Raw genomic sequence first — 57,671 nt, 5'->3', positions numbered from 1 at the left:
GATATTACTTAAATCTAAATGATTATTTTGCGATAGCTCCATATCATCTAACACTGTCATCGACGATTTAGCGCTCAATAATGCCACAAATAAAAAATCACTCGTCATACTGGTATAGCAAGACATCAACAAAAAACCGCCCTGGCTAAAATCGTATTTAGCCAACTCTTGCTGTAATAATTGACTGGCTTTTCCGCTAAACTCAACAAAACCTAAATCACCGCTTCTGTAACTGGTTAGCGCATTGGCAAATTCATCGTTTGCTTCACCATCATCGCCGTGAGTGCCAAAAAAACCAAAACCCTTACCCGCTTTACTCGAGTAAGTTTGGTGCAGTTCTTCTAACATAGTCTCTACAGCACTGGTATTTAACAGTGGTTGCGGGCGCAAGCGACAGCGCATTTGCCCTTGACCGTCTTGAGAAATTTCGTGAATAATTGCTTGTTCAATGCTGATGCCCATAAGCCTTGTTAACCCTAGTCTTTCGCAGAAAATAAATTTAAAAAGAATGATATCAGACCAACCGTATAAATCGAACAAGGGTTTGCTATATTCGTTGACTGAGCCGAATAAAACTTGAGGCGATTAGCCGCTAAATCCGTTATTATATGCAGCTAATTCATTCTTTATTGAAGTTTTCTGACTATGGCAATTCAATCTAAATACACCAACACCCAAGTTGAAGCACTTATCAGCGAGCTACTCGCAGTGCTTGCTAAGCACCAAGCTCCTACCGATTTAAGCCTTATGGTACTCGGTAATTGTGTCACCCATTTACTCGACAAAAAAGTGCCAAATGAGTCTCGTCAAAAAGTGGCCGAGCAATTTGCTAAAGCGCTAACACAGTCGATTAAGTAATAGAAAATAAAATTTATCACTAACGCTAACAATCAGTTACACTGCATTAGTCTGTGATAATAACGTAGGAATACGAGCAAAGATGATCGAGCGCAAAAAGCAGCAAATGACACGTGACAAAGTGTCGCGTTTAGTTAATTGGGGTCACTGGTTTGCCTTTTTTAATGGCATATTAGCGATGCTAATTGGCGCTCGATATATTAGCAGTGTGGGCTACCCTGAGACCTTCATAGGCTGGGCGTATTTGCTCATCAGTACAATAGGGCACTTTACTTTTTTGGCCTTTATTTGCTACTTACTGTTTATTTTCCCTGTAACGTTACTGCTTCCCTACTCCAAAATTTTACGCGGTTTTGCCGCTTTTATTGCATCACTTGGGCTCTATACCTTGCTTTATGACACCATTATTTACGACGACTATGGTATTCATCTTAGCCCATTTGCATTTGATTTAGCCTGGCAAGATCTTAACGCGTTACTCCACAGTACCTCATATATTATTACTCCCATTGTCATCGTATTAGTTGAATTAACAGCAGCTAATTTTTTATGGAAACGCATAGACAAATTACAAAAAAAACAATGGGGAAACCGTGTAGTACTGTTTGTCGGCATTTGTTTTGTTAGCAGCCATTTATTTCATATATGGGCTGATGCCACCAACATGACCGAAGTGACCCGTTTTGATGACGCCTACCCAGTGTCATACCCTGCAACGGCCCGCTCGTTTATGGAAACCCATGGTATTGACAGCGGTACACAAGCATCCGAATCTCGAAGTGGTAAATCGCGTAAGTTGAGTTATCCTATAAACCCAATGCAATGTACTGCAGAAACACAACAAAACATTTTATTGATTAGCATAGACAGCTTACGAGCAGATATGGTTAACAGCGATACCATGCCATTTTTAAGCCAATACCGTATCAAAAACCAACGTTTTATGAAGCATTACACCGGCGGTACAGATTTCGAAACCAGTATGTTCACGTTAATGTATGGTTTACAGGGCAATTACAGCGATCGTAAAGAATTTGCTGTCACAGGCCCAATACTGACTCAAGTTTTAACTGAACAAGGTTATCAGCAAGCATTATTTTCCCCGCCGCTCACCGACAACATTAATACAAACGCCATGTTTAAAGGTATGCAAATTCATACCAGTGAGGGAGCTAATGGCAGCGCTGATGCCGACATTAATACCATTGCGTCTGCAGGTGCCTGGCAATCAAACCAAAAACAACCTTGGTTTGCGTTAGTCAACCTCACCGCACCAAAAGACTACGACACCCCTATCGGTTTCTTAGGGGTACAAACCATAAAACCCCAAATCGAGTTAAAACCGGCACAAAAAGTATTATTTAATCAATATCGTCAATCGCTTAATTTTATTGACCAACAATTATCAACTTTACTTAGCCAAGTGAGTGACAACACTATCGTCATAATTACTGGTACATATGGTCAGGTATTTACGAGTAATAGCAGCGATGCACGCAACGACTTGTCGCCAGGCAATGTTAACGTGCCGCTAATTATTCATTGGCCAGACACCTACGCAAACAAAATCAATTACCGTACCAGTCATTATGGCATTGCTCCAACAATACTGAGCCACGTATTAGGTTGCACTAACCCAAGCACTGACTACAGTGCCGGTCGAAGTTTATTAGAACCAAATAACGAGTCTTGGGTATATATTGGCGACAGCCGTCGGTTTGCTATTTATCAAAAGTCTGAGATTACCGTACTTGATCGCTTTGGCAAATATCGCATTTACGATATCGACTACAGTAAACGTTTAGACAAAAAAATGAGTGCACCTGAGCTGATCCAAGTCATGCGTGAAGGTCGCAGGCTGTATAATCAATAATGATTTACTTACTTTTGTCTATACAGCATTTTGACGGTTACAATTTAAAAGTCATAGGATGATTGAGTGAGAGAATCGCCTAACTGGATAGTTTATAGGCAATCAACAAATAGCTGATAACTAACTGCTTGCGCTGATTAAATACAGTTGATAAAGTGCAAGTCCACTTAGTTACCCCAATTGTTACAACTCTCTAAGTGATGTTGTTTTATGAGATAAAATTCGGTATGTAGCGCAGCCCGGTAGCGCACTGTCATGGGGTGTCAGGGGTCGGAGGTTCGAATCCTCTCATACCGACCAATTTCTTTATTCACCTTACTAGGCTTAACTTACAGCCTGTATCCATCTAAAAATATTCACTAATTCATGCACTGAATTTACCCAATGGTCACCTTTTGAGTCACTTTTCAGCGCATATCTAACATTTGATTTATTTTATACGTCTCATTAAAAAGTACCATTACGTTAAATTTTTTATATCAATACGTTGATAGTGTTTATTATGAACCACTCAATACGTTCAATGTTTTTTACGCTCTGCCAGGTCATTCATCAAGACGTTGGCACTTACCGCTAAACCACTTCCCACTCACTCAATACATACGTATTCACATTGAATTAACATAAATGCGTGTAAAAATGATGTTTTATAATATTAAGGCGCTGCCATGAAATTTGTGATTGCATTACTTAGCTTATCGGTTTTTTTATCTCCAGCATCTCACGCTGACACCCTCACCCCAAACGTCAGTAAAGGCCAAATTGAAACCGTTCAACCATTTAAGTCTAACTACGTAAAAGACAGATTCTTAACAGTATGGTTACCGCCAGGGTATAACAAACAAAGCCAGTATGACGTGCTTTATATGCATGATGGCCGCATGTTATTTGATGCAAACACCACCTGGAACAAGCAAGAGTGGCGGGTTGATGAAGTCGCAGGCGAGCTTATTGAACAAGGTAAAGTTCGACCATTTATTGTGGTCGGTATTCCTAATGCAGTGGAAAATCGCCACAGTGAGTTTTTCCCGCAGCAACCATTTGAACGTTTCCCAGCAGCAAAACAGCAAGCCTTATATCAAATTGAAAAGTTTGCGGATCACCCGCTATTCGCTTCAAAGGTGTATTCAGATAACTACAGTCTTTTTTTAGTCAACGAGGTCATTCCTTACATTGAGGCTAACTATCCCGTCAACAAAGGGGCGTCACATCGTTATTTAGGCGGCTCAAGCATGGGCGGGCTAATTTCATGGTATACCCTTTTAAATCACCCTGACCAATTTGCGGGCGCGATTAATATGTCGACTCATTGGCCAGGGACCTTTAATGCCGAAGACGATGTGTTTCCGGTATTTAAACAGTATATCGCGGCCAATTTGCATAAACTGAGTAATCAAAAAGTCTATTTTGATTATGGTGACAGTACTCTTGATGCCATGTACCCAGAGTTACAAAAGCAAATAGATAAGATTTTTATTGAGCAACAATACCCTAAAAATCAGTGGCAAAGCCTGTATTTTCCCGGAGCTGATCACACAGAAAACGCCTGGGCTAAGCGCTTGCACATACCGTTAATGTTTATGTTTGGTGATAAAGAACAAAGCAAAAAAAGATAATACAAAAAGAGAGCATCAAACAACTGAATCTGTTACAGAGTGACGCGATTGCATGATGAGGTACACGCCTCCCCTCATCATGCAAGTGCAAACAAGAAATAACTAACAGCAACAGCCGAGGCTGTTGCATCTTCATATACTTCCCGCCAGCCGAACACCACACAAAAGCAACAATAAAATACAATAAAACAACAATAAAACAACAATAAAACAACAATCATCAACGCATTGTCACTGTGCAAACAGACAATTTGCAAAACCTTAAATTATAACACCCAGCAAACACATAAACATTGATTTACCGCATGGTTTGATTATAAATTAAATAAAAACTGAGGTTTTTTTATTTAACGCCGATATCGTTATCATCTTCCACTTATTTATTACGGTCTTCATCATCGACATTATGCTTGAATCCATACCGACACTGTTCACCGTTCCAGATGAAAGCCTGTTAATAGTTGGTAATTTTCACCCACTTGTGACGTTGATTTCAATTGCAATTGCTATATTTGCCTCTTTTATGGCGCTTCAAGTGGCCTCTCAAGCCGTAACAACCGTCAACATATATAAACGCCATTTACTTATATCCTGCGGCAGTGTTGCACTCGGGGGTGGCGTATGGTCTATGCATTTTATTGGCATGCTAGCATTCAGTTTATGTACTCCTGTAAGTTACAACATCGGCTTAACAGCATTGTCATTTATACCCAGTATCGCCGCATCCTGGGTGGCCTTGAATGTGATTTCCATCGAAAAACCAAGATTAAGCCAGTTTATAGTTGGTGGTATCTTAGTGGGTGCAGGCATTGGTACCATGCATTATGTGGGGATGGCCGCCATGGAAATGGCACCACTATTACGTTATGACCTGTTTTACTTTGGCTTATCGATTGTGGTTGCCATTGCATTGGCTATTCTCTCTTTGTGGATCCGCTTTAGCTTAAATCACATAGGTCAGACCCCATTATCTGATTTACATAAAAACACCATTGCAGCATTTATAATGGGCAGTGCAATTTCAGCAATGCACTATACCGGTATGGCAGCTGCACGTTTTGTTAGGCCGCCGGGATTTGAGTTTTCAGATCAAACCAAAATGGTCTCTCTGTATCTTGGTATTGCGGTTGCCACGATCACTGTGGTGATTATTTTATTAGTGCTGGTTGTAAATATGCTGATGAAATATCAAGCCTCTTTACACAAGGCAAAATTAAGTGAAGCACACTACCGTGCAACCATTTCTACCGCAATTGACGGCATTATTACCTTTAACGACAAAGGTGAAATAGAAAGCGGAAATAGTGCCGTTGAACATTTACTCGGATGGCGACTAGAAGATATATGCCACAAAGATATCCGCCAATTTATCCCTGCGACATTTATTGATGATTTCAACACGTACCTGTCTAGCTACACAGATAACACCCTCGCAAATCAAAAAAGTGATGGTCGCGATGTTGAAGCGCTCCACGTTAACGGACACACAATTCCAGTAAGAGTTTCTATTGGCCATGCCTGCATCGAAGGCAAAAGTTTGTTTGTAATGTACATCAGTGATTTAAGACATCGAATTGAAATGCAACGTGCATTAATTAAAAGCGAAGCTCAATTTCGATCATTGATTAGTAACATTCCAGGGATAGCCTATCGTTGTTTAAATGTAAAAGACTGGCCCATGCTGTTTATTAGTGATGCCGTAGAACACATTACAGGCTACCCTGCCTGCGACTACATAGGCCCTGAACCCAAACGCCACTTTTACGAGCATGTTCATCCAGACGACATTGAACAAGTCGCTAATCAAGTAACAACAGACAAGGTTTTTGTCCTTGAATATCGCATCATTAATGCAAAAGGTGATACTCGCTGGTTACTAGGATATGGCACTCATGTAGATGATTTAGACGTCACCGACAAATGGCTTGATGGCTTTATTATGGACATTACTGAGCGTAAAGAAATGGAGCAATCGCTATTAATTGCTAAAGATAAAGCTGAACAAGCGGCATCGGCCCGTGCGGCATTTTTAGCCAACATGAGCCATGAAATTCGCACCCCAATGAACGCGATTATAGGTTTTAGCGATATATTGCTCGACGACAAACTTCCAGCAGAGCAGCATAAACACCTAAATACCATTAACCAGTCAGCCAAATCATTGTTGCATTTGCTCAATGATGTACTCGACAGTGCCAAACTCGACAAAGGTAAATTTGAATTAGAACTTAGGGATTTTTCGGTTATCGAAGAAGTCGACTCTGTGGTATCGACTTTATGGCTCCAAGCAAATAGTAAAGGCCTGTATTTAAATGTTGATGTTGCTGAAAACGTTGCCACAGCGTATCACGGCGCACCAGATAGGATAAGACAAGTACTCACCAATCTCATTGGCAATGCCATTAAATTTACTGCCGAAGGTGGTGTCAGCATTAATGTAGGGATCACACCTAGCGGATGCATTGAATTTGCCATTAGCGATACCGGCATCGGCATGACTGAAGCCCAACTTTCATTAGTGTTTGATGCATTTGCACAAGCCGACGCCAGTATGAATCGCCGATTTGGTGGTACAGGCCTTGGCACAACCATCAGTAAACAATTAGTCGAATTAATGGGCGGCAAAATTACAGCAACAAGTACCTTTGGTAAAGGCAGTTGCTTTGCTTTTGCATTGCCACTGACACCGCCAAAACAAAAATTGCATACCAACGCCCCTGCGTTAACCCAAAGCCTAAAACCCTTGTCGGTTTTGATTGTGGATGATATTCAACAAAATATTGATTTGTTGACGATTGTGCTAAAACGCCAGGGTCATAGTGTCATCACAGCCCGAGACGGCAAACAAGCTTTGTTGCGCATGCAAAACGACACCATAGATATTGTCTTAATGGACGTGCAAATGCCTATTATGGATGGATTAACCGCATCGCGCCTGCGCCGAGAGCAAGAACAAGAGCAACAATTGCCGCACATGCCCATTATTGCATTAACAGCCAGTGTACTGCCCGAAGACCGACTCGCAGCACTCGATGCAGGCATGGATGGCTTTGCAAACAAGCCTATTGATATCACACTGTTAAATAATGAAATCGCCCAGGTTTTACGCCTTGAGCCCATTGGTGACGTAGCATTATCGACACACGTCACTGTCGACAATAAACGCGTTGTAAACGACAAAAAAGGCATTGCATTGTGGGGAGATATAGCCACCCTCAATAAAGAAATCAGTGCCTTTATGCATAAACAGCACAACTGTATCGACCAAATACAACAACTCATGGCCAATAATGATTGGCAAGCCATGCAAACTCAACTGCATGGATTAAAAGGCCTTGCGGGTAATTTATCGCTTACCAAACTCACACGATTACTCATCGATGCAGAGCGACACGCATTGAGTAGCTCAGCGACTGAATTATCAGCATTACTCCCCATGCTAGAGCAAGCGTTTATCGACATAAACACCTATCTTGATGAACAACAATTTCATAACGATATCGCCCAAAGCAATACAGAATCGTCAGCTATCTTAATTGACCCAGCGCAACTTAAGCAGCTTATCAATCGCATTCGTCTTGCGGCACAAGATAACGAGTATAATGAAGTCGATATGGCGTTACTGTTATCCTCATCGACTATGGAATTGCGCCCTAAATGCCAATTAATACAACATGCCCTAGACGACTTTGAATTTGAACAAGCATTAACCGAACTCGACAACCTTGAGTTACTAATTAATGCACAAGTAACAAGAACTCATTAAATGATATTTAACAGACAAGACAGCAAACAAACTATTCTCGTTGTAGATGATGAACCCGCGAACCTCAGAGTATTAAAAAAGATGCTTGAGGAGCAATACCGACTCATTTTTGCTAAAAGTGGCGAGGAAGCATTGCGTTTGGTTCAAAAAGAGCTCCCTAATCTCATCTTACTTGATGTGATGATGCCGGGCATGACAGGCTTTGAGGTTTGCCAGCAGTTAAAAGCAGATCCTTTGAGTAAAGCCGTACCCATTATTTTTGTTACCGCATTAAGTGACGAAGTCGATGAAGCAAAAGGCTTTGATGTAGGCGCTGTTGATTACATTACTAAGCCAGTGTCTCCTGCAGTAGTTAAAGCAAGGGTTCGCACGCATTTATCACTGGTACAGGCAGACGATTTACGCCGTACCCGTTTACAAGTCATTCAACGTTTAGGTCGCGCCTCAGAATACAAAGACAATGAAACTGGCATGCACATTATGCGTATGAGCCATTATTCAAAGATCATTGCCCTTGCCTATGGTTTATCTGACTTTGCCGCCGACAATTTACTCCACGCCGCGCCTATGCACGACATAGGTAAAATTGGTATTCCAGACAGCATTATGCTTAAGCCTGGCAAATTAACCGACGAAGAATTTGCCATCATGAAGACGCATCCCGAGATTGGCGCCGAAATTTTAGGTGATTCAGATTCCGATTTAATTGCCCTAGCAAAAGTGGTCTCACTCACCCATCACGAAAAATTCGACGGCAGCGGATACCCTAAAGGCTTAAAAGGCAATGAAATCCCAATTGAAGGACGCATAGTAGCCATTGCGGACGTATTTGACGCGCTCACCAGCAAACGCCCTTATAAAGACGCATGGACAGTAGAACAAGCCATGGACTTTATTGAAAGCCAAAGCAGTATTCACTTTGACCCCGATCTAGTTGTCTTACTGCAACAATGCCTACCGAGTATTTTGTACATTAAGCAGCGCTGGCAAGACTAAGGTTTATTAGCAATTTTATTGTAAACATCATTATTCTCGCAGCATTCATTGCTAACTGAGCCAGTTCTGCTGGCCTTTTTATTTTCATCTCTAGGATTTTTATGACATCGGCAGACAATACCGTAGTGGCACTCAATCGCAACGCAATCTTACTCGTACTTGCTTTGGGCACTTTTATTTTAGGGTTATCTGAGTTTTCTATGATGCCCATGCTACCGCTCATTAGCGAAACCTTTGCCACTACACCATCACAAAGTGGTTATGCCATCAGCGCCTATGCAATCGGAGTGGTGGTCGGCGCCCCCATATTAATGCTCACCACAGCCAACATGAAAAAACGTTACGCGTTAATGATCTTTTTAATCTTAATGTTTATTGCCAATGGCTTAAGTGCAATAGCTACGTCACTTGAACAACTTATTGCATTTCGGTTTTTAAGCGGTTTGCCTCACGGTGCCTATTTTGGCGCAGCCATATTGTTAGCAGCAGATATCGCCCCACAAAATAAACGTGCCAGCTACATGTCTAAAGTGTTTATGGGGTTAACCATTGCCACCATAGTCGGTGTACCGATTGTCACATTAGTGGGACAAAATCTAAGCTGGCGTTATTGTCTTGCAGGTGCATCAATACTTGCTTTAGTTGCCTTTATTTGCGTGTACTTTTTTGTACCTAAAATAGCCAATAATCAACCTTCAAATTTACTCAATGAATTTAGCGTGCTCAAAAATAAATTGGTGTGGTCAATTCTCGGTATTGTCATTATTGGATTTGGTGGCGTATTTTGTTTATACACCTACATTGCCGACACCATTTTAATGGTCACAAAAACGCCCGCTTACACCATTTCAATTGCCATGATTATGTTTGGTGTAGGCTGCACAATAGGCAATTATGTACTAGGAAAAGCAGCAGATCGCTCGGCATTAAACACCACAGGCCTCGCGCTTATTGGCAGCATTGTTTTTGCCTTTGCCTACGTAAACGCCAGCTACAATATCAACCTGTTGTACGCCGTAATATTTTTTATTGGTTGCAGTGTCGGGTTAGCCACGCTCATTCAAAGTTTACTTATGGATGTATCACCTAATGGTCATGCCATGATTGGCGCATTAGTGCAATGTGCGTTCAATACCGCTAACGCAATTGGCCCCTGGGTTGGCGGTATTGCCATTGCTAATGGCGCTATGCCTAACCAAACCGGATATGTTGCCGCTGCATTGTTTGTCGGTGGCTTTATCATGTGGGTAATAAGCTACCTACAAATGAACAAAAAACAGACACCGTTGACCCCAAGCACAGTTTAACGGCGCAACAGCCTTACCGTTAGAAGGCGACAATAGTAATGAGCGGTTAATGTTAATTGCGAAACGAAAACAGTAATAGTGCTCAGGGCCTGCTGATCTTTGCAGCAAAAATCTAGAAAGATCAACAAGCCCCAACTCAGCACTCTTTTAATACCAATCAGGATAAATAAGTGATCCGAGATTGCGTAGAAAAAATCGTTAGAATCAGGCAGCAAGCGAGTTGTTCTAGCCTCAACATTGCTAACGACGTTATAAGCGATGTTAACCAGTAAGAATGATCCCATTCTTGTGCTGATTGATATGTGCTGATTGATATGTGCTGATTGATATAAGTGGGCCAAACCCAGGCTTTGAACGTATCGATTATAACATTCACAATAACCAATTTAAGAGCGCTGCCATGTTTTCATTTTTAAAGCCAGACCCAATCAAAAAACTGCGTAAACACTATGATCAAAAACTTGAACAGGCCATGCAAGCTCAGCGCAAAGGCGACATTAAAACCTATTCGTTGCTAACCGCAGAATCTGAAACAATTTGGCATCAAATTGAAGCGCTAGAAAAATCCAACAAATAGGTTAACGTTCGAGTGGATAACTGACAATATTATGAAAAACTGCGGTTTCGCTTACGGCATGATAACCATGAACTTGATCTGCAAAAAATCGACACCGCTGCCCACAACCCAGCGTTAGCCATTTTCCATCACAAAACACCGCCAATTCACCTTCGATAATAATAACATGTTCAATCACACCAACGCCGTGAGGCGCTGACATTTGCTGATGAAACCCACTTAAGGTGATTTCGAACATTTCAAACTGAGTTTGAGGGTTGTATGCAAATAACGTATGAATTTGCATATTGGGATCATCTGGAAATGTTTTTTCTGCAATCCTAACGCTATCTTCAGCCACCATAAATGCAGAAAATGATGTGTTTAAGCCACTGGCAATTTTCCAAAGTGTGGCAATTGTAGGGCTCGACTCTTGTCGTTCAATTTGCCCGAGCATGGCCTTAGACACTCCTGTCAACTTGGCGGTTGCATCTAAACTAAGTGCCTTTGTTTTTCTTATTGTTTTTAAGTGCTCTGCCATATGAGCCTTGATATCCATAATGCATACCGTCTTTCGTTAACACTGTAAGTAATTATACGTCATTTTACTGTCAACTCTAATATCTTGTGCGCTATAACAGCCAATGATATATTCCTCACACCTTGTGCGCTTTAACGCACAACTGACTAATTTACCGGCACGTCATTCATACAAAAATACGCAACGGACAACATAATGGCACCAAAAAACATCGCTATTAGCCATATTTCCGCCGGGTTCACCGCTGTGCTTGTCGGCTATACAAGTTCAATTGTTATTGTCATCCAGGCAGCGATTCAAGCTGGGGCCAATTCTGCACAAATCAGTAGCAGTTTGCTTGCTTTAGGCTTAGTGATGGGCGTGACCTCAATCGGATTTTCATGGCGTTATCGCACTCCAATTCTTACGGCTTGGTCAACGCCAGGAGCTGCAATGCTGATTGGAATTGTTGGTGATTTCAGCTTAAATCAAGTGATTGGCGCTTACCTTGTTTCAGCCGCGTTGATAACCATTAGCGGCATGATAAAGCCCATCACTCGAGGGTTATCAGCCATTCCGGTTGCGTTATCAGCAGCCATGTTAGCGGCCATTTTACTGCCCTTTTGCGTAAAAGCCTTTGTGCCACTTGCAAAAGAGCCTGCCGTGTTCTGCTTATTGTTTGTCAGTTTTATGGTAGCTAAACAATGGCTTCCCAGATATTCCATGGCCATTTTATTAATTATAGCCATAGGCTATGTCTTTCAAACAGATGTATTGACCGCAGCAGTACAAGCACAATTAAAATTAACAATTGCCTCGCCAGTTTGGATAACGCCAGAGTTTACGCTTTTGGCCATACTCAATATCAGTGTTCCTTTATTTATTATTACCATGTTGTCACAACATTTGCCGGGTATCGCCATGTTAAAAAGCTATGGCTATCAAACTCAGGGATCTGCGCTTTTATTTGGCACCGGCATGTCAAATGTATTACTGGCACCATTTGGCGTATTTAGCGTTAACCTTGCGGCAATATCCGCGGCTATTTGTATGGATAACAATGTTGATGACGATCCTAGCCAGCGCTTTAGGGCAACGATTTGGGCGGGAGTATTTTACATTTTTGCCGGATTATGGGCCAGCAGTGTGGTTGCATTATTTATGGCATTACCAAGCGCGGTGAGCAATATGTTGGCTGGACTCGCGTTAATGAGCACCTTACTCCTGTGCCTTCAAAATGCATTTAGCGCCATTTCTTATCGAGAGTCTGCACTGCTCACTTTTGTTTGCACCTTGTCAGGGATAAGCTTTTTGGGAATAGGCGCCGCAGTGTGGGGCTTATTGCTTGGCCTAACGCATATTGGTATGCATAAAAACAAACCCAACACGGTTATCAGGAGCGCCAAAACAAATAGTAAGTATTGATCTTTCAAGGGTATTTTTGCATTGCCAATAAACATGCAATTTGTGAGCAAACACTAAGAATAAAAATGCAATAAATCTTATGCTATTAACTCAAACTCATTGTGAGTTTGACGTTTACAGTAGGAGGTAATTATGTGGTGGAGAGTCGTCATCATAACGTTAGCTTTTCTATTATTAGGCGCACATTTTCTTCGCTTTAGTCAAACCGAATGGGCAATTATTGCCTGTACAATGCCGCTGCTTATGTTTATTCGCCATAATGTCATCAATCAATTATTAAAAATAACCCTATTATTAAGTGTTATTTTTGTGTGGGCCGTGACTACGTTTAACTTTATAGACATGCGCATCACCTTGTCTGAACCTTGGCTAAGGCTCGCGCTCATCATGACAGGCGTCATGTTATTTACCTTGTTTGCGGCATTTTGCACCAATGGATTACACCAGAGATTGCGGCATTAATTGGCTTGTTAACCTTTTGGCGCTAACCATTTTTTAATACTGTCTTTGCGGTAAAATAATAAGCCAGCAAACAAAACAATATAGATGCTTGGTTCAATAATTTCCGATTTTACCGACCAGTAAAAGTGAACCGGCGCCAATAGTGCAACTACGTAAATCCAATTATGCAGCGACTGCCAATGTTTACCCATTTTACGTTTAATGTTATGCGGTGAGGTTAACGCCAGCAAAGTCACAATCATCAAGGCTGCGGCGCCCACCAAAATGTAAGGCCGCTTAATGACTTCTTCAAACAATAGCTCCCACGCAAACAACAAATCTAAGCTGATAAACGCAGCAATATGTAATAGTGCATAAGCAAACACATACAAGCCGACTAAGCGACGTGTTTGAATTAACGCCGCCACTTTAAACCGTTTTGCAATGGGTGAGATTACTAAGGTCGCCAATAAGCTATTTATCGCCCCCATGCCAGTATAATGAATAATATATTGCACAGGATCGCCACCCGCATTGTCGGTTATCACCAGTACGATAAGATACAAAGCCGGCACTAAAAAAATGAGGTGCAAAACGACTTTAAGCCAAAATACACCTTGAGGGCTCAAACGCATTAATAAAAGGTCCTTAAATCAATATTTTTGTATAAATCGGCAACAAATTCACCATAACCATTAAACATTTGCGTAGGAATACGTTTAGCCGAAAACAACCCGCCCTCGCCTATACTGCGCTCACTGGCTTGCGACCAACGTGGATGGTCAACTTCAGGGTTCACGTTGGCATAAAAACCATATTCGTTTGGCGCCAGTTGATTCCAACTCGTCGGTGGTTGTTTATCTACAACACGAATACGCACCACAGACTTAATACTCTTAAAACCGTATTTCCACGGCACCACTAACCTAATTGGCGCTCCATTTTGTGGTGGCAATGTTTTACCGTATAACCCCACCGCTAAAAAGGGCAACTCGTTCATGGCCTCGGCTATGGTTAGCCCTTCAACATAAGGGTAATGAATACCGCCGCCCATTAAACGATTTTTTTGCCCGGGCATTTGTTCTGGGTCAAACAAGGTTTCAAACGCAACGTGAGTGGCATTTTGTTTCACACCGGCTTGTTTTAATAATGTCGCAAGAGAAAACCCCACCCAGGGAATAACCATCGACCATGCTTCGACACAACGTAAACGATAGGTGCGTTCCTCTAGAGCAAAACGCTTGGTGAGCGCCTGTAAATCTAAGGTAATAGGATTATCAACTAAGCCTTCGATAACTAAGGTCCATGGATCGACAGAAAACCCCTGAGCATTATCAAACGGGTCTGACTTGCTGGTACCAAACTCATAAAAATTGTTATGACGAGTGACCTTGTCCTCTGGTGTTTTGGCATCAGGCAACACAAATTGACGAGGTGTTGAATAATTTAAGCTCTGAGTGGCAAAAGGGTTTTTAGCTTTTTGCTCACCAAACAAATCAAAAATACCGGCTTGTACCTGCCCAGGTAAACTGGCACCTAAGGCGCCTAAACCTAACGCTTTGATAATATTACGACGGTCATTAAAAACCGACTCTGGTGTAACTTGATTTTCAGCCATATGCCATGGAGCACGCTGTAATATGCCAGGAGTAAATCGGTTTTTACGCGCCATAAATCACCTCTACAAATACCAATTATCATGAGTTTTATTGTCTTACATTGTTAATAGACAGGTAAGCTTAGTTTTTTATTTCAAATGAGTTAAAAATACTCGCTAATGTGGTTTACTAAAAACCTGATATCCCAGACTATACGGCTTCACCACTGGATTAGATTTAATTTTAATCATTAACAATAAAAAATCATAAAATCATGTTTTTGCCTCTTGCAGGCAGTTATAAGCCGTGCGACCCTTAGCCATTATTTTCTATCGGTTTTTGTTATGCCTTTTGCTGTGTCGTTAACTCCTCCACAAATTGCAGCGCTGATTGCGGTTGCGTTCCTTGCCTTTTTAATTGGCGCACTGATTAATCAGCGGTTAACCCGCCAACGTTGGGAGCAACTCAAACTCCAACATGAGCAAGAACACCTTGTATTAGTGAACGAAGCGCAAGCTGAAGCGTCGAGATTACAAGATATGCTCGACGACAAAATTGATCACAGTAATCATCTGCAAAATAAGATCGAGAGTTTAATATCACAGCTTTCAACGGCTGAAACTAAAGCCGACAGAGTGTACATAGTTGAACAACAACTGGCCGACACACAACACCGGTTAATGGAATCTCAGCTTAACTTAGCCAAGTCTAATGCCATACAACAAACCATTATGGTAAAAGCAGAAGCTGAACAAAAATCATTAGAAGATAAAATTGCATTACTGGAGTCAGCCGAAGAACGCCTTAAGCTGCAGTTTGAAAATTTAGCTAACCGCATTTTTGACGAACGAAGCGAAAGTTTTAAACAGCAAAATGTCACTCAAATTGACGGGGTGTTAGGCCCGCTAAAACAGCAACTGGAAGGATTTAGACGCCAAATCCAGGAATCTTATACCCATGAGCAATCTGAGCGTAGTGCATTAAAGCACCAGCTCGATCACCTGCGCGAACTTAATTTAAAAATGAGCCAAGATGCTATCAACCTCACCAAGGCATTAAAAGGCGACAACAAGCAACAAGGTAATTGGGGCGAAGTGATTTTAGAGCGGGTTCTGCAAGAAAGCGGCCTGCGAGAAGGCCATGAATATCACATACAACAAGATTTAAAAGACGATAACGGTAAGCGTTTCAAACCAGATGTTATTGTCCATCTACCTGAGCAAAAAGATGTCGTCATTGACGCCAAAATGTCACTCGTCGGTTACGAGCGCTACTTTAACAGCGAAGACAAAGACATTCGCGAACAGGCCATTAAAGAACATGCATTATCAATTAGGCAGCACATTAAAGGCCTAAGTCAAAAGGACTATCACAAACTACATGGCCTCAAGAGCCTTGATTATGTGTTGATGTTTATTCCAATAGAGCCGGCCTTTTTGTTGGCTATTGAGTACGACCCAAGTCTGGTTAACTTTGCGCTAGAACATAATATTATGCTTGTCAGCCCCACTAATTTGCTGGTAGCACTGCGTACTATTAACAACATTTGGCGCTATGAATATCAAAACCAAAATGCACAAAACATTGCCAAACAAGCCAGTCGAATTTACGACAAGCTTTGTGGGTATTTAGAAGACATGGAAAAGCTTGGCCGCGCATTAGACGGCGCTGATAAAAGCTATCAGAGTGCAATGGCTAAACTGTCATCTGGCAAAGGCAATTTAATCAGACAAGCACACTTTATGCAGCAGCTTGGCGTTGACACCAGCAAACAAATTGACAGACAACTGCTTAACAAAGCACTAGACGAATCAATAGAAACCGCGACACAACCATCAGATTAACAAATGGTTTAACGCGCAGATTAATCTTTATTTAATTGAAGCGCGCAATAGTAAGGCTTAAACGTAACTAATTTTATTATCGCAAACGAAGTATTGAGGCGGAGATTCTCATTTAAATGCGTAACACTTGGGTTAACACATTATTCACAGGCGCATTACTGTTAGCCGCTCCACTGGTTTTTATCAGTCAAGCCAGCGCGTTGACATCGCAGCAACAAACCTATCTTGACGCGCGTAAAGCGCTCGATAAAAAACAGCTGGGGCAATACCAAGCATTGCGCAAACAATTAGCAGATTATCCCTTAACCGTTTATCTTGACTACCACGCGACGATTGACCAAATCGTTCAATCTCCAGGTAATGCCGCCCTCAACGCCATTAACCAATTTGATACCACACCACTCTATAACAATGCTCGTTATCGCTACCTGCTCAATGCAGGAAGAAAACAACGCTGGCAAGATTTTTTAGTCATATCACCCAACACACCAAACGACATTCGCCTGCAATGTTATTACTACCAAGCGCAGCTTGATGCGGGCAATAAAGACATCGCATACAAAGGGATTGAACGTTTATGGGTACACGGTTATTCGCGCCCTAAAGAATGCGACCCGGTATTTGATATGTGGACAAAAGCAGGCTATCGCACCCAAGAAGTCATTTGGCAACGTCTGTTATTGAGTTTTCATGCCGGACAAAGCAGTTTATTAAGTTATTTGTCGCAAAAAGTGACCACTCACAGTCGCGAAGCAAAGTTACTGGTGTCGGTATACCGAGACCCGAACACCCTTCGCCATATCAACAAATTTAATAGTTCAAAACCGATTATTGGCAATATTGTCGACGCCGGTTTGCGTAAACTCGCCCAAAAAGACTTACATCAAGCCATTAAACTGTTTGTTAAATATCAAAAAGCTAACCGATTTGACCAGGCTGATGCTGTAGAGCTTAATCGATTTTTAGTTCGTAGAGCCCTAATCAAACAAGATCAAAAACTGCTTAGCCATATCGACAAGATGCTGCCGCTATTAGGGTTTGATGACTTATATGAAATGCGATTGCGCTGGGCACTGCGAGAGCTTGATTACACCACAGTCAATAAATACCTTGCGCTATTAAGTGACGAAGGCAAAGCCAACCCACGCTGGATGTACTGGCAAGCCAAAATGATGACCAGTAAAGACAACACGAAAGCGACACAATTGCTGCAGGCATTAAGCAGTCAACGTAACTTTTATGGATTTACCGCTGCACAGGCCTTAGGTAACCCATTGTCGATGAACAACGACAACCTCGCGCCTAACCCTGAACTGCAAAAACAGTTACATCAAGACAAAGGTTTAGCTCGTGTCATTGAATTAATGGCACTAGACAAACGCATCGATGCCCGCAGCGAGTGGGTCTATTTAATGCGACGTCACAACAGTGAACTAACCGCACAATATGGCTTGTTTGCACTCGAACAAGGCTGGCATGGGTTCAGTGTAGAATCCAGTATTCAGGGCCAATTATGGGACTCATTAGCCCTGCGTTTCCCACTGGCATCTAATGACGAATTTGTTAACGCCAGTAAAAAGTATAACGTCAATATTGATGAGATCAGAGCCATTTCTCGCCGCGAAAGTGCCTTTTACCCCTACGCTACATCAGGTGTAGGTGCACGAGGCCTAATGCAGTTAATGCCAGCAACCGCAAAACAAACAGCCCAAAGGCACAAAATCTCCTACAACAACGTAAAAGAGTTATACGAGCCTAAAGTGAATATCATGCTAGGCAGTGCGTATTACAGCGAACTACTCAAGCAGTTTGGTCAAAACCGAGTCCTTGCCACCGCCGCATACAATGCCGGTCCTGGGAGTGTTCGCCGTTGGTTACGGGCATCAAATGGTACATTAGATGTCATGACATTTATTGAAACTATTCCATACACAGAAACCCGAGAGTATGTCCAAGCCGTATTAAGTTACCGGATGATTTACCAACAAAGTGGGCAATCTAGCGATAGCATGTTTAGTTCTAAAGAACTGAACTACCGATACTAGCTTTATCTGCACGCTCAGGGTAACGTAACAGCTTGATAGCACCATTGGTCATCAAGCTGTTAAAACCATTAAGCGATAACCTCAATACGTTGAGGTTTACAGACTGGGAGCGAACGTGTCGCAATCAACTATCGAAACATTATTAAAACAACTAGCAAGCGTATTGTTAGGTAAGCCTGAACAAATTAAACTTGCAGTGACCTGCATTTTGGCCAAAGGTCATTTATTAATAGAAGACCTTCCTGGCATGGGGAAAACCAGCCTATCCCAGGGCATCGCTAGCAGTTTAGGCATGAGCTACCAACGCATTCAGTTTACCAGCGACATGCTGCCGGCTGACATTCTTGGAGTATCGATTTACAACAAAGAGCAACAACAATTTGTATTTCATAAAGGGCCAGTATTTAACCAAATGCTGCTCGCCGATGAAATAAACCGTGCCAGCCCCAAAACCCAAAGCGCGCTTCTTGAGGCCATGGCCGAGCAACAAATCACCCTTGACGGCATCACTCATCATTTAAGCTCGCCGTTTTTTGTGATTGCTACTCAAAATCCATTAGATCAAGCCGGCACCTTCCCGTTACCAGAATCACAACTTGACCGCTTTATGATGCGGATTTCGATTGGCTACCCAAGTCATGAGGCCGAATTGGCCATGTTAAAAACTCACACACAAGCGAGCAAACAAGCGCAGTTAGCTCAGTGCATTACTCCACAAGAATTGTTATTACTTCAACAACAAGTGGCACAAGTGGCAGCCTCTGATGCAGTACTAAACTACCTTATTGCCTTGGTCGATTTTTCGCGCCAGCACGATGTGGCCAGTGGTTTATCGCCTCGGGCCAGTATCGCGCTATTGCAAGCTGCAAAAGCATGGGCGTTTATCCATCAGCGTCAATATGTGGTGCCTGAAGATATCCAAGCGGTATTTGCATCGGTTGCCGAGCATCGCATTCGTAGCAGCAGTCAGTTTCAGGGGCAAGCACTGTCTGACACCATCCTTGCCAGTGTTAATCCGATCCGCTAAGGCTAAGGGTTAACATGGACAAACAACGCGCCAAATCAGCTAAGTCAACATACAGCCAACCGTCGTGGTTTTTGCGTGCTATCCCGGCATCGGTAACTCAACGCTGGGACCGCTGGCTAAAAAGGCGCTTACCGCCACAAAAGCACATCACCTTAAGCCACCGCAGCATTTTTATCTTGCCTAGCGGCTTTGGTTTATTTTGGATAGGCCTTATCGTACTACTGTATTTATTTGGCACTAACTATCAAAATAACCTGGTTATTGGCTTAAGTTTATTATTGGCCAGCGTGTTAAACACCTGCATTATTTACAGTTACAAAAACCTTGCCGGACTTAGCTTTAATGCCGTAAAACCCCCTATTGCGTATGCGGGTGATAGCACACCGTTTCCGATAATGCTCACCGCCAATGCCAGCAATAAGCATACAGACACAACCCATCAACAAATCTGTTTGCAATTTAGCCACCAGCGCCATACGCGGCTTAAACACATGGAACAACAAACGATTGCCACTGTGCCGTTTGAACACCCTAAACGCGGTTACCTAAACCCCGGCAGGATAAAAGTATCATCTCATTTTCCACTAGGTTTATGCCGTGCATGGTCTTATGTAGACCTTGATATTCAACACGTGATTTTTGCAAAACCCGAAGCCAGCGACATCATTCTTACCAGCCAAGTGAGCGACAACGACAGTCAATATGAGCACGGTAAATTACGCCCTGGCGTTGATGACTACAAAGGCTTAAGAGCATACGTGCCAGGTGAGTCACTAAAGCAAGTGGCATGGAAACAATGGGCACAAGACAAAGGCATGCTGTCAAAAGAGTTTGCCGAGCCAGAAGGCTTGCCCGTATGGCTCAACCTCGCCAATTCTAGCGGAAAAGACATTGAGCAACAGCTTAGCCGTTTAGCTTGGCAAGTTGATAAACTCAGCCAATCACAGCAAATTTTTGGGCTAAAACTTGGACACACCGTAATCAATCAACAAACCGGCGAAGCCCATCGTATTGCATGTCAAACGGCTATTGCCACCTATCAAGTGTATGGCAGCATCAATCCTGATTTTACACCAAGTACAGCACAGGTTGAGGCGACATAATGAAAGACAACTTTGACGCAATCATCAGCCGCAACACCCTTTTTTGGCTGCTAATAACCAATGTTGCTGTGCTAAGCCCGTTATACGAACAAGCCACACTCTGGAGCATCGGCATTTGCGCCATTTGTTTTGTGTGGCGGATAGGTATTTACCTAGGCAAAGTAGCTGCACCGCCAAAATTCTTAGTCACATCTTTAGCTATCGGGGCCGCCATCACCCTCGCCTTAGTCTCAACTGAAATCGGTTTACTCAAAGCGTTAATCAACCTGCTCATATTAGGTTATGCCCTTAAATACATAGAAATGCGTGAGCAACGCGATGTTAAAGCCATTGTATTGGTAGGGTATTTTCTTATCGCCCTGACATTATTAGACCAACAGGGCATGCTCAATACCTTGCATTTACTTGTGGTTGTGATCATCAACACCGGTATTTTAGTGAGCGTTTATCAAGATAAATCTAACAAGCTGGCCAACCTTAGTTTTAGCGTTAAATTAGTACTACACAGTTTACCGTTAGCCATACTTTTATTTGTGGTATTTCCGCGTTTAGGGCCATTGTGGATGGTACCTAACATGAAGTCAGCCACCACAGGTTTATCTGATGAAATGTCATTTGGCGACATCAATAAGTTGACTCGCTCCGCCGAGCTGGCTTTTAGAGTGGGATTTGATAACCCAGACGGAAGTACCACAGGCCCTGCAAATCAAGATTTATATTGGCGTACATTAGTCATGGAAAACTACGACGGTAAAACATGGCGCCAAGACCCAAGCATTAAAGATTTACAACGCCAGGCGTTCTTTCAAAAACCACAACGCGATAGGCCAATTGCTTCAGCGCAAAATAAAATTGAATACGTTGTCATTAGCGAGCCAAGCCATCAAAAGTGGTTATATGGTCTCGACGAAGCCTTTAGTGAAAACAGCCAAATTGTTGAACTGCCAGATTACACTTTGTATTCACTTAGGCCTATCGATCAACGAATAAGTTACCGCGTCACCTCATACCCCAATAATGTTATGGAGTTAACGTTAAAGGATAATACTAAAAAGCTCAATTTGGCATTACCTGCAAACAGTAATCCTAAAACCCACGCCTTAGCAAAAAAGTTTACGCAAGACTATCCCGAACCGCAGGCTCGGATAAACGCGATGATGAATTACTTTGCCGAACAAGCCTATTACTACACCTTGAGCCCACCGACCGTTGGCGAGCAACAAATCGATGATTTTTTATTTGATAATCGCGCCGGTTTTTGTGCTCATTACGCCTCAGCCTTAGTGTTTATGGCCAGATCAAGCGGTCTGCCTGCGCGCATGGTAACAGGCTATCAAGGCGGTGAGTACAATCCACAAGCAGGTTATTACAGCGTTTATCAATATATGGCTCATGCATGGACAGAAGTGTGGCTAGAAGGTAAAGGCTGGCAGCGTTTTGACCCAACAGCAATGATAGCGCCCCAGCGAATTTTAGATGGCTTTGATGCCACATTTGACAGCCAAAGTAGCTATTTACAAGACAGCCCCTTCAGCCCTTTAAGAATGAAACAATACCCCTGGCTCAACGAGTTACGCCAACAGCTCTCAAGCCTCGATTACTATTGGAGCGTGTGGGTACTGGGCTTTGATGAAGAGCGAAAACAGCAAGTGTTATCTAAACTGCTAGGAGATGTCACCAGCAGTAAAATTGCGTTAATGATGATACTCAGCTTTATCGTTATTGCCTTAATCATTGGTTATTATGCGGGCCTATTTAATATTGATAACACAGAAGATCCGCTCAATAAACGTTACAATTTGATTTGTCAGCGTTTGGCTAAAAAAGGCGTGCCGCGCCCACAAGGGCAGACGCCAAGCGACTACGCCAAAACTGTTGAGGCTAAGCTGCAACAACACCCTGCTATTGCCACAAAATTTATGGCATTAAGTGATGAGTTTATGGCACTTAAATACCAACCGCTAAGCGCTGAACAAACTCAGCAACACATGAAACAATTTATGCGTTTGTATCGTCTGCTACGCCTACGCTTATTGCGCAGTTGATCTGCAAACAACCTTGCCGATGGCGAGTTTTGATTGCTGAAATTAGTCAGAGTCCATAGAATGAATTAATGTCAAATCAGCGAGTTGCCCATGCTTACCTTAATTCAATCAAATCAAATGGAAGTGTTATCGCAGCAGTTAGCCAAACTGCTTGCAATGAGCTCAGATAACAAGAGCATATTAAGTGGTGAGCATATTCTGGTACAAAGCCCAGGCATGTCGACTTGGCTGCGATTAGAAGTGGCTAAACACAACGGTATTGCAGCGGCACTGACCTTTCCATTGCCATCGAGTTTTACTTGGCAATTATGCCATGACTTACTGCCCAATGTGCCCAAAGACAACGCCTTTACAAAAGCAGCCATGACATGGAAACTCATGGACTTATTGCCAGGCTTGTTAGACAACAGCGACTTTGGCCCGTTAAAACAATATTTAACACCACAAACAAAATCTGCCGAAAATACACAACCCAACCAAGAAAACAGCAAGGAATACGGGCAAACATTGCAGGCTAATGACACTGCCCATGACGCCATAAAGCTGTTTCAATTGTGCGGACGTATTGCCGACATTTTTGACCAATATTTAGTCTATCGTCCTGAGTGGATCCTCGCTTGGGAGCAAAACCAAGCGTTAAGCCAATTGGATAAACCGCTTGAATTAGATCAAAACCAGCGTTGGCAGCCCATATTGTGGCGAGCACTGGTGGAGTATAATCGCAACCAACTGCAAGCAAGTCATTACCACAGGGCAAATTTACACGCAGATCTCCTGGCTGCGCTGATAAACCCAGACACAGACTTATCCATGTTACCTGAGCGTTTATATGTGTTTGGTATTTCGTCTATGCCGCCGCAAACCCTTGACGTACTTTATCATTTAGCGTCGCGTATTGACGTCATCATACTGTCATTAAGCCCTTGTCAGCATTATTGGGGCGACATAGTTGAACCCAAAGCCCGAGCAAGAATGGCTCTACAATACGCCAATAAAAAACAGCTTGAACAAGGCTGGGAAGACAAGCTCGAAGTCGGAAATCCATTGCTGGCAAACAATGGCCAAATGGGCCGTGAATTGCTGGATTTAATGTTAAGCCTCCCCCCAGAGCACACCGACTTTGGCTATGACTGTTATGTAGAACCCGAGCCAAATAATCTCTTACGGGGTGTGCAATACGACATATTGCAAATGGAAACATTAGGCCAACCTTTGGGCCCAGATGCCGATATATATCAAGACATTGACGCACGCCGAGAACTCACCCCTAATGATGATTCAATAACACTGCGCAGTTGTCATAGCGCATTAAGAGAAGTTGAAACCCTACACGACCATTTGCTTGAACTGTTATCAAACGATGCGAGCTTACATCCCAAAGACATTGTGGTGATGATGCCAGATGTCGCCGCTTACGCACCGTTTATCGATGCCGTATTTGGTACCGCCAACAGCCAATATTTTACCGATAAAAACCCGCAAAAAGGTGACTACTACCTGCCCTATGCCATCGCCGACCGAGGCGCAGCACAAGAGTCACCCTTAATTAACAGTTTTTTAAATCTACTGAACATAAACCAAAGCCGTTTTGGCCTGACTGAAATAATTAGCATATTAGAAGTGCCAGCCATTTTGCGTCGTTTTGAACTCGATGATGACGAATTGTCGCTTATTCGTCGCTGGCTAGACGAGGCTAACGTGCGCTGGGGACGCGACGAACACACTCGCAGTCAATTAGGGGTATTACCCTTTACTCAAAACTCATGGGCTTTTGGCATTAAACGGCTCATATTAGGTTATGCGTTTAACGATCAAGCCGACATATACCAGGGCGCGTTAACGGTACAAGGGATTGAAGGCCAATCATCTCAAGCACTCGGTAAACTGCTTAACTTTTTAGAAACCATAGACACCTACTACAGCTTATTTGCTCGCGATTTTAGTACACGCGAACGCCTAAGCCAGTTGCAACAATTACTGGCCGACTGCTACGACACCAATGATGACGAACGTGAGCAAATACAGGCCATTCGTGATGCCTTAGTTGCACTGGAAACCGAACTCGACAATGCGGGCCATCAAGGCAAGGTCAATATTGAAGTATTAAAACAATGGTTTAATCAACGGTTAACCGAATCCCGCGTTGGCCAACGTTATCTTGCTGGTAGCATTAACTTTTGTACCTTAATGCCAATGCGTTCAATCCCGTTTAAGGTGGTGTGCCTACTGGGCATGAACGATGGCGTATATCCTCGAGTACAACATCCTGTAGGCTTTGACTTAATGGCCCACTTTGGCCCTAAAAAAGGTGACCGCTCTCGCCGCCTAGACGACCGATATCTGTTTTTAGAAGCCTTACTGTCTGCTCGTCAGCAACTGTATATCAGCTATATTGGCCACAGTGAACGCGATAATGCTGAGCGGATCCCATCAATGCTAGTGTCTGAATTAGTGGAATATTGCCAACTCAGCTACCTGCCATCGGCGCTAAAACGTCAACACGAACACACTGGCAACATCAGTGCCGACGACGCTGACAAACAAGTGTTGCAACAACTCATTCAAACCCAGCCATTACAGCCGTTTGATGTAAAATTATTCAGTGCCAATGCCCAACATAACGGTCATTTACAACAAAGTTATAATGCACAGTGGTGTCCACCCTCTAAGCAAGGAACGTTTAGTATGCCATTTTTCAATCAGCCATTGCCCTTATCAGCAGAACAAGCTGACGAAGTGTTTGCTCATGCTTATATTGATAACCAAGGTGTCAAAGTTGTTGAACTAGAGCTGTCATCACTGATCCGTTTTTACCGTAATCCAGCGCAATTCTTTTTTAATCGCAGCCTAAAAGTAGATTTATCACTAGACATTCAAGCTGATGACAATGACGAACCTTTTAGTCTTAATGCCCTTGAGCGCTTTGTATTGCAATTGTCTATGGTCAATAACGCCATTGAAAATAAACTGAGCGTGCCAGACGATGCATTAATCAACAGATTAAAGGCCAGTGGCGAGTTACCCATGGCGCCTTTTGATAACGTGTTGCTCGCACAATACCAACGCGACATTACGCCACTTATAAACCGTGTGCAGTTTTTACAAGACGATCAACCCATGCACACGGTCAATATCGACTTGTTATTTGACATGAAAATCCAAGACAGCAGCTCGCCATTACGGGTTAACCTCGTTGGCCGCATTGATGATATTTTACCCAAAGGATTAGTCAATTATCGCCCAGGTACAGCACACGGGCGTGATTTTATTCGCATCTACTTACGTCATTTGTGCCTAAATGCCATGGCCGGGCAAACCACTCAATCTGAACATTGCGCCAAACACGGTTACAGTTACTTACTCGACATTGGTCATTTTCATGCCTTTGCTCCACTCACATCAGAACAAGCAACAAGCCAATTATTGCGCTTTATCGAGTGTTTTATTCACGGTCAACGCCAGCCATTATGTTTTATGCCTAAAACGGCCTTTGCTTACGTTGAAGCCGAAGGTGATCACCAGGAAAAACTGCTTAAAGCGAAAGCCAAATGGGATGATGGCCAACATCAATTTGGCGAAGGGTTTGACCCGCACAATCAACGATTATTTCAATTTCCTGACGATTTCAACGAAGCCACCTTTGGCCAACTCAGTCATCACTTATTGCAGCCCATGTTAAGCCTGTATACCAAAGATAAGTTGGCCGAATTAGACACTTTTGTCAGTAAAAGTGCCGTAGAGGTATTAAGCCAATTTATTGCGAAATCGCACAATGTTGGAGCACAATAATGACCAATAATGTCACACCATTAAATGCCCTAACATTGCCTTTTTATGGTACAAGCTTAATCGAAGCCAGTGCCGGCACAGGTAAAACCTATACTATATCGGGATTATATTTAAGGCTGCTGCTTGGCCATTGCGGCTACACTCCATTAACTTGCGAGCAAATTTTAGTGGTTACCTTCACGAATGCCGCCACTGAAGAGCTTCGCGACAGGATCCGTAAACGCATTAACCTCGCATTTAAACGTTTTTTGGGTCTACCCATTAACGACCCGTTTATTGAACAGCTATATCAAGACACAACTGAAGATGAGCGCCCAATTGCCCTGCGCCGCCTCGATTTAGCGCTAAAATCATTAGATGAAGCCGCCATTTTTACCATTCACGGGTTTTGCCAGCGCATTTTGTCAGACATGGCCTTTGAGTCTTCACTCTTGTTTGAGTCTGAATTCACCTTAGATGACAGCGAATTTTTACATCATGCCGTGCGCGATTTTTGGCGAGAGGTCTGCTATCCACTCCCGCCGCTGTTAGCCCAGGCCATTAGCGAACACTTTGCTGAGCCAGACTATTTAGCCAAAAGCTTGCGCCCGCTATTAGGCGCAACTCAGGCAAAGTTAGCGAATAACCCCATTGCATTTGACAAGCTCAGCGAACAATTAACCGTCTGTTTGAGCCGGTTTAAGCGCTTGTGGCAAGCCAAACAACAAGACACCTTTGAATTACTCAGCGCATTACCGCTAAATGGCCAACGTTTTGGTAAAGCCAGCGACAATTACCCCAAACTTGCCAAGGTATTTGACGACATCAGTCACTGGGTTGCCGTTGGTCAGGGCTTACCACCTATAAAAGCCCTAGAACACATTGCCTTATCCGATTTAAAGCTAAACAAAGGCGGTGTAGTTCCAACGGCAGCACAAGCTCCACTGCTTGAACACATCGATACGTTACTTGAATTAATACAACAGCTTATACCATCGTTTTTAGTCCGTGCACGCGACGGTATTCGCCAGCGTTTTACCGGGCAAAAACAGCAACGCAACTTAATGACACCTGACGACCTATTGCTCAGTTTAGCCATGGCGCTCAGCCACAATCCACTCACTTTAGGCCAAGCGATTGCAGCGCGATTTCCTGTGGCATTAATCGATGAATTCCAGGATACCGATCCACTGCAATTTGCCATTTTTAATCAGGTATATCAGCAGCCATTAGCATCACAACTTGAACTCGAACCACACCAAGACAAAGCACCTGGTAAACTCAGTTTGTTAATGATCGGTGACCCTAAACAGGCCATTTATGCCTTTAGGGGCGCAGATATTTACACTTATATCGCTGCGCGGCAACAAACCCAGGCCCACTATAACTTAGACACAAATTATCGCTCATCGTCATCATTAGTCGCGGGCGTTAATCAGTTATTTAGCCAGCATACCAATCCATTTATAAACAGCGAAATCCCGTTTGATCTCGTCAAAACGCCAAGCTCTGCCACTCATAAAGTGCTTAAAGAAGCAACAAAGCGTAAAGACACATTGAGGATAAAACTGTTAGCTGAAGACAGCGATATTGGGCTCAATAAAGCCACAGCAAGACAAAAACTGGCCAGCGATGCCGCCAGTGAAATAAAACGCCTACTCACAGAGTCGCAACAAGGCCATTGCGGTATTCAAACGGCCAAAAATGAACCCGATGAGCCACTCATCGCTAAACACATAGCCGTCCTGGTGCGCGACCGTAACGAAGCCGCTATCATGCAGGCTGAGCTTTCAGCACGGCAAATAGGCGCAGTGTTTCTTAGCCGTGACAGCGTATTTAACACCCTTGAAGCCCGTGAAATGGCCATTCTATTACACGCATTAGCTACGCCTAAAAATGAACGGGCTATTCGAGCGGCACTCGCCACAGAGCTTGTGGGTTTTAGTGCTCTGCAAATTCATCAATTTAATCAAGACGAAGAGCAACGCCAGCAAGTCCTCAGCCAATTTATACATTGGCATGAGCTTTGGCTGCAGCGTGGTGTAATGCCAGCATTACTCAATTTTGCCAGTGAAACCCAATTAATTCATCGCTACTTATCGCTGTCGCAAACCAATACCACAAGAGACATTGCCGAGAATGATGACAATGATGACGCGCCGCTGAGCACCAAAGGTTCAGGCGAGCGACGCCTAACCGACTTTAGACATTTAGCAGAATTGCTTCAACAAAAGGCTACCGAACTCGACGGCAGCAGCGCCTTAATCAATTGGTACAAACAACAACTTATCAGCACCCAAAGCGGTGATGAGCAACAGCTACGCCTAGAGAGCGAACAAAACCTGGTGCAAATTGTCACCATACACAAAAGCAAAGGCTTAGAATATCCGGTGTGCTTTGTGCCGTTTATCAGCCTGGCCAGAAATAACAACCGACGCCCAACGCCCATGCTTTACCATCAAGACGAACAATTAGTGTGGGACATAGACGCCACCGATGAAGGTTGGGAGCAATTAAAGCAAGAGATTCTCGCCGAAGACTTACGCCTACTTTACGTCGCATTAACGCGCCCTGTGTACCTATGTTACTTATATATTGCCAATCAAAGCAGAATATTAAAGGCTGGGATCAGTAGCCAACTTCACGAAACTGGCATTGGCTATTTGTTGGGGATCACCGATAAAAACACCGACTTTAATCTTATTCAAACCAAGGTTAAACACATTGCCACTATCGATGCCATCAGTGTTGAACAAGTCAGTGACACCATAGACACCAGCTCACTGGCTAAAATCGACGATAACGACATTGAGCTATGCGCCAAACAAGTCACCCGTAAGCAAAGCCTTGCATGGCGCGTTGGCAGTTATTCAGGTTTGGTTAAACACCTGCCCCACGAACGAGTCGCGCCAGGCGCTGACGATGAAGACTTTAGCGACGAACTGCTGCAATTGCAGTTACAAGATGAAACCCTAGACGAGCCACAACTTGACCGTTTTAGTTTTGAACGCGGTGCCAATGCCGGTAGCTTTATGCATTTAGTCTTAGAGCTATTTGACTTTACAAAAGCCGATACCGAGCTGCCAGGCGCACTGCAAAAAGCCATGAAGCAATATGGCTTTGATGAAACGCTCTGGTTTGACCCATTAAGTTTGTGGTACCAGCAAATTTTAGCGACGCCGTTAACCAAGCATCAGTCGACAAACACGGGCTCAGACGCCATCTGCTTAATGCAATTACCGCTGAAGCAAACCCGTGTCGAAATGGAGTTTTATCTGCCTATTTCAGCTTTACAAGCACAACAATTAAACCCGATTTTACAACAATACGGGTATATTGCCGGCCTCGACTTTGACACCTTGCAAGGCATGTTAAAAGGCTTTATCGACTTAACCTTTGAACACCAAGGTCGCTTTTACATCGCCGATTATAAATCGAACCATTTAGGTAATCACTTTTCAGACTACAACCAAACCGCCATGGAAAATGCAATTAACAGCCACCGTTATAACTTGCAGTACATTTTGTATACCCTAGCGTTACACCGCTATTTAAGCCTTAGGCTTCCGGGCTACAACTATCAACAACATATCGGTGGATGCTATTACTTATTTTTACGTGGTATGAGCCCAGATCACCCCGGCAGCGGCGTGTTTTTTGATAAGCCACCTCAAGCATTAATTGAACAACTTGATACGCTATTTATGGGGCAACACCCCACATCGACGGTGGAGGCGCCATCATGTTAATGCTGACACAACCAATTGGCGAGCTACTAAAACAGTGGCAAGAACAACGCATAATTACACCGTTAGACCGCCACTTTGCTCTGGAATTGGCAAGAATAGAATCGATTTCAACGATAGATGACCACTCAGACAATGGATCTTCTGAATTATTTTTATTGGTTTGCGCCCTCTTAAGCCAACAATTATCAAACCAACACAGTTGCTTGGTGATTGAGCAGATAAATCTGGCCAATCCCATGACAGAAGACACGCACAGGCAAACGCAAGTCAATTGCCAAATTACAATAAGCCACAATCAACTCATTGAGCATATTAGTCAATTCGATGCGGTTGGCGCTGGTGGTGAAAATAAGCCACTCATTTTAGAGCACGGCCGCCTGTACCTAAATAAATACCACTTTTTTGAAACGCAAGTGGCCAACAAACTCACTCAACTGGCATCTCAGCCCATCAAAATTGATCTGAGCCAAAGCCAGTTACCGCAGCTTATTGAAAGCCTATTTAAGGCTAACTCTACACACCAACAAACGTTTGACTGGCAAAAAATCGCCACGGCGACTGCATTACTCAACGCATTAGCCGTGATCACTGGCGGCCCGGGCACAGGTAAAACAACCACAGTCACTAAGTTGCTATTGTTACTGCTGACACAATCGAATCTCACCATTCGTTTAGTAGCCCCCACAGGCAAAGCAGCAGCAAGATTAAGCGAATCCATTAAAGCTTCCAAACAGCGTTTGCTTAATGAATTATCCAACCTGGAAAACGCAAGCATTGCTAGGGTATTGAATGATGCATTAACGCGGATCCCTGAAGAAGCCTCAACACTGCACAGGTTATTAGGTGTCATTCCTAATTCGCATCAGTTTAGGCACCACCAGCACAATCCATTGCGATTAGATCTACTCGTGGTTGACGAAGCCTCAATGGTCGACTTGCCCATGATGTACAAATTGCTTAGCGCCCTACCACCTCACGGCAGACTGATATTGTTGGGCGATCAAGATCAGCTCGCCTCAGTCGAAGCCGGGGCGGTACTGGCTGATATTTGTGTCGGATTAAAACAAACTTCTGCTCATGCAACCACACCCTGGTCAATGCGTTACAGTGCCAGCCAAGCACAAAATATTGCCAACTTAACCGGCCAAGATGTTAGCCAATTTATTCATCCACAACCGAAAATCGGCGACAGCTTATGCATGTTAATGCACAGTCATCGTTTTAAAGGCGATGCCGGTATCGGCTTATTAGCCAATGCGGTAAATCAAGGTAATACCGCGGCTATTGCGCAAGTGTGGCAAAGTAATCATGCCGAACTACATTGGTTTGAACATACGCAGGAACTACTAAGTCAAAATCAGGGTAAACAGCAATTACTCACAATGTCAGTGCAGGCATATGGTGAATATTTACAACAAATTCAAGCTAACCAACACGCCTTTGCTAGTGCAAGTCAGGGGGGGGATCACACATTTAATTTGCCTCATAGCGAGCAAAGCATCATCGATAGCTTTAACCAATACCGTATTTTATGTGCCATGCGTGCCGGTGAATTTGGCGTTGAAGGGATCAACATTGCAATGACCGAAAGCTTAACTCAGGCTAAGTTAATCAGTGCTCAGGGCGAGTTTTATCTTGGCAGACCAATCATTATTCAAAGTAACGATTACAACCTAGGCTTATTCAATGGCGATATTGGCTTAATTTTACAAGACCGCAATAAACCTGAGCGATTAATGGCCCATTTTGTGATGGCTGATGGCAGCTTATTAAAAGTATTACCAGCAAGATTACCAAGCCACGAAACCTGCTACGCCATGACGGTACACAAAAGCCAGGGCAGCGAATTTGATAAAGTCAGCTTTGTATTGCCGCCGCGCCCTAGCGTGTCACAATGGCAACTGCTCACCAAAGAATTGCTTTACACCGCCATTACCCGAGCTAAAAACCATTTTTACTGTTTAGGCACAAGCCAATTATTTGAAAAGGCCAGTAAACAAGCCACCTCAAGAGCCTCAGGTTTAGCATGGCGATTATGGGGTGAAGATGACACAAAGTAATAAATACTCCCCCCTTATTAGGGAGTGTTCTTAGCACGAATAGATCATCCTTTTTGATAAGTGTCACAGAGGATTTTTAATGTTATTTTGCTTGGCTTAAGGGGTAAATTTAACAACAATCACTAAAAGGACTTTTTAATAAATGAAGCACACCTTAGCAACAATGATTTTGGCACTCTGTTTGCTGCCAGCAACAACCTTTGCCCGCGATGATATTGGCAATTACACGATAGCAGATGCCATGAACACAGATCATGCTAAAAATAAGCTTGGCGACAGTGTCCGTTTTTATTTTGGCGATCAAACTTATGGTGATCCCCAGCAAACAATGGGTGAATTTAGCACCAGTAAAAAAACCAACGCCTTTAATAAAACCGATTTAGAGGCATGCCAATGGGTATTTTTATCGGCGATGATTGCTTTAAAAGATCGTGCGATAAAAGAAGGCGGCAATGCGGTGGTTGAGATTAAATCAAACTACAAGCATAACCTCACCAGCAGTAATGACACGTTTCAATGTGGTGCGGGCGCATTAATGGCAGGTGTCGCATTAACGGGAAAAGTAGTAAAACTCTAATTTATGCGTCTAGGGTCTGTTGAACTTTGCTGGTTAAATTTTGTTCGAGTTAAAAACGTTTTAATCGAGGCGAATGGATTGATGCCTAGCAATCTAAGCAACTCTTTATTCGCAAAGAGTCATTCAACAAAGAGTAAAACGTTTTTAGCCGAACCTTTCAGGCAGCGTTTGTTGGCCATTTTTACTGCGTTATCGACTTTTTATGTAGAATAACTACACCTCAAAGTCTCTGCCTTGTAGAAATGGCCAACAATTCGCTGCAAAAATAACCTTGAAAGTTCAACAGACCCTAGACATAACCATCAAACATCGTTTGATGGTTATTTTGTTATTGGTAATTAGGATAACCTGCCAACAATACGGTATCCTTAGCCAAAATAGTTAACCGCAGCCTTTAATGCCTTCAAATCTTATTGCCAAGTTTACCGATATTGCGCCGAGCGCCTCACCTCAATCAGGCAGTGCTATCGACACCATTACGCCAAGAAAAAATCCGATAACCTGCTCAAACTGTCAAGCATGTTGCTGCCGATTAGAAGTGATGTTAATTACCGAAACCGGCGTGCCTAAAGCCTATATCGCTAAAGATGATTGGGGCGGGGAAGTGATGCGCCGCCTTGATGATGGTTGGTGCGCCGCCCTGGACAGAGACACCATGATGTGTTCAATTTACGAACTGAGACCACTTATTTGCCGTGAGTTTGAAATGGCCGAATATGAGTGTGAATCTGAGCGTAAGGCATTTGGTATTTAACAATGAGGCATTATTGCTGGCAATTGTTAAATACCAACAACCAGCAAACAACGCCCAACAGCATAAGGCTAGCTATCAGTGATTTGAATGTAAAATATCTGGTAAAGCCCAGCTCGTCACCTGATGCTGGCCTTGCCAATCTTCAATGGTTAACCAGATTTTATGCTCTGCACGCAATACTTCAGGCGCAATGGCATGCACTTCTTGTCCATGTTGGCTACCGTGTAAAATCCCTGCGTCCCCTAACTGTAATGTCGCCAAAGGTAGAGGATCGATACCAATGGTTAAATATGCCTGGCGGATCGCACTCACCTGCCCTTTACTGAACAAGAGTAAAAAGTCTTTGGTATAAGTACCATCATGCAGATATGGGGCATCTACATTGTAAGGAATTGGCGTAACTTCAAATGCCCCCTGCTCCTGAGTGGGCAGCGCATCAGGAAATTGTGGAAACAGAGACTGATATAAAAAATAGCCAACGAGCACTAATATTAAGCCATTGATTTTATATTTGTAACGGTTCCAAAGCGTATTTTGCATGCGGGCCATTAGTGACTCTCCTGTTTAACAAAGTGCGAGTTAACACTCGAGGTCACGTCTAAATCAGCTTTAGCGGCTTTGACAGTGCGCCCTCCCCACATTAAAAAGCCTGTAATCGACATGCCCGTGAGAAAAATGCCAAAAATAAACCAAATCGCTTTTGTCCATAGCCCACCAATTGTGCCGTAATGCAGCGGATCGGCAATGTGCGATAGCGTTTGTAATGTGGTCATTTTTGCAGGTGTTCGCTCGCTTTCAATCGCTCCATTCCATGGGTTAACTGTTACACCATAAGCGTATTGGTCATAAAAAATATGATCGCCTTGACCATACACTTTATACGTATCTCTTTGGTGCTCTGGCAGCATGACATAGGTACTTTTAAAGCCAGGAAATTGCTGCTCAGCAACCTGTAATGCATTAGACAATGTATAAGGTCTTGTCGGCGCCTCATTAGACGACATAGGCACCTGACTGACTTCAATTAACGGTGCGTGCTCTTCAAGCTCAATATGATTGTGCCACATCATCGCTTGTGCCAAATACCACAAACCAGTAATGCTCATCAGCAGCAAAAACCACATCGACCATACACCCGCTAAACGATGTAAATCTGCAAGCAGTGTTTTTTTGCCTTGAGTAATACGTAATTTAGGTTGAGTAAAAGCCCGCCAGAAATTTTTATACACTACCAGCCCAGTAATGAGCGCGCCAAGCATCACAATGGCCATTGCACAAACAATGTAATAGCCCACGCTGTAATTACTATGCCAAGGAAACAGCAACCAGCCATGCAAAGACCGCATAAAATTAATGAAGGTGATGCCTTGGTTAATCTCCTGAATGTCACCTGTGTATTGGTTGACATAGGCAATAGCAAACGGCACGTCTTTATCGGTAAAAATAACCGCATTAACCAAATAAGGCTCAAAACTCATAACCGTTGAAATACTGGCCGTTGGGTGCGCTTGCTGAACAATCTCTACCAGTTCCGACATCGGTTTTTCTTTGACTTGCTGTGGATTACTTGCACGAGCTTCAGGGTTAGTCAGCCAGGTTAACTCATGGCTAATGACTGAAATGGTCCCTGTAAGGCACACAAAACAAAAAATGATCCACACGGGTAATGAAAACCAGCCATGCAGCCTAAACCAAAATCGATTATTAAGTTTTGCCATCTGTCTTCCGAATCTGTTCGCGGCCTAAGTAAAGACCAATATCGCCCATATGCTAATACGATTGATAACCAATCTCAACAAAAATAGAATGATAATCATTATTAATTGTAAATAATGATTTATTGATCGCGTTTTGTGTTTTTTATCTCAATACTGGGTTGTAAATGATAATGATTAACAATACCATTCGTGCACCTTAACATTGTGTCACGGTGTTAATTCCAGTCATTTTAGTAATCAGGTAAGGCAAACCATGCAACCTAAAAATATTTTTGCACTTTCAACATTAGCTTTGGCGATGGGCCTTTTCGTGCAGCCCCAAGCCCATGCTGCCGAGCAACAAAATGCAGATAGCAATGAGCCAAATATCGAAAAAATCCAAATTATAGGCGTGCGCTATAAACGTGTTAGCCAAGGCGCAACCGGATTAACCATGGAGATTGATGAGACACCGCAATCAATCAGTGTGGTCAGCAACGAGCAAATCACTAACTTTGCCGCTAACAACCTTAATGACGTGCTTCGTCTGGCGACAGGTATCAATGTCGAAGAGTGGGAAACCAACCGTACGCAATATACCTCTCGCGGTTTTGAAATTAAAAGTACCCAAATTGATGGGGTCGGCTTACCCAATGATTGGGGGATTGTGACCGGAGCAATGGAAGCTTATGGTTACGAAAAAATTGAAGTCATTCGCGGTGCAAACGGCTTACTTACAGGTATTGGTAATTCTGCTGGTACCATTAATTACGTACGCAAACGCCCAACAAACGAAAATGAAGGTGAAGTGGGTGTGTCATACGGTACGGACGATTTTAAACGCGTGCAAGCCGATTACTCAGTCCTGTTAACAGACAGTGGCAGTTGGGCTGCTAGGGTTGTCGCGGTTGCCGAAGATAAAGACTCCTACTTAGACGGCCTAGAAAATGACCGTGGCTATCTTTATGCTGTCGTTGACGGACAATTAACCGATAATTCAACATTAGCATTTGGCTTTTCTTACCAAGATGCCAACACCGATGGCAATACCTGGGGCGGATTAGTGTTTAATTACACTGACGGCACCCAGGCCGAATGGGACACAAGCGCAACAACCACCCAAGAATGGACCATGTGGGACACCCTCAATACCACAGCGTTTGTTGAATACACTTACACATTACCTAATGACTGGGATGTTAAAGTTGCTTATAACCACCAAGGCCTAGAAGACCAAAGCAAATTATTTTACGCCTATGGCACTATCGATAAAGACACGGGCTTAGGCTTAACCGGTTGGCCAGGACGCTATGACACTGATTTTTCAGCTGACTTGTTAGACATTACCACTCTTGGGCATTACAGCTTGTTTGGTCAAGATCACGAGATGACGTTAGGATTGAGCGGCTCTCAAAGTAAAAAGTACATGTACCAGTACCCATTTGATTACGCAACAACAACTGCATTTGGCCCTACCCCATCTTTCCCATATGACATTGATGCCATCCCTGAACCTGAATGGGGCGATAAAGTGGAGTATTCTGACATTGATGTCAGCTTACTGCGTGCATATGGTTCAACCAAATTCAATATCAATGACAGCCTATTCTTAGTCGCAGGCTTTAATGCAATAAAATACACTCGCGAGGGTGTAAATAGCGGCGTTGATATCGACAACGATGAAAGTGAATTCAGCCCTTATGCGGGTGTGGTGTACAGCATCACGGATGATATCAATACCTATTTTAGTTATTCAGACATTTACCAACCGCAAGAGCAGTATGATTACGACGGCTACTTTTTAGCGCCCACTAAAGGGGTTAACTATGAGCTAGGGCTTAAAACCCTTTGGCTTGATAACGACTTAATGGCGACCTTTGCGTTATTTAGTGCTGAGCAAAATAACCTTGCAAGCTACGCAGGCCTTAATGCCAACGGCAATTACTATTATAAAGGGGTGAATGTCGAATCTAAGGGCTTTGAAGTTGAAGTCACCGGACGTATTACAGACAACCTTAATGCAGTATTTGGTTATACCTTGCTTGATGTCGAAGATGAAAACGGCGATAAAGCAAACGAATGGGCCGCGCGTAATGTGGTGAACTTTTCGATGGATTATACCTTGCCACAACTACCTGATGTGAGTGTTGGCTTGGGCGGTCGATGGCAGTCTAAAACCAAAAATGTTGATTACAACGTCGAGCAAGATGCCTACCTAGTCGTTAATGCTTTTGCCAGCTGGAATGTGTCTGACGACCTCACCTTAAGAGCAAACATTAATAACCTCACTGATGAAAAATACATTAACAGTTTAGCGACTGTTGGCTATTACGGCGCACCAGTAAACGGTTCTGTTAACTTAACCTATCGCTTTTAAATAGCCGCGGCTAAGCGGCTTAACGCACTCAGTATTAATGAGTACTTAAGCCAAATAAATAGCACCATTGTGATTATCATTTTCACGCCTCTTTATACTCGTAAAAAGAGGCGTGATTTTTAACAATCAACACCGCCGAGTTAAGTACCTTAACACGCAAATTCTTGCCGCTAATGTTTATTGAGCATCATCAACCTTATCTGAAGATGATGAATAAAATATATAATAAGTTATTATCCTAATTCAGGGACCAACCTCAAAACCGCGTCAAATAAGCTGAAATATTATTAACTCTTACTTGCACTGCATGGCAGTGGATCATTATCATAAGCACTAATTTTAGGGCTAATCCAATTCCAATCTAGCCCCTTTCTTTTTTGGTTTTCAGGAGTAAGCATGCCAAAGATTAATCTGCTGTTATTGTGCGGCGGTGGCGGTGCAGAACACGATATTTCGTTAATGTCTGCGCGTTTTTTTGAGTCATCTCTGGCAACGTCAGATAAATTTTCGCTACTAAAATTAGTACTCGACAAGCACGGGCATTACCACACTGAAGACGGTAAATTATGCGATTTAACCAACCGTCGTGAAATTCGTTTTGAAGATGACAGCACTCCAGCGTGGCCTGTCGATTATGTTATCCCTTGCATTCATGGCTTCCCAGGTGAAACCGGCGATATTCAATCGTATTTTAACTTAATCCAACTACCCTACTTTGGCTGTGAGTCCGAAGCCTCAAGCAATTGTTTTAATAAAATTACCGCAAAAATGTGGTTTTCAGCCCTGGGCGTGCCCAATACACCATACATTTTTTTACATCAACTGGACGATGACGCCATAAAGCAAACTGAAGCGGCATTTAATCAGTGGGGCTCGGTATTTATTAAAGCGGCCTCTCAAGGCTCATCGGTAGGCTGTTATAAAGTCGATGATAAAACCAGTATCGCCAAAGTGCTTAACGATGCCTTTAGTTATGCACCCTACGTGGTAATCGAGCAAACGATTCGCGCTCGCGAATTAGAAGTGGCAGTGTACGAATACCAAGGCGAAGTGGTCGCAACCCTGCCCGGTGAGATTATTTGCGACAGCAATACCTTTTACTCATTTGACGAAAAATACGCAAAAAACAGCAAGGCGCGCACCGATGTTGTGGCTAACAACCTTTCAGCCGAACTTAGCCAGCAAATTCGAGATTATGCAATAAAAGCCTTTAAAGGCATGAAGCTACGTCATTTATCGCGTATTGATTTCTTTTTAACTCAAGATAATCAAATTCTGCTTAACGAAATCAACACCTTCCCAGGGCTAACACCGATTTCAATGTTCCCGAAGATGCTACAAAATCACGGCCACGATTTTACTGAGTATTTAATTGATGTGATTGGCAAACAAGTCGATTTATCGTAACGACTTTTGTCATGAACAGGGTTGCGATAAGCACTACGTGTTAAGTGTGAATACAAGACAAAAAAGAAGGCCAGCAATTTGCTGGCCTTATTCATTTTAGTTTATCGAAAGCGTTTAGAAGCCTTCTACACCCGCCATATCAGGTAATTGGTGAGCAATACCTTTATGACAATCGATACAGGTTTTTTCACCGCTGGCTAAAGACGTTGAATGCATTTGCGATGCACGCTTAGACTGACGAGTAAAATCCATGTAATCAAAGTTATGACAGTTACGACACTCTAATGAGTCGTTAGCTTTGAGGCGGTTCCACTCATTTTCAGCTAAATGGCGACGCTTTGCCTCAAACTTTTCGCGGGTGTTAATAGTACCAAACACCTTACCCCAGACCTCTTTAGATGCCTGCATTTTACGGGCAATTTTATCAGTCCAGTTATGCGGTACGTGACAGTCAGGACACGTTGCCCGCACACCACTTCGGTTAGAAAAGTGGATGGTCGTTTGTAGTTCTTGGTAAACGTTGTTTTCCATTTCGTGACAACCGATACAAAATTGCTCACGGTTGGTTAGTTCAAGGGCGGTGTTAAATCCACCCCAGAAAATGATCCCCGCAATAAAGCCACCGATGGTCAAAAAGCCAAGACTGTAATGGACACTCGGACGACGCAGTATTTTCCACACCAGTTTTAGTTGCTCAAACAGTTTTGCTAACATATTGACTCCTAATGCTTAGCAGCTTTAGCTTTAATTAAATGATCAATATCAACAAAATCATTTTCAACGAGTAACTTGGCATCTAACTGCGGCGCATGGCATTGAGTACAAAAATAACGTCGTGGAGTTAAATCAGCCAAAAAGTTATTATCTCGGTCCATATAGTGCGTCACACTCACCATCGGCGCTTGCGAATGCCCTGTACTCGTACGAGCATGGCATTGCATACACTTATTCACTTTAAGATCAATTTGATAACCATCAATCTTATGTGGAATAACCGGTGGCTGCATAGGATAGTTACGCACTTGCTTAACATCAGTGTTGATCACCGCTTGCATGGCAGGCGGGGTCATTTCTTCGCTAATAGGTGCTAAACGTAACGTGTCAATTTTCTCTTCTGGTACGCTAGTTGCCATCACGCTGACAGAGACACCTAATAACGCGATAATCGATAATAATTTACCTGTTTTCATGTCTGTCTCCTTAAGCCTTTACAATCTTAATGGCACATTTTTTAAAGTCGGTTTGTTTTGACAATGGATCTGTCGCATCTAAGGTGACTTTATTAATGAGCTGACTTGCGTCAAACCAAGGTACAAACACTAAGCCCACAGGAGGCTTGTTACGCCCACGGGTTTCAACACGGGTTTTAATCTCACCACGACGAGAAATCACTCGAATTTCATCACCACGGCGTAAACCACGCTTTTTTGCATCTTCTGGGTGCATAAAACACACCGCATCTGGGAACGCTTTATACAGTTCAGGTACACGCTGTGTCATTGAACCTGAATGCCAATGCTCAAGTACACGGCCAGTCGATAACCAGATATCGTATTCATCATCCGGCTCTTCTGCTGCTGGCTCATAAGGTAATGCGAAGATAACCGCACGGCCGTCTGGCTTACCGTAGAACTCAAAATCTTTACCCGCTTTAACGTATGGGTCAGAGCCTTCACGGAAGCGCCACTTAGTTTCTTTTCCATCAACAACTGGCCAACGTAAGCCGTGTTCTTGGTGGTAAACATCAAAATCTGCTAAATCGTGACCGTGTCCACGACCAAAGGTCGCGTATTCTTCAAACAAGCCTTTTTGCACGTAGAAACCAAAGGCATCATTTTCGGCGTTCATGTATTTAGGATCTGCGTCAGATACAGGAAACTTATCAACTTGACCATTCTTGAATAAAACGTCAAACAGTGTCTTGCCTTTGTATGAAGGATTGGCCGCTAGCACATCTGCTGACCACACTTCATCAGTGGTAAAGCGCTTAGAAAACTCCATTAACTGCCATAAATCTGATTTTGACTCACCAGGCGCTTGCACCATTTGATGCCAAAATTGAGTGCGGCGCTCAGCATTACCATAAGCACCTTCTTTTTCTACCCACATGGCTGTCGGTAAAATCAAGTCGGCCGCTTGAGTAGTCACTGTTGGGTAGGCATCTGACACTACGATAAAGTTTTCAGGATTGCGGTAACCCGGTAAACCTTCTTCGTTAATGTTAGGACCCGCTTGCATGTTGTTGTTCACTTGCACCCAGTAACAGTTCAAATCGCCATCTTTTAAACGACGGTTTTGCTCAACAGCATGATAACCAGGCTTAGGTGGAATAATACCGCTTGGGATTTTCCAAATGTGTTCAGCGTGCTTTCTGTGCTCAGGATCGGTTACAACCATATCGGCAGGTAAACGATGCGAGAATGTACCTACTTCACGCGCGGTACCACAAGCAGATGGTTGACCCGTTAACGAGAATGGACTGTTACCTGGTGTAGAAATTTTACCTACTAGTAAGTGGATGTTATATATAAGATTGTTACACCACACACCACGAGTATGCTGGTTAAAGCCCATCGTCCAGAATGAGGTCACTTTACGGTTAGGATCAGCATAAAGCTCGGCTAACTCGATAAGTTTGTGTTCAGGTACACCCGATAGTTTACTGACCGATCCAACATCGTAGTCGGCAACAAATTTAGCAAATTCATCAAAGTCGATTGGGGTTGAGTCGCCCGCTGTCGCAACGTTTTTGGCTTTCATTTCTAATGGATGCGTTGGGCGCAATCCATAACCAATGTCAGTGGTACCTTTACGGAAATTAACGTGCTTGCTGATAAAGTCTTTATTCACTTTACCGTTTTGAATAATGTAATTGGCAATAAAGTTAAGGATCGCCAAATCGGTTTGCGGCGTAAATACAATCGGTAAGTCTGCTAGGTCAAATGAGCGGTGCTCAAAGGTAGATAACACAGCAACTTTTACGTGTTGCGCACTTAAACGACGATCGGTTACGCGTGTCCACAAAATAGGGTGCATTTCGGCCATGTTTGAGCCCCAAAGCACAAACGCGTCTGCCGCTTCCATATCATCATAACAACCCATTGGCTCATCAATACCAAAGGTACGCATAAAACCACCTACCGCAGAAGCCATACAGTGGCGAGCGTTAGGGTCAATGTTGTTTGAGCCAAAGCCTGCTTTCATTAACTTAACAGCGGCGTAGCCTTCCCATACAGTCCATTGGCCTGAACCAAACATACCAACAGCCGTTGGGCCTTTCGCTTTAATGGTTGCTTTCCAGCGTTCAGCCATGGTGTCGAAGGCTTTTTCCCAGCTAATTGGAGTAAACTCACCGTGTTTATCGTATTTACCGTCGGTCATACGTAACATAGGTGTTTGCAGGCGGTCACGACCGTACATAATTTTAGATAAAAAGTAGCCTTTAATGCAGTTTAAGCCGCGGTTAACTTCACTTTTTGCATCACCATGGGTAGCCACCACTTTACCGTCGCGGGTCGCAACCATCACTGAACAACCTGTACCACAAAAACGGCAAGGTGCTTTGTTCCATTCAAGTTTGGTTTGCTCAGAGCTGGTTATTAAATTTGTTGCGCTGGTCGGTAGCGCTAAACCAGCAACACTTGCCGCAGCCATAGCGGCATTGGCTTTCATAAAATCGCGTCTATTCATTTTCATTTTTCACCTTCTTCAAGCTCTTCACTTTGGTGATAAACCATGGTGGCAGATAACACACCGGGAATGGCATTAATCGTTGAAATATCATCCATCAACGATTTTTGGCTAGGGCCTTCAACGACAACCACTAACTTAACGTCATTATTAGCTGACAACTCAGCATTTGGGATGGCCATTATTTTCTGTCTTACTTCAGCCATTCGCTCAGGTTGTACTTGAACAATTAAGCTGGTTACGTGAAGTTCACTGCTCATACATCACTCTCATATCATTGATTTTTTATTGTTTTGTTAACCTGCGCCTGGTGGTCCAGTTAAAATTTGGCTAAACCAAATACTGAACCCCAATGCACTGACCAGCAACACAGATAAAATGGGCGCTAAAAAAACGGTTAAGAAGATAAATATCTTCAGCTCCAAGCCTTTTAGATTAGTTGTATCTTTACTCATAGACCCTCCAGTAGTGGGGGATTAAACAACCTATTGATTAACTTTCGTTGTTCTTGATTTGAACTCAGGAGAATTTTAGCGTTTATCAATTAACAAACTATATACTCACAAATTGGTAAACTAAGGGATATATGATCTAGATCATCAAATTAGTTAAATCATTATTCAGATCGAGCTTTTTAAGCATAAATATCGATTAAATAAAGACTTGCTTACCGTTTACTTGATAAATATCAACTGTCTCTAAAATAAATAAATCTAGTCTTTACCACTAACATGTTAATTAATTGTAGTAGACGAATACCCATAAAAAAACCGCCCTGGTTTTAAGGGCGGTTTTTAATAGAACAGTAGGTGTTAACTTAAACGATAACGTAACACTTTTAATGATTTTTGCTCATCAACATCTGCAAAAACACTTGGGTTTGCAAGCCGTTCAACATAGGTCAATTGCGGTGCTGTATTAGCCACTTGTTGCATTAAAAAATCACTGCCTAGTTCAGGTGCATTGAGGCACAATAACACTTCCCCTTGCGGCGCTAACAAGTCTGGTAAACGTTTTAACAGGCGCTCATAGTCTTTAGTAGCCACAAAACTACCACGTTGATTACTTGGCGGATCCGCAACAATTAAGTCATAAGGCCCAAGTTTTGTGAGTTTGCCCCAGGACTTAAAAATATCATGGCCTAAGTAACGTGCGCCCACCGGTAAATCGTTAAGTAAATGGTTTTGCTTACCAATACTCAATGCGCCTTTACTCATATCCATATTAACCACTTCATCGGCGCCACCTTGCAAGGCTGCCACCGAAAACCCACAAGTGTAGGCAAACAAATTAAGCACTTTTTTATGCTTGGCATGTTGCTTTACCCATGCACGACCATTGGCCATGTCTAAAAATAGGCCATGGTTTTGGCCGCGCAATAAATGCACTAAAAAACGACAACCGTTTTCAGTTACCACGTGTTGCTCAGGTACCTCACCGTATAATAATTCGCTAAAGGTTTGGCCACCATGACGGTATTGATAAACTAGGTTTAAAGGTTCATTTGGATACTGTAATTGCCAATAGACGACGATCGCATTGACCAGTTCGTCTCGTTGCTCATCGTCTAACATTTTAAAGCTAGTTAATAGCAATACGGGCTTGTACCAATCTAAACAAAGATGTTCATCGCCAGCAAATAAACCGCCGCGACCATGAAATAAACGACAAACATCATCGCCTACTGCCAAACCGGGTAACACTTGTAAAAAACGCTTCATACTCTCTCTTACTTACTCAATTTACTCATCAATTTACGATGGTTTGGATTGTTCATCATCAGTAACAACCTGGCTATAGTCTGTTGGTTGTGCAATATCATCGGCTGAAGTAGCAGCAACTTGCTCGATATTTTCAGGCTGATTAACGATGTCTTCAACATCATCTGAGAGCAATATTGATAACCAACCGCCCGACTCACTTGATTCAAGACCAATTTTAACAATCATGGTTAATGGCACAGATAACAGCATACCAACAGACCCTAATAACCAGCCCCAAAAAATTAAAGACAAAAATACCACAAGAGTAGACAGGCCTAGTCCGCGCCCCATAAAGCGTGGCTCAACCACATTGCCCATCACCATGTTAGTGCCCACATATAACAGCCCGGTAATACCCGCAGCCCCAGGCCCCATTTGAATAAACGCTAACAGTACAGCAGGAATAGCGGCAATAATCGAACCGATATTAGGAATGTAATTAAACAAAAACGCAATCACCGCCCACAACAGCGCATAATCAACACCTATGATGCTAAGGCCTATTCCTATTACCGCGGCAGTGGCTAAACTCACCAGAGTTTTAATCACCATGTATTGATTAACAGATTGCAAAAACTTGTCGATTTGCTTTAAACGCATATCGGGGTCGTCTAAGGCTAAATGAAACTTTTTAGGCAGTGTTTGGGCTTCAAACAACATAAACACAATAGTCAAAATAATCAGAAATAAATTCGCCATGACATTACCAACCCCAGAAAGCATATTGGTGGTCATCGACAAAGCCATACCAGGGTCGAAATAGTCGAGCACTTTTTGCTTAGATATTTGAATGTTAAAGCTTTGTAGCTTTTCAATAATCCATGCAAACTGCTCAATTAATTGTTGCCGATACACTGGCATTTGTTTTGAAAATTCATTAATAGAACTGCCGACTAAACTGGCTAACCACAACCCCATCAGTACAATAAAGGCCATCAATAACATAATTGATAACCACTTAGGGAAGTGAAATCGAGACATGAAAGTAATGGCAGGATTACAAATTACGGCTAAAAAAGCCGACAAGACAAACGGCACCACAATCGGGCTAGCGGTTTTTATTCCCGCCAAAATAATCACCACACACGCCATAACCACAAAACTGCGCACGGCCATAGGCGATTGCTGTATTCCTTTCATAGGGTAAAAAATCCTTATTGCTACTTTTTAAAATGATTGATTATGCTAAGCTAAACTCAGTAACGTGTTGCTAATTAAGTTAAATTTTGTTGTTCTACTGCATCAGTTTATTGATATTAGCAGCGAATCACATTAAGGGAATAACACCAATAATATGAAACCAGAAACCGCCATTATACGCATTAAAAACCTACGGTTACGTACTTATATCGGCATTAAAGAAGACGAAATCAATAATCAACAAGATATTATCGTCAATGTAGTGATCCATTATTGTGCTGATAAGGCCCGTAACAGTAACAATGTTGCCGATGCGTTGAATTATCGCACCATTACTAAAAAAATCATTGCCTTGATTGAAAATAATCGTTTTTCGTTGTTAGAAAACCTCACAAACCAAACATTAGCCATCGCCAGCGAACACGACTGGGTTGAATTTGCCAGTGTCGAAATAGACAAACCCCATGCGCTGCGTTTTGCCGACTCGGTATCGATGGAGTTGTGTTACCAAAAACCACAATAACTCATGCAACGTGGCGAGAAGATGATCATTTTAATGTTTGGTCGCGTATTACACCGCTGAACAGCGATACTCAATGGGAGCTGACATGAAGATTTTAATCACTGGCGCCACCGGCTTTGTAGGCCAACAGTTAGTGGGCTCGCTGACACAGCATCAACTGGTGATATTAAGCCGTAATATTATTGCTGCTAAAGCCAAGCTGGGTGAGCAACATCAATACTGGTCAAGCCTAGCTGATAAAACTGACCTCAACGACATTGATGCGGTGATCAATTTAGCTGGCGAACCCATAGTCGCAAAACGCTGGTCTCCTAGACAAAAGCAGCTTATTTGCAGCAGCCGCTGGGATATTACCGCCGCCATAAGCCAACTTATCAGCAATAGCAGCAATCCGCCTCACACCTTTATTAGCGGCTCAGCAATAGGTTATTACGGCGCCCAAGGTGCAACGCCTGTCGATGAAAAAAGCAGTTTTCACGCCGAGTTTGGCCACGATATTTGCCAAAAATGGGAAGACTTAGCCCTACAAGCACAATCTCAACACACCCGGGTATGTATTACTCGAATTGGCATTGTACTGGGTAAAAATGGTGGCGCATTAGCCAAAATGTTACCGCCATTTAAGCTCGGAGTCGGTGGCCCCATCGGTAAAGGCGAGCAAGGCATGAGCTGGATCCACATCAGCGACTTAGTCGGTTTAATTCACTATTTACTCGAGCACCCGCCCTTGCAAGGGGTGTTCAATGCCACTGCGCCAAATCCAGTCAGTAATAAGGTATTTTCACAAACATTAGGCAAAGTGCTTAATCGCCCAGCCATTATCACCACGCCACCGTTAGCACTAAGACTGGCTATGGGTGAAATGTCACAGTTACTTATCGAAGGCCAATTTGTGCTGCCCACCAATGCGATCAAAGCAGGTTATGAGTTTAACTATACCGATATTGAAGCAGCGCTCACCGATGTTGTGAGTTAAATGGGTTTTGGATTGAGAGAGTAGTGAACAAAGAAATGTTGGAATACAGTTTGTTGTTATGATTTGTGCTTATGAGCTAAGGTATCTAGCTGGCTACAGAAAAGTGCCAGATAGATAACTATTAAATCAAACTTCTCGTTTTATCGAGCTATTATTTACCTAATAAAAAGTTACATCTCACCGATTAGGGCTATACACATAACGAAAGTACACATTGGATAAGGACACGGCTTCGCACTGCCTATCCTTACTAGTTATTTTTTGCACTCCACTTTCCAGAGATAATCATGACATAAACACCAATTGTAATTATACCAAACATTAATCCTATAAAAGGCGATGAACTCCCAACGAATATAGACATACCAAGTGAAGTGCCTAAGCATAAGGTTAAAGCACTAAGCTGCGCCCGATTGAGTTTATGGTTTAATTTCATCTTTGACTCCTCATTCATGAATTTACTGAGTAAATAATGCAGGATGGTTGTATAGCGGTAATTTGAGTTGTCACTTTGAGCTTTGTCGTTTTGGCTTGCGGCCACAAATGTTGTGGTGCTTTGCTCACACTAGGTCAAGATGAGGCTAGACACCTCCGATTACCCGATTAAGTAAACAAACTCGCTTCTCTATTGAGAGCCTCTGCCGCCCACTGATTTATACTCTGACCACTAAGCTCCGCAGCTGTTGCAACTGCTGCGTGAATTTCAGGACGAATGCGTAACATTAGCTTTCCTGAATATGGTTTTTGAGGTGTTTTACCAATCTTTTTACACGCTTTTAAATAGTCATTAACTGCTTCTTCAAATGCAGTTTTTAGCTCAGAAACTGTTTCACCATGAAACCCAACAACGTCTTTTATACCTGCTATATGTCCAATAAAACACTCATCTTCAGAACTAAACTCTATACGAGCAGCATAACCTTGATACACCATTGAATTACTCATGGTACCACTCCTAGTTGTATTAAAAAGGATCGCGCATCTTTGACTTGATATGGTTTTGCTTCTTTCTTTGGGTGCGGTCGGTGGAAGGAAGCTATGACGCCATTTTTATGGAACCTAACACGCGAGCCATTTCCTTCAATCACCTCAGCACCGATACATACAAACAGAGACTCAATATCCTTCCATACTAAAGAAGCAGACACTGGATCAGTATATATCGCTATCAAAGTGCGTTTTTGCTTTGAATTCATAAACAGAATGATATCACAAATTGATATCGAAACAAGATTCAGATTATGCTAAGACTATGGTGGGTGAGCAAAGTATTATCTTTACTTATCGGGAGCGTCCATATATGGCCATGTAAAAGCAGATTTTAGCTTTAATGCTTTGGATTTGCCGCAGGCCACATTTTAAGCACTTTGGACAATACTGCTCACCCCACTGCCCTATAAGTGACAACAATAGTAAAAAACAGAGACTCAAACCAAGCTTTGAATAATATCGATGATGGGTTGGTAACGTTTTGCCAGCGGGCGATGTTTTTTGTTAATTAAAAATAATGGCTCACTAACGCCCTGCTTTGGCTCACCTGTGTTATCAAACGTAGCAATGCATATTTGCGTTTGCTGGGCAAAACTGTCTACTGCAAATTGTGGCAATACTGCAAAGGCTAAGCCTTTTGCTACTGGCACGAGTATTTGGTTCAGTTGGTTAACATAGCTTCTTATTGGCACCTGCTGGGCCATGGCTTGCTTGTCATTAAAGTAATGATTCACGATTTGCTGCCAATAATGCATGCCATCAGGATGCGCTACCATGCCAAGCGCCATGAGTTGATCAATGTTTATGGCGCTATCTTGATACTTTTTCGGCATCACAACACATAAGGCTTGCTGACCAAGTGGCGTGAGTTCTAGCTCATCGATATGAACGGCTTGGGTGATAATGCCAAGTTCGACCTGGTTGGCTAACACATTGTCAATGATGCGTTTGTTAGGTGCCGCTTCTAATGATATTTGCAATTGTTTATGTGGCTGCTGATAGTCAATTAAATGCGGATATAGTAATAATGCCAACGAGCCAGAACATGCCACTCGGCACTCACCCACATGAACATCATCAATAGCCAGTTGTGATAACAGTTGTTGCTGTTGTTGCTGCCAAAGTAAGGCTTGTTGATGTAATTGAATGCCCGCTTCAGTCAGCTCAAAGCGTTTGCCGACCCGATATAACAATGCCACACCCACTTGCTCTTCCAACTTTTTAATGTGTTGGCTCACGCCGGGTTGGGTCATAAACAGTTGTTCAGCTGTGTGTGTAAAGTGACCCACTTCGACTAACTTGATAAACGTAGTTAACCATTGCTGATTTAACATGCCACACTCCAACACTAAATGATGTTGATAGCATAACAGCTTTGATAAATATTGATTATTGATATGTTAGTTTTTAATAACGATAGCAATATGATCAACGTCAGAATCATGCTTCGCTATTTTTGGGATAAAAAGAGCCTATTTCTGCTGCCGTTAAATAGCGCCACTGACCTTCAGGTACATCGAGTTCTACAGAACCAATCGTTTGCCGATGCAGGGCAATCACTTTATTACCAACGGCTGCAAACATGCGTTTAACCTGATGAAACTTACCTTCAGTGAGTGTCAGCAACACCTCTTGTGCTGAGATAATCTCTAACCTTGCTGGTAAGGTTAGGCCCTTTTCGCCCTGTAATAAGATCCCATTAGCAAAGCGCTCTATCACATCCCCTTTAATCGGTTTTGCCAAATTAACCCGATACGTTTTGTAACACGCGTATTTGGGCGAGGTGATATTAAATGTCCAACGGCCATCGTCAGTTATTAACACCAACCCCGTGGTATCAGCATCTAAACGCCCGGCAATATGAAGCTCTGAGGGCCGCTCAATATCCAGTAACGAAAATACTGATGGATGTACCCCGTCGACGTTTGAACACAAGGTTTGCTGCGGCTTATGTAATAACAAATAACGAAAAGGACGCGGTACTAACCTTTGCCCATTTAATTGCACTAGGTTATTTTCATGCACTTGAGTGGCTTCATCGGTAACGGCAATGCCGTTAACCGACACATAGGCTTGAGCAATACAGTCGCTCACTTGCTGTTGGGTTAATTCGGTGCTTTTGCTGACAAAACGGTCAAGACGCATGTGATAGTGATACCCAGGATAATAAATTAACAATAAACCAGCGTTAAACTAGACCATGGATAAACCAAAACAAGCTGTTTAACGTATGTACTGGCAAACCCAATAACGACATCATACGCAATGCTTTCAGTGCAAGATACCTCAAGAATTATTGAAATGGCGTGGGAAGACAGAACCCCATTTGAAGCCATTGAACACCTGTATGGCTTAAACGAGTCTGCCGTAATAAAATTGATGCGATGCAGCATGAAACCAGGCAGCTTTAAACTGTGGCGAGCACGCGTTACAGGCCGAAAAACCAAACACCTTAAGCTAAGGCCCGAAGGAATTGATCGTGGTTACTGCCCAACGCAATATAAGCCGCGCTCTAAATAACCTCAGCTCTGGATAACAAACGCCTTTCAAGCAGTCCTTTGCCTTCCTCACTGCGTTGAATTAACTTGCAATAGGCTAGCTATTGACGCGTTAATTCGCCTTGTTAGCAAAACAAATCACAAGCTTGACTGTGGATTTTAGTCAATCTATTGATTTATATCGTTATCAATACATCTCTTATCCAGAGTTGAGGTTAAATAACCTTAACTTTAGATCTATGAGTCAAAACAAAAGGGAGATGACAATGCATCTCCCTTTTCGCTCATTTAGCGGTTATTGAGGTCAGTGTGTGCTAACCCGCTTTTAACATATCACTGCACGACTTATTCAATAACTGCCTGCAACGCCACACGCCAAGTGTCGCAACAATAATGGCGCCAGCTACAGGTGCGATACCCCACCATGGCCAATGCATATACACCACCAGTTCAAACACCTGCGTTTTAAGCATGTACAAGGCAAACTCCGCCACAATGACCGCTAACAAGCCCGCAATTGCACCGAGCAGCGCAAACTCAAACCCGGTAGATGCTCTCAGTAACCAGCCCGATGCACCAAAGGTGCGTAATACCGCTAACTCACGTTGTCGTGTTGCCATGCCCGCCTCGGTTTGGGCGACTAAAACCAAACCACTGGCAAGCAATACCAATGCTAAAACAAGAGACAATGACAAAGACACTTGATCGATAATTTGCCGCAATTGGCTAACCATTGCCCCCACATCAATAATCGACACTGTTGGAAACTGCTTTATTAATTGCAGTACAATTTCATTTGACGTTAATGGACTACCGGCATCAGCCAGTTGTTGATCATTAAGGTGAAAACTGGCCATTGAGGTATAGGCAAACGGCGCCAAGGCTTTGGGCGTAAAAATCATAAAAAAGTTAGGCTGTAGGGTTTCCCACTGCACCTGCCTAATACTGGCAACCGTAACCGACAAATCTTGGTTATCAATGCGGTAAGTCAATTTGTCGCCCAGTTTAAGTTCTAAACGCTCAGCCACACCAGATTCTACAGATACCTCATCGTCCGTTTGATTAAACTGACCCTCAAGTAATTTATTATTGGGCGGCAAGGTCGCGCGATAGGTTAAGTTTAACTCACGAGAAATCCCCACTCGACCTTCTTCGCCATCTTCTGACTGGCTTCGAGAAATCAGCTCTTCATCATTGATATGAGTTAAGCGCCCACGCACAACCGGGTAAATGTCGGTTGCCTTAATGCGATTTGCAGTCAAAAAATCATCTAATGGTTTAGCATCATCTGGGGCAATGTTGACCAAAAAGTAATTAGGCGCATTTTCGGGTAACTGTTTTTGCCACTCGTTAAGCAAATCTTGTCTTAGCGCTAAAATAGTCAGCAGCAATACCAAAGCACTGCTAAAACCGACTAATTGCACCGCATTTTGACGAGCGCGGCGACGTAGCCCTGCCAAAGCAAGTTGCAATGGATTAGTGGTTCTCATGCCGATACCATGACCTAGACGGATCATCACAAACCCTAATAGGCTCAGTAATACCCCAAGCAGCATGACCGCAAGCACAACAGTCATTGTGAGTGCGAGACTTCTTGAGTACAAATACCCTAACAAAGCCATCGCCGCTAAGCTTAATAACAAATGCAACCACATTCCGAGCTGTAAGCCCTCAAGCTGGCGTTGCAGCACACGCAGGGGCGGAATAGCCAATAAACGCATTAACGGATAAGCCGAAAACATAAACGCGCTGATTAACCCAGTGCTCACACCGAGTAATACCGGGCGTAAGTAAGGCGGAGAATAGGCGGCGATTTCTACCGGTAAAAATGCAGTAATGCTTAAATCAAGCAGTAAACCGCCAATTAACCCCAAGCCAATACCTAATAGGGTAACAAGTGATAAATGCAAACCGAATAACACGCGGATTTGCTTACCCGATGCGCCAAAGGTTTTCAACATCGCCACCACGTCATAATGGCGCTGGCAATAACGCTGCGCAGCAATACCAATAGCGGCACATGCGAGCGCAATACCTAATAAACTGGCCAACAATAAAAAGCGCTCAGCGCGCTGTACCGCTGAAGCAATCGGTGAGTCACCCGACTGCACATCAACCCAACGCTGGCTGTTATTAAGTAGTGGTTTAGCTTGTTGTTCAAATGCCGTTAATTGATCTGCATTACCGGTAAACTGATAAAGGTAAGTCACGCGGCTGCCTGGCTGAATAATCCCTGTCGCAGCAACATCATTTAAATGAATAAGCAACACAGGTGATGAGGCAAATGGGTTAAACCCTGCGTCAGGTAAGCGGCTTATTTCTTCGGTTAGTGATAACTCACTGTTACCTAACTCGATGGTTTTTGGAAACCCTAACAAACCACCTAGGCGGTTTTCATACCAGGCCTGGCTTGTTTGCGGTAACGCTTGTGTGATACCGGTGCTGAGCTCAATGTCGCCTTTAAGTGGATAACCATCACCCACAGCTTTTACTGTCACTAGCTGAAATTTATCGCCTGCATACACCATTGAGTTAAATTGCATATTGGTGACATGGGCAAGGCCAATGTCGTCAGCAATGGTTAACACTTTAGGGTCTAACTCAACGGGTGAATCAATAATGCGATCAGCGGCAATAAAGTTAGCGGCTTCACCATTAATGGCCACTTGTAAACGCTCGCTAACCCGAGCAAGTCCAGTGACCGACAATACGGCTAGCGTTATCGCAAGCACGATTAAAACTAATTGGCCTTGAGCAAGCTCACGCTTAAACAAACGCCAAGCAATGCGCCATTCCATTAGTTTGCCTCCACTAATTGTGGATCAGATAATCTCTCGCGCTGGGTAGCTTCTGCGGCAGGCTCAGATAGATGACCGCTTTCCATCACTAACTGCCTTGCACAGCGCTGGGCAAGGTGTAAATCATGGGTAACCAGTACCAAAGTGGTGTCGCTTTCTTGGTTAAGGGCAAAGAGCATATCGGCGATTTTGTCGCCATTCACGCTGTCTAAGTTACCTGTGGGTTCGTCGGCAAATAACACTTTAGGTTCACAAATAAAGGCTCTGGCAATCGCCACACGTTGCTGCTCACCGCCCGATAATTGTTTCGGTAAGTGGTTTAAGCGATGCGACAAGCCAACGCGTTCAAGCATGGCTTGGGCTTTTTGCTTGGCATCGGTAACGCCAGCAAGTTCAGCTGGCAACATGACGTTTTCTAACGCGGTTAAAGTATCGACCAACATAAAGGATTGAAAAATAAAACTGACTTTTTGTTTACGCAGCGCGGCTTTTTGCTCTTCATTTAAACCAGATAATGCCACCCCATCAAGGACAATTTCACCTGAAGTTGGTGTGTCTAAAGCCGCTAATAATCCAAGTAAGGTTGATTTACCCGAACCCGATGGTCCAAGAATAGCAATACTGTCGCCCTGCTTGACTTCTATATTAATGCCGTTGAGGATAGTCAACTCTCCCTCTTGGGTCACCACAGTTTTATTAAGGTTAGTTACAGTTATGGCACTGGTATTTCGAACGCTATTATTAGACATACAATCCTTCTTATTTTTGTCGCTTAAACGCATGTTAGCTGCTGCATTTACGTTAATGTTGATGTGCGCGCCTGCCTATGCTGCCACGGTTTTGATACTGGGCGATAGCCTTAGTGCAGGTTATGGCATGCCAGAAAACCAAGGTTGGGTACAATTGTTACGCAATGAACTGCCACAACACACAATTGTTAACGGCTCTGTTAGTGGTGAAACAACAGCAGGAGGATTACGTAGACTCCCGAGTTTACTGACCTCTAGCCAACCAGACATTGTTGTAATCGAACTCGGCGGCAATGATGGCTTACGCGGTTTTCCACCCAATCAGTTGAAATCAAATCTTACAAAAATCATTACGCTAGCCGAAGAGCAAGGCGCAAAAGTGTTATTAACTGAAATTATGGTGCCACCTAATTACGGTCCTCGTTATAGCAAAATGTTCACTGAGGTTTATCATCAATTAGCTGACGAATATGCCATTAACTTAGTGCCGTTTTTTATGCAAGATATTGCCGCAGACAAAAGCTTAATGCAACGTGACGGTATACACCCCAATGAACAGGCTCAAGATAAAATTACGCAATGGATGCTGCCTTGGATCACTCAAGCAATAGACGAATAATCCTTTAAATGTTATGACTTTTGCTGCAAATGTTAAAAAGTTTTCTCTAAAGTAGACGAAAGTCATTTTATTTTCAGGATCAATGTTTAGAATGGATGCTCAGCAAGCAACTCAATAACGATAAACTTTAGACAACACTAGACAATTTAAGGAAATAACATGTCCGTCAGTCGTCAAAAAAAAGTATATTTACCCACTGCCACCCGTAAAAATCAGTACATTACGATTGGGTTCCCATTAACCGACGAATATCTCAACGCTTACAGCGACTTAGAGTCATGCTACGATAGTTTTAGCAAAATAGTATACCAACTGGCAGAAAAACATGAATTGTATAATGTTCATGTTGTTGCTACAGACAAATTGCCTATGGTGCGTTTTCATACTGAAGCATATTGTTTAAATTCAAATGAACAATTGCGTTTCTTTTATAATCCTGCACATCACGAAGCAAACCGATTGCACAGTATTGCGGGCTTTCGCGCGCGTAAACTACGTATTGTCTTTTTAGCCACTGGTAATGACATTCGAAACAATGCTGCAAACTTTCATTCAAAAATTCAGCAATTTACTGCCGACTTAACACCCTTATTACCAGTTAAAGATGTGCCAATTAAAGTGCGCGATCATCAACACATCTCTTACGACTTTTTTGCCAAAGCAAAGGGCTTAAAAGAAACCTATGGTTATAAATTGCGAGCAGTCGATAGCCGCTATCAACGTCGTCACTGTAATTTGCCAGAAAACGTGAGCACATTAAATTACGTTACTATCAATATTCCAGTAGATCGCCGCATCAAAAAACAATTACTGGCTAACGACACCGTTGATTTTGGTTCTGTATACCAAACGGTTTACGATAAATTTATTCAAGCGACAAATAGCAAACAACTCAACCGAGTTGCCATGGTTGCCAATGGTAAATTGCCTTTAGTCCGTAACAGTAAATATGAGCAACTCAGCAGCACTGACGAGTTTCAAATGATTGGTTTTGATCCACATGCACAATCACCCGCCCCTATTGGGCATTGGGACAGCAACAAATTAGTAGACGTATTCCGGTTTGTGATTGTGGCAGGTAAAAGCGACGAAACAGATGAAGGTTATGGTCGTTTTATGAACCAGGTAGAAGATGCATTAAGAGTATTTACACAAGAGTTTGACATCGATAAAGAGCATGTTGATGTGATTTTACGCTTCCACCAGCACATCAGTTATAAAGCGCAATAATAACACGCTTATTTAAAGTAAAACGACAGCCTAGGCTGTCGTTTTTATTCATCTAAATCACTATTACACCGATTGATTACGCTCAATAAGCTTGTTCATCACGGCATTTACCGATAATGATGCACCATGGGCGATTTTATCGGCCAGCTTTTTCTTCATTTGATATCTAATTTTGATCACTTGATGGGTATTGGCTAAGTTTAAAATGACGTCATCGCTTGTTGAGATTTCATCAATCAAACCTAAATTAATGGCCTGTTGACCATACCAGTGTTCACCTGTTGCAACTTTTGCGAGATCCATGTTTGGACGATAACGACCAACAAACTCTTTAAACAACACGTGGGTTTCTTCTAGCTCTTGTTGAAACTTAGCACGGCCTTCATCGGTGTTTTCGCCAAAAATAGTTAACGTGCGCTTAAAGTCGCCCGCAGTATGTTGTTCGTAATCAATATCATGCTTTTTAAGCAAACGATTAAAGTTAGGCACCTGGGCCACAACGCCAATGGATCCGACAATAGCAAACGGCGCGGCATACACTTTATTTGCTACGCAGGCCATCATATAACCACCACTGGCTGCGACTTTATCAATACATATAGACAATGGAATGTTTGCTTGGCGTAAGCGGTCAAGCTGGCTAGAGGCAAGGCCGTACCCATGCACCATGCCGCCGCCACTTTCTACATTGACCAACACTTGATCGTCTTTGTCTGCAATGGTCAAAATGGCAGTGACTTCTTCACGTAAGGATGCAACCTCACCAGCGTCAATACTGCCTTTAAAATCAATAACAAAGACTTTCCCTTTTGTCGTATCCGATTTTTCAGCGGCTTTCTCATCAGCTTTGACTTGCTTTTCATACGCTTTAAATTGCTTTTTTGTGAGCAATTCTTGTTTTAAATCATGTTTAAGCTGCATTAGCTCATCAGAGATATCAGTCAGTTGTAACTCACCTTTGTCAGTTTTACCCTTGATACTACTGGCTAATACCATGACCACAATGGCTAGCACAGATAACACTATCGTCACCGCTTTAGCTAAAAATAAGCCATATTCATATAAAAATTCCAAATTTCGCTCCAAAAAAGGGAAAACAAATTAGCGACATTTTAACAGTAATCCACTACAAATAGAGAATAAAAAACCCAGCAAATGCTTAACACCATTCAGTTAAGAGTTTCTTCTCTTAACTGGATAGCGAGTTTTGTTAATTCGAACGGTCCTACTTTTGGGCCGTTTTCGTTTTTTGGGCAAGATAAATTGTTTAACGTTTTCCCTCATTG

Annotated in this window: 47 protein-coding genes and 1 tRNA gene (1 of these 48 running past the window's edge); 27 read left to right on the top strand and 21 right to left on the bottom strand. The window is 42.9% G+C overall.

Going from position 1 to position 57,671, the window contains the following annotated elements; genetic code table 11:
- On the bottom strand, positions 1 to 462 hold the start of the coding sequence (yejK, locus tag IEW93_RS16945) for a nucleoid-associated protein YejK (RefSeq protein ID WP_188740459.1). Its footprint begins 567 nt before the window's first position; only the first 462 of its 1,029 coding nucleotides appear in the window; the start codon lies at positions 460 to 462; the stop codon falls past the left edge of the window.
- Positions 463 to 645: 183 nt separating this feature from the next.
- Between yejK and IEW93_RS16940 the strand changes: the two genes are divergently transcribed.
- From IEW93_RS16940 to IEW93_RS16905, 8 genes are all read left to right on the top strand, one after another.
- Complete coding sequence (locus IEW93_RS16940; RefSeq protein ID WP_124016475.1) at positions 646 to 858, top strand: YejL family protein; 213 nt, start codon at positions 646 to 648, stop codon at positions 856 to 858.
- An 82-nt stretch (positions 859 to 940) separates the two neighbouring features.
- Entirely contained in the window at positions 941 to 2,731 is a 1,791-nt protein-coding gene (locus IEW93_RS16935) for a DUF3413 domain-containing protein (RefSeq protein WP_188740458.1), read from the top strand.
- Between the two features lie 223 nt (positions 2,732 to 2,954).
- A tRNA-Pro gene (locus IEW93_RS16930) sits at positions 2,955 to 3,031 on the top strand.
- A gap of 368 nt (positions 3,032 to 3,399) precedes the next feature.
- On the top strand, positions 3,400 to 4,347 hold the full coding sequence (locus IEW93_RS16925; RefSeq protein ID WP_188740457.1) for an alpha/beta hydrolase: 948 nt from the start codon (positions 3,400 to 3,402) through the stop codon (positions 4,345 to 4,347).
- Between the two features lie 406 nt (positions 4,348 to 4,753).
- Positions 4,754 to 8,113, top strand: a complete 3,360-nt coding sequence (locus IEW93_RS16920) for an MHYT domain-containing protein (protein ID WP_188740456.1) — start codon at positions 4,754 to 4,756, stop codon at positions 8,111 to 8,113.
- Positions 8,114 to 9,109 (top strand): response regulator, encoded by a 996-nt coding sequence (locus IEW93_RS16915; RefSeq protein WP_283104434.1) that lies wholly within the window; start codon positions 8,114 to 8,116, stop codon positions 9,107 to 9,109. It abuts the gene before it with no gap.
- A 101-nt stretch (positions 9,110 to 9,210) separates the two neighbouring features.
- A complete protein-coding gene (locus tag IEW93_RS16910) occupies positions 9,211 to 10,416 on the top strand; it encodes an MFS transporter (RefSeq protein ID WP_188740455.1) in 1,206 nt (401 codons plus the stop codon).
- A gap of 400 nt (positions 10,417 to 10,816) precedes the next feature.
- The gene (locus IEW93_RS16905; protein WP_188740454.1) at positions 10,817 to 10,993 is read left to right on the top strand and encodes a DUF6435 family protein; all 177 of its coding nucleotides are present in this window, start codon (positions 10,817 to 10,819) and stop codon (positions 10,991 to 10,993) included.
- Between the two features lies 1 nt (position 10,994).
- Here IEW93_RS16905 and IEW93_RS16900 read toward each other — a convergent pair whose 3' ends face one another.
- Positions 10,995 to 11,531 (bottom strand): helix-turn-helix domain-containing protein, encoded by a 537-nt coding sequence (locus tag IEW93_RS16900; protein WP_229706708.1) that lies wholly within the window; start codon positions 11,529 to 11,531, stop codon positions 10,995 to 10,997.
- A gap of 177 nt (positions 11,532 to 11,708) precedes the next feature.
- On the opposite strand from IEW93_RS16900, the gene IEW93_RS16895 reads away from it, so the two are divergent.
- Both IEW93_RS16895 and IEW93_RS16890 read left to right on the top strand, forming a co-directional pair.
- Complete coding sequence (locus tag IEW93_RS16895) at positions 11,709 to 12,917, top strand: benzoate/H(+) symporter BenE family transporter (protein ID WP_188740453.1); 1,209 nt, start codon at positions 11,709 to 11,711, stop codon at positions 12,915 to 12,917.
- A 132-nt stretch (positions 12,918 to 13,049) separates the two neighbouring features.
- Positions 13,050 to 13,379: a hypothetical protein gene (locus tag IEW93_RS16890; protein ID WP_188740452.1), complete on the top strand. Its 330-nt coding sequence runs from the start codon at positions 13,050 to 13,052 to the stop codon at positions 13,377 to 13,379.
- A gap of 8 nt (positions 13,380 to 13,387) precedes the next feature.
- Here the strand turns inward: IEW93_RS16890 and msrQ are convergent, their stop codons facing one another.
- Together msrQ and msrP are read right to left on the bottom strand one after the other, a co-directional pair.
- The gene (gene msrQ / locus IEW93_RS16885; protein WP_188740451.1) at positions 13,388 to 13,993 is read right to left on the bottom strand and encodes a protein-methionine-sulfoxide reductase heme-binding subunit MsrQ; all 606 of its coding nucleotides are present in this window, start codon (positions 13,991 to 13,993) and stop codon (positions 13,388 to 13,390) included.
- Positions 13,993 to 15,030, bottom strand: a complete 1,038-nt coding sequence (msrP, locus tag IEW93_RS16880; RefSeq protein WP_188740450.1) for a protein-methionine-sulfoxide reductase catalytic subunit MsrP — start codon at positions 15,028 to 15,030, stop codon at positions 13,993 to 13,995. Before msrP ends, msrQ begins: the two co-directional genes overlap by 1 nt.
- A 270-nt stretch (positions 15,031 to 15,300) precedes the next feature.
- Here msrP and rmuC point away from each other — a divergent pair, with 270 nt between their 5' ends.
- The 10 genes from rmuC (at position 15,301) to IEW93_RS16830 (ending at position 33,928) form a co-directional block, all read left to right on the top strand.
- The gene (gene rmuC / locus IEW93_RS16875) at positions 15,301 to 16,800 is read left to right on the top strand and encodes a DNA recombination protein RmuC (RefSeq protein ID WP_188740449.1); all 1,500 of its coding nucleotides are present in this window, start codon (positions 15,301 to 15,303) and stop codon (positions 16,798 to 16,800) included.
- A gap of 116 nt (positions 16,801 to 16,916) precedes the next feature.
- Positions 16,917 to 18,845, top strand: coding sequence for a transglycosylase SLT domain-containing protein (locus IEW93_RS16870; RefSeq protein ID WP_188740448.1), 1,929 nt, complete (start codon positions 16,917 to 16,919; stop codon positions 18,843 to 18,845).
- 115 nt (positions 18,846 to 18,960) lie between these two features.
- On the top strand, positions 18,961 to 19,872 hold the full coding sequence (locus tag IEW93_RS16865) for an AAA family ATPase (protein ID WP_188740447.1): 912 nt from the start codon (positions 18,961 to 18,963) through the stop codon (positions 19,870 to 19,872).
- A 14-nt stretch (positions 19,873 to 19,886) separates the two neighbouring features.
- On the top strand, positions 19,887 to 20,975 hold the full coding sequence (locus tag IEW93_RS16860) for a DUF58 domain-containing protein (RefSeq protein WP_188740446.1): 1,089 nt from the start codon (positions 19,887 to 19,889) through the stop codon (positions 20,973 to 20,975).
- The gene (locus IEW93_RS16855) at positions 20,975 to 23,020 is read left to right on the top strand and encodes a transglutaminase TgpA family protein (RefSeq protein WP_188740445.1); all 2,046 of its coding nucleotides are present in this window, start codon (positions 20,975 to 20,977) and stop codon (positions 23,018 to 23,020) included. Before IEW93_RS16860 ends, IEW93_RS16855 begins: the two co-directional genes overlap by 1 nt.
- Before the next feature lie 90 nt (positions 23,021 to 23,110).
- Positions 23,111 to 26,809: an exodeoxyribonuclease V subunit gamma gene (gene recC / locus IEW93_RS16850; protein ID WP_188740444.1), complete on the top strand. Its 3,699-nt coding sequence runs from the start codon at positions 23,111 to 23,113 to the stop codon at positions 26,807 to 26,809.
- Positions 26,809 to 30,537: an exodeoxyribonuclease V subunit beta gene (recB, locus tag IEW93_RS16845; RefSeq protein WP_188740443.1), complete on the top strand. Its 3,729-nt coding sequence runs from the start codon at positions 26,809 to 26,811 to the stop codon at positions 30,535 to 30,537. The genes recC and recB overlap by 1 nt, the downstream gene beginning before the upstream one ends.
- A complete protein-coding gene (recD, locus tag IEW93_RS16840; protein WP_188740442.1) occupies positions 30,531 to 32,597 on the top strand; it encodes an exodeoxyribonuclease V subunit alpha in 2,067 nt (688 codons plus the stop codon). Before recB ends, recD begins: the two co-directional genes overlap by 7 nt.
- A 142-nt stretch (positions 32,598 to 32,739) precedes the next feature.
- Positions 32,740 to 33,174 (top strand): excinuclease, encoded by a 435-nt coding sequence (locus tag IEW93_RS16835; protein WP_188740441.1) that lies wholly within the window; start codon positions 32,740 to 32,742, stop codon positions 33,172 to 33,174.
- Positions 33,175 to 33,571: 397 nt separating this feature from the next.
- Positions 33,572 to 33,928 carry a YkgJ family cysteine cluster protein gene (locus tag IEW93_RS16830; RefSeq protein ID WP_188740440.1) on the top strand — a complete coding sequence of 119 codons (357 nt, stop codon included), beginning with the start codon at positions 33,572 to 33,574 and terminating at the stop codon, positions 33,926 to 33,928.
- Between the two features lie 75 nt (positions 33,929 to 34,003).
- Here the strand turns inward: IEW93_RS16830 and IEW93_RS16825 are convergent, their stop codons facing one another.
- Positions 34,004 to 34,477 carry a PA2404 family protein gene (locus tag IEW93_RS16825; protein ID WP_188740439.1) on the bottom strand — a complete coding sequence of 158 codons (474 nt, stop codon included), beginning with the start codon at positions 34,475 to 34,477 and terminating at the stop codon, positions 34,004 to 34,006.
- Positions 34,477 to 35,646: a PepSY-associated TM helix domain-containing protein gene (locus IEW93_RS16820; RefSeq protein ID WP_188740438.1), complete on the bottom strand. Its 1,170-nt coding sequence runs from the start codon at positions 35,644 to 35,646 to the stop codon at positions 34,477 to 34,479. Before IEW93_RS16820 ends, IEW93_RS16825 begins: the two co-directional genes overlap by 1 nt.
- Before the next feature lie 253 nt (positions 35,647 to 35,899).
- Between IEW93_RS16820 and IEW93_RS16815 the strand changes: the two genes are divergently transcribed.
- Positions 35,900 to 38,002: a TonB-dependent siderophore receptor gene (locus tag IEW93_RS16815; protein WP_188740437.1), complete on the top strand. Its 2,103-nt coding sequence runs from the start codon at positions 35,900 to 35,902 to the stop codon at positions 38,000 to 38,002.
- Positions 38,003 to 38,398: 396 nt separating this feature from the next.
- On the top strand, positions 38,399 to 39,409 hold the full coding sequence (locus IEW93_RS16810; RefSeq protein ID WP_188740436.1) for a D-alanine--D-alanine ligase: 1,011 nt from the start codon (positions 38,399 to 38,401) through the stop codon (positions 39,407 to 39,409).
- A gap of 114 nt (positions 39,410 to 39,523) precedes the next feature.
- On the opposite strand, the gene IEW93_RS16805 is transcribed toward IEW93_RS16810, so the two are convergent.
- From IEW93_RS16805 to IEW93_RS16775, 7 genes are all read right to left on the bottom strand, one after another.
- A complete protein-coding gene (locus tag IEW93_RS16805; RefSeq protein WP_373284939.1) occupies positions 39,524 to 40,123 on the bottom strand; it encodes a cytochrome c3 family protein in 600 nt (199 codons plus the stop codon).
- Positions 40,124 to 40,131: 8 nt separating this feature from the next.
- On the bottom strand, positions 40,132 to 40,599 hold the full coding sequence (locus IEW93_RS16800) for a nitrate reductase cytochrome c-type subunit (protein WP_188740435.1): 468 nt from the start codon (positions 40,597 to 40,599) through the stop codon (positions 40,132 to 40,134).
- A 10-nt stretch (positions 40,600 to 40,609) separates the two neighbouring features.
- The gene (napA, locus tag IEW93_RS16795) at positions 40,610 to 43,099 is read right to left on the bottom strand and encodes a nitrate reductase catalytic subunit NapA (RefSeq protein WP_188740434.1); all 2,490 of its coding nucleotides are present in this window, start codon (positions 43,097 to 43,099) and stop codon (positions 40,610 to 40,612) included.
- 2 nt (positions 43,100 to 43,101) lie between these two features.
- Complete coding sequence (locus IEW93_RS16790; protein ID WP_188740433.1) at positions 43,102 to 43,359, bottom strand: chaperone NapD; 258 nt, start codon at positions 43,357 to 43,359, stop codon at positions 43,102 to 43,104.
- 36 nt (positions 43,360 to 43,395) lie between these two features.
- Positions 43,396 to 43,554 carry a periplasmic nitrate reductase, NapE protein gene (locus IEW93_RS16785; protein ID WP_160053316.1) on the bottom strand — a complete coding sequence of 53 codons (159 nt, stop codon included), beginning with the start codon at positions 43,552 to 43,554 and terminating at the stop codon, positions 43,396 to 43,398.
- Between the two features lie 357 nt (positions 43,555 to 43,911).
- Positions 43,912 to 44,820 carry a class I SAM-dependent methyltransferase gene (locus tag IEW93_RS16780; RefSeq protein WP_188740432.1) on the bottom strand — a complete coding sequence of 303 codons (909 nt, stop codon included), beginning with the start codon at positions 44,818 to 44,820 and terminating at the stop codon, positions 43,912 to 43,914.
- 33 nt (positions 44,821 to 44,853) lie between these two features.
- Complete coding sequence (locus IEW93_RS16775) at positions 44,854 to 46,002, bottom strand: AI-2E family transporter (RefSeq protein ID WP_188740431.1); 1,149 nt, start codon at positions 46,000 to 46,002, stop codon at positions 44,854 to 44,856.
- Positions 46,003 to 46,156: 154 nt separating this feature from the next.
- Between IEW93_RS16775 and folX the strand changes: the two genes are divergently transcribed.
- Positions 46,157 to 46,525 (top strand): dihydroneopterin triphosphate 2'-epimerase, encoded by a 369-nt coding sequence (gene folX, locus IEW93_RS16770; RefSeq protein ID WP_188740430.1) that lies wholly within the window; start codon positions 46,157 to 46,159, stop codon positions 46,523 to 46,525.
- An 85-nt stretch (positions 46,526 to 46,610) separates the two neighbouring features.
- On the top strand, positions 46,611 to 47,501 hold the full coding sequence (locus tag IEW93_RS16765) for a TIGR01777 family oxidoreductase (protein ID WP_188740429.1): 891 nt from the start codon (positions 46,611 to 46,613) through the stop codon (positions 47,499 to 47,501).
- Positions 47,502 to 47,751: 250 nt separating this feature from the next.
- Here IEW93_RS16765 and IEW93_RS16760 read toward each other — a convergent pair whose 3' ends face one another.
- From IEW93_RS16760 to IEW93_RS16740, 5 genes are all read right to left on the bottom strand, one after another.
- Positions 47,752 to 47,937: a hypothetical protein gene (locus tag IEW93_RS16760; RefSeq protein ID WP_188740428.1), complete on the bottom strand. Its 186-nt coding sequence runs from the start codon at positions 47,935 to 47,937 to the stop codon at positions 47,752 to 47,754.
- Between the two features lie 167 nt (positions 47,938 to 48,104).
- The gene (locus IEW93_RS16755; protein ID WP_188740427.1) at positions 48,105 to 48,446 is read right to left on the bottom strand and encodes a type II toxin-antitoxin system HicB family antitoxin; all 342 of its coding nucleotides are present in this window, start codon (positions 48,444 to 48,446) and stop codon (positions 48,105 to 48,107) included.
- On the bottom strand, positions 48,443 to 48,697 hold the full coding sequence (locus IEW93_RS22335; RefSeq protein WP_188740426.1) for a type II toxin-antitoxin system HicA family toxin: 255 nt from the start codon (positions 48,695 to 48,697) through the stop codon (positions 48,443 to 48,445). The genes IEW93_RS16755 and IEW93_RS22335 overlap by 4 nt, the downstream gene beginning before the upstream one ends.
- A gap of 231 nt (positions 48,698 to 48,928) precedes the next feature.
- Positions 48,929 to 49,825: a LysR family transcriptional regulator gene (locus IEW93_RS16745; protein WP_188740425.1), complete on the bottom strand. Its 897-nt coding sequence runs from the start codon at positions 49,823 to 49,825 to the stop codon at positions 48,929 to 48,931.
- Between the two features lie 106 nt (positions 49,826 to 49,931).
- Positions 49,932 to 50,636, bottom strand: coding sequence for a pseudouridine synthase (locus tag IEW93_RS16740; protein WP_188740424.1), 705 nt, complete (start codon positions 50,634 to 50,636; stop codon positions 49,932 to 49,934).
- A 120-nt stretch (positions 50,637 to 50,756) separates the two neighbouring features.
- Here IEW93_RS16740 and IEW93_RS16735 point away from each other — a divergent pair, with 120 nt between their 5' ends.
- Positions 50,757 to 51,011, top strand: a complete 255-nt coding sequence (locus IEW93_RS16735; RefSeq protein WP_188740423.1) for a TIGR03643 family protein — start codon at positions 50,757 to 50,759, stop codon at positions 51,009 to 51,011.
- Between the two features lie 292 nt (positions 51,012 to 51,303).
- Here IEW93_RS16735 and IEW93_RS16730 read toward each other — a convergent pair whose 3' ends face one another.
- Together IEW93_RS16730 and IEW93_RS16725 are read right to left on the bottom strand one after the other, a co-directional pair.
- Positions 51,304 to 53,787: an ABC transporter permease gene (locus IEW93_RS16730; protein ID WP_188740422.1), complete on the bottom strand. Its 2,484-nt coding sequence runs from the start codon at positions 53,785 to 53,787 to the stop codon at positions 51,304 to 51,306.
- The gene (locus IEW93_RS16725; protein WP_188740421.1) at positions 53,787 to 54,536 is read right to left on the bottom strand and encodes an ABC transporter ATP-binding protein; all 750 of its coding nucleotides are present in this window, start codon (positions 54,534 to 54,536) and stop codon (positions 53,787 to 53,789) included. Before IEW93_RS16725 ends, IEW93_RS16730 begins: the two co-directional genes overlap by 1 nt.
- Before the next feature lie 61 nt (positions 54,537 to 54,597).
- On the opposite strand from IEW93_RS16725, the gene IEW93_RS16720 reads away from it, so the two are divergent.
- Positions 54,598 to 55,155 (top strand): arylesterase, encoded by a 558-nt coding sequence (locus tag IEW93_RS16720; RefSeq protein WP_188740460.1) that lies wholly within the window; start codon positions 54,598 to 54,600, stop codon positions 55,153 to 55,155.
- A gap of 159 nt (positions 55,156 to 55,314) precedes the next feature.
- Positions 55,315 to 56,385: a DUF3083 family protein gene (locus tag IEW93_RS16715; RefSeq protein ID WP_188740420.1), complete on the top strand. Its 1,071-nt coding sequence runs from the start codon at positions 55,315 to 55,317 to the stop codon at positions 56,383 to 56,385.
- Between the two features lie 63 nt (positions 56,386 to 56,448).
- On the opposite strand, the gene sohB is transcribed toward IEW93_RS16715, so the two are convergent.
- A complete protein-coding gene (sohB, locus tag IEW93_RS16710; RefSeq protein WP_188740419.1) occupies positions 56,449 to 57,459 on the bottom strand; it encodes a protease SohB in 1,011 nt (336 codons plus the stop codon).
- Positions 57,460 to 57,671: the final 212 nt, after the last annotated feature.

Origin of the sequence: Shewanella inventionis, assembly GCF_014641855.1 — a bacterium.
In the GTDB taxonomy this organism is placed as follows: Bacteria; Pseudomonadota; Gammaproteobacteria; order Enterobacterales; family Shewanellaceae; genus Shewanella; species Shewanella inventionis.
Note: the sequence above shows the minus strand (reverse complement) of the source record. Positions and strands in the feature narration are given on the sequence as shown.

Coding starts and splice junctions, on each gene's coding strand:
- recB (WP_188740443.1), top strand. CDS start 26,809: ATGACCAATAATGTCACACCATTAAATGCCCTAACATTGCCTTTTTAT.
- IEW93_RS16740 (WP_188740424.1), bottom strand. CDS start 50,636: ATGCGTCTTGACCGTTTTGTCAGCAAAAGCACCGAATTAACCCAACAG.
- IEW93_RS16760 (WP_188740428.1), bottom strand. CDS start 47,937: ATGAAATTAAACCATAAACTCAATCGGGCGCAGCTTAGTGCTTTAACC.
- IEW93_RS16805 (WP_373284939.1), bottom strand. CDS start 40,123: ATGTTAGCAAAACTGTTTGAGCAACTAAAACTGGTGTGGAAAATACTG.
- IEW93_RS16895 (WP_188740453.1), top strand. CDS start 11,709: ATGGCACCAAAAAACATCGCTATTAGCCATATTTCCGCCGGGTTCACC.
- napA (WP_188740434.1), bottom strand. CDS start 43,099: ATGAATAGACGCGATTTTATGAAAGCCAATGCCGCTATGGCTGCGGCA.
- IEW93_RS16860 (WP_188740446.1), top strand. CDS start 19,887: ATGGACAAACAACGCGCCAAATCAGCTAAGTCAACATACAGCCAACCG.
- IEW93_RS16920 (WP_188740456.1), top strand. CDS start 4,754: ATGCTTGAATCCATACCGACACTGTTCACCGTTCCAGATGAAAGCCTG.
- msrP (WP_188740450.1), bottom strand. CDS start 15,030: ATGGCGCGTAAAAACCGATTTACTCCTGGCATATTACAGCGTGCTCCA.
- IEW93_RS16715 (WP_188740420.1), top strand. CDS start 55,315: ATGTCCGTCAGTCGTCAAAAAAAAGTATATTTACCCACTGCCACCCGT.
- IEW93_RS16725 (WP_188740421.1), bottom strand. CDS start 54,536: ATGTCTAATAATAGCGTTCGAAATACCAGTGCCATAACTGTAACTAAC.
- IEW93_RS16785 (WP_160053316.1), bottom strand. CDS start 43,554: ATGAGTAAAGATACAACTAATCTAAAAGGCTTGGAGCTGAAGATATTT.
- IEW93_RS16780 (WP_188740432.1), bottom strand. CDS start 44,820: ATGAAGCGTTTTTTACAAGTGTTACCCGGTTTGGCAGTAGGCGATGAT.
- IEW93_RS16765 (WP_188740429.1), top strand. CDS start 46,611: ATGAAGATTTTAATCACTGGCGCCACCGGCTTTGTAGGCCAACAGTTA.
- IEW93_RS16820 (WP_188740438.1), bottom strand. CDS start 35,646: ATGGCAAAACTTAATAATCGATTTTGGTTTAGGCTGCATGGCTGGTTT.
- IEW93_RS16915 (WP_283104434.1), top strand. CDS start 8,114: ATGATATTTAACAGACAAGACAGCAAACAAACTATTCTCGTTGTAGAT.
- msrQ (WP_188740451.1), bottom strand. CDS start 13,993: ATGCGTTTGAGCCCTCAAGGTGTATTTTGGCTTAAAGTCGTTTTGCAC.
- IEW93_RS16870 (WP_188740448.1), top strand. CDS start 16,917: ATGCGTAACACTTGGGTTAACACATTATTCACAGGCGCATTACTGTTA.
- recC (WP_188740444.1), top strand. CDS start 23,111: ATGCTTACCTTAATTCAATCAAATCAAATGGAAGTGTTATCGCAGCAG.
- rmuC (WP_188740449.1), top strand. CDS start 15,301: ATGCCTTTTGCTGTGTCGTTAACTCCTCCACAAATTGCAGCGCTGATT.
- IEW93_RS16835 (WP_188740441.1), top strand. CDS start 32,740: ATGAAGCACACCTTAGCAACAATGATTTTGGCACTCTGTTTGCTGCCA.
- folX (WP_188740430.1), top strand. CDS start 46,157: ATGAAACCAGAAACCGCCATTATACGCATTAAAAACCTACGGTTACGT.
- IEW93_RS16940 (WP_124016475.1), top strand. CDS start 646: ATGGCAATTCAATCTAAATACACCAACACCCAAGTTGAAGCACTTATC.
- IEW93_RS16775 (WP_188740431.1), bottom strand. CDS start 46,002: ATGAAAGGAATACAGCAATCGCCTATGGCCGTGCGCAGTTTTGTGGTT.
- IEW93_RS16935 (WP_188740458.1), top strand. CDS start 941: ATGATCGAGCGCAAAAAGCAGCAAATGACACGTGACAAAGTGTCGCGT.
- IEW93_RS16815 (WP_188740437.1), top strand. CDS start 35,900: ATGCAACCTAAAAATATTTTTGCACTTTCAACATTAGCTTTGGCGATG.
- IEW93_RS16730 (WP_188740422.1), bottom strand. CDS start 53,787: ATGGAATGGCGCATTGCTTGGCGTTTGTTTAAGCGTGAGCTTGCTCAA.
- IEW93_RS16755 (WP_188740427.1), bottom strand. CDS start 48,446: ATGAGTAATTCAATGGTGTATCAAGGTTATGCTGCTCGTATAGAGTTT.
- IEW93_RS16810 (WP_188740436.1), top strand. CDS start 38,399: ATGCCAAAGATTAATCTGCTGTTATTGTGCGGCGGTGGCGGTGCAGAA.
- IEW93_RS16890 (WP_188740452.1), top strand. CDS start 13,050: ATGTGGTGGAGAGTCGTCATCATAACGTTAGCTTTTCTATTATTAGGC.
- recD (WP_188740442.1), top strand. CDS start 30,531: ATGTTAATGCTGACACAACCAATTGGCGAGCTACTAAAACAGTGGCAA.
- IEW93_RS16720 (WP_188740460.1), top strand. CDS start 54,598: ATGTGCGCGCCTGCCTATGCTGCCACGGTTTTGATACTGGGCGATAGC.
- IEW93_RS16790 (WP_188740433.1), bottom strand. CDS start 43,359: ATGAGCAGTGAACTTCACGTAACCAGCTTAATTGTTCAAGTACAACCT.
- IEW93_RS16745 (WP_188740425.1), bottom strand. CDS start 49,825: ATGTTAAATCAGCAATGGTTAACTACGTTTATCAAGTTAGTCGAAGTG.
- IEW93_RS16855 (WP_188740445.1), top strand. CDS start 20,975: ATGAAAGACAACTTTGACGCAATCATCAGCCGCAACACCCTTTTTTGG.
- IEW93_RS16830 (WP_188740440.1), top strand. CDS start 33,572: ATGCCTTCAAATCTTATTGCCAAGTTTACCGATATTGCGCCGAGCGCC.
- IEW93_RS16900 (WP_229706708.1), bottom strand. CDS start 11,531: ATGGATATCAAGGCTCATATGGCAGAGCACTTAAAAACAATAAGAAAA.
- IEW93_RS16825 (WP_188740439.1), bottom strand. CDS start 34,477: ATGGCCCGCATGCAAAATACGCTTTGGAACCGTTACAAATATAAAATC.
- IEW93_RS16925 (WP_188740457.1), top strand. CDS start 3,400: ATGAAATTTGTGATTGCATTACTTAGCTTATCGGTTTTTTTATCTCCA.
- IEW93_RS16735 (WP_188740423.1), top strand. CDS start 50,757: ATGCTTTCAGTGCAAGATACCTCAAGAATTATTGAAATGGCGTGGGAA.
- IEW93_RS16800 (WP_188740435.1), bottom strand. CDS start 40,599: ATGAAAACAGGTAAATTATTATCGATTATCGCGTTATTAGGTGTCTCT.
- IEW93_RS16910 (WP_188740455.1), top strand. CDS start 9,211: ATGACATCGGCAGACAATACCGTAGTGGCACTCAATCGCAACGCAATC.
- IEW93_RS22335 (WP_188740426.1), bottom strand. CDS start 48,697: ATGAATTCAAAGCAAAAACGCACTTTGATAGCGATATATACTGATCCA.
- IEW93_RS16905 (WP_188740454.1), top strand. CDS start 10,817: ATGTTTTCATTTTTAAAGCCAGACCCAATCAAAAAACTGCGTAAACAC.